This is a genomic window from Pantoea allii, from assembly GCF_002307475.1.
Classification (GTDB): domain Bacteria; phylum Pseudomonadota; class Gammaproteobacteria; order Enterobacterales; family Enterobacteriaceae; genus Pantoea; species Pantoea allii.
Map to the genome: position 1 here is coordinate 57194 of NZ_NTMH01000003.1, position 57671 is coordinate 114864.

The 57671-nt window shown below is 51.3% G+C and carries 56 protein-coding genes, 1 pseudogene and 1 other annotated feature (2 of these 58 running past the window's edge); of the genes and pseudogenes, 32 read left to right on the plus strand and 25 right to left on the minus strand.

Annotated elements, in window-relative coordinates:
- Both purU and CMR03_RS01085 read right to left on the minus strand, forming a co-directional pair.
- On the minus strand, nucleotides 1-154 hold the start of the coding sequence (gene purU, locus CMR03_RS01080) for a formyltetrahydrofolate deformylase (protein ID WP_096010512.1). 695 nt of this gene lie to the left of the window's left edge; 154 of the gene's 849 nt are visible here — the first part of the coding sequence; its start codon is at nucleotides 152-154; the stop codon falls past the left edge of the window.
- 56 nt (nucleotides 155-210) lie between these two features.
- Nucleotides 211-666: a YchJ family protein gene (locus CMR03_RS01085; RefSeq protein ID WP_096010513.1), complete on the minus strand. Its 456-nt coding sequence runs from the start codon at nucleotides 664-666 to the stop codon at nucleotides 211-213.
- A 97-nt stretch (nucleotides 667-763) separates the two neighbouring features.
- On the opposite strand from CMR03_RS01085, the gene rssA reads away from it, so the two are divergent.
- The 5 genes from rssA to CMR03_RS01110 all read left to right on the plus strand — a co-directional run bounded on the left by rssA (nucleotide 764) and on the right by CMR03_RS01110 (nucleotide 6279).
- Nucleotides 764-1675, plus strand: a complete 912-nt coding sequence (gene rssA / locus CMR03_RS01090; protein WP_063879805.1) for a patatin-like phospholipase RssA — start codon at nucleotides 764-766, stop codon at nucleotides 1673-1675.
- A gap of 99 nt (nucleotides 1676-1774) precedes the next feature.
- A complete protein-coding gene (gene rssB / locus CMR03_RS01095; protein WP_063879804.1) occupies nucleotides 1775-2791 on the plus strand; it encodes a two-component system response regulator RssB in 1017 nt (338 codons plus the stop codon).
- 195 nt (nucleotides 2792-2986) lie between these two features.
- Nucleotides 2987-3895, plus strand: coding sequence for a UTP--glucose-1-phosphate uridylyltransferase GalU (gene galU / locus CMR03_RS01100; RefSeq protein WP_063879803.1), 909 nt, complete (start codon nucleotides 2987-2989; stop codon nucleotides 3893-3895).
- Nucleotides 3896-3916: 21 nt separating this feature from the next.
- A complete protein-coding gene (locus CMR03_RS01105) occupies nucleotides 3917-5257 on the plus strand; it encodes a UDP-glucose dehydrogenase family protein (protein ID WP_096010514.1) in 1341 nt (446 codons plus the stop codon).
- Between the two features lie 14 nt (nucleotides 5258-5271).
- Nucleotides 5272-6279 (plus strand): NAD-dependent epimerase, encoded by a 1008-nt coding sequence (locus CMR03_RS01110; protein WP_063879801.1) that lies wholly within the window; start codon nucleotides 5272-5274, stop codon nucleotides 6277-6279.
- 92 nt (nucleotides 6280-6371) lie between these two features.
- On the opposite strand, the gene hns is transcribed toward CMR03_RS01110, so the two are convergent.
- Nucleotides 6372-6779, minus strand: a complete 408-nt coding sequence (hns, locus tag CMR03_RS01115) for a histone-like nucleoid-structuring protein H-NS (protein ID WP_063879800.1) — start codon at nucleotides 6777-6779, stop codon at nucleotides 6372-6374.
- A 412-nt stretch (nucleotides 6780-7191) separates the two neighbouring features.
- Between hns and tdk the strand changes: the two genes are divergently transcribed.
- Complete coding sequence (gene tdk, locus CMR03_RS01120) at nucleotides 7192-7812, plus strand: thymidine kinase (protein WP_063879799.1); 621 nt, start codon at nucleotides 7192-7194, stop codon at nucleotides 7810-7812.
- 254 nt (nucleotides 7813-8066) lie between these two features.
- On the opposite strand, the gene adhE is transcribed toward tdk, so the two are convergent.
- On the minus strand, nucleotides 8067-10754 hold the full coding sequence (gene adhE / locus CMR03_RS01125; protein WP_063879798.1) for a bifunctional acetaldehyde-CoA/alcohol dehydrogenase: 2688 nt from the start codon (nucleotides 10752-10754) through the stop codon (nucleotides 8067-8069).
- 436 nt (nucleotides 10755-11190) lie between these two features.
- Between adhE and CMR03_RS01130 the strand changes: the two genes are divergently transcribed.
- The 7 genes from CMR03_RS01130 to oppF all read left to right on the plus strand — a co-directional run bounded on the left by CMR03_RS01130 (nucleotide 11191) and on the right by oppF (nucleotide 19793).
- Nucleotides 11191-11838, plus strand: a complete 648-nt coding sequence (locus CMR03_RS01130) for a YchE family NAAT transporter (protein ID WP_096010515.1) — start codon at nucleotides 11191-11193, stop codon at nucleotides 11836-11838.
- Nucleotides 11839-12420: 582 nt separating this feature from the next.
- Nucleotides 12421-14037: an ABC transporter substrate-binding protein gene (locus CMR03_RS01135; RefSeq protein WP_096010516.1), complete on the plus strand. Its 1617-nt coding sequence runs from the start codon at nucleotides 12421-12423 to the stop codon at nucleotides 14035-14037.
- Nucleotides 14038-14194: 157 nt separating this feature from the next.
- Entirely contained in the window at nucleotides 14195-15835 is a 1641-nt protein-coding gene (gene oppA, locus CMR03_RS01140) for an oligopeptide ABC transporter substrate-binding protein OppA (RefSeq protein WP_063879795.1), read from the plus strand.
- A gap of 91 nt (nucleotides 15836-15926) precedes the next feature.
- Nucleotides 15927-16847 carry an oligopeptide ABC transporter permease OppB gene (oppB, locus tag CMR03_RS01150; RefSeq protein WP_013025963.1) on the plus strand — a complete coding sequence of 307 codons (921 nt, stop codon included), beginning with the start codon at nucleotides 15927-15929 and terminating at the stop codon, nucleotides 16845-16847.
- Between the two features lie 14 nt (nucleotides 16848-16861).
- Nucleotides 16862-17770, plus strand: coding sequence for an oligopeptide ABC transporter permease OppC (gene oppC / locus CMR03_RS01155; RefSeq protein ID WP_063879794.1), 909 nt, complete (start codon nucleotides 16862-16864; stop codon nucleotides 17768-17770).
- An 11-nt stretch (nucleotides 17771-17781) separates the two neighbouring features.
- The gene (gene oppD, locus CMR03_RS01160; RefSeq protein WP_063879793.1) at nucleotides 17782-18795 is read left to right on the plus strand and encodes an ABC transporter ATP-binding protein; all 1014 of its coding nucleotides are present in this window, start codon (nucleotides 17782-17784) and stop codon (nucleotides 18793-18795) included.
- A complete protein-coding gene (gene oppF / locus CMR03_RS01165) occupies nucleotides 18792-19793 on the plus strand; it encodes a murein tripeptide/oligopeptide ABC transporter ATP binding protein OppF (protein WP_063879792.1) in 1002 nt (333 codons plus the stop codon). The genes oppD and oppF overlap by 4 nt, the downstream gene beginning before the upstream one ends.
- 46 nt (nucleotides 19794-19839) lie before the next feature.
- Here the strand turns inward: oppF and CMR03_RS01170 are convergent, their stop codons facing one another.
- Both CMR03_RS01170 and cls read right to left on the minus strand, forming a co-directional pair.
- The gene (locus CMR03_RS01170; protein ID WP_208624999.1) at nucleotides 19840-20169 is read right to left on the minus strand and encodes an HI1450 family dsDNA-mimic protein; all 330 of its coding nucleotides are present in this window, start codon (nucleotides 20167-20169) and stop codon (nucleotides 19840-19842) included.
- Nucleotides 20170-20207: 38 nt separating this feature from the next.
- A complete protein-coding gene (gene cls / locus CMR03_RS01175) occupies nucleotides 20208-21668 on the minus strand; it encodes a cardiolipin synthase (RefSeq protein WP_063879791.1) in 1461 nt (486 codons plus the stop codon).
- A 162-nt stretch (nucleotides 21669-21830) separates the two neighbouring features.
- Between cls and CMR03_RS01180 the strand changes: the two genes are divergently transcribed.
- Nucleotides 21831-22004 (plus strand): YciY family protein, encoded by a 174-nt coding sequence (locus CMR03_RS01180; protein WP_096010518.1) that lies wholly within the window; start codon nucleotides 21831-21833, stop codon nucleotides 22002-22004.
- A gap of 30 nt (nucleotides 22005-22034) precedes the next feature.
- On the opposite strand, the gene CMR03_RS25165 is transcribed toward CMR03_RS01180, so the two are convergent.
- Both CMR03_RS25165 and CMR03_RS01185 read right to left on the minus strand, forming a co-directional pair.
- The gene (locus CMR03_RS25165) at nucleotides 22035-22208 is read right to left on the minus strand and encodes a hypothetical protein (protein WP_164484316.1); all 174 of its coding nucleotides are present in this window, start codon (nucleotides 22206-22208) and stop codon (nucleotides 22035-22037) included.
- A 66-nt stretch (nucleotides 22209-22274) separates the two neighbouring features.
- Nucleotides 22275-22571 carry a YciI family protein gene (locus CMR03_RS01185; protein ID WP_014605725.1) on the minus strand — a complete coding sequence of 99 codons (297 nt, stop codon included), beginning with the start codon at nucleotides 22569-22571 and terminating at the stop codon, nucleotides 22275-22277.
- A gap of 197 nt (nucleotides 22572-22768) precedes the next feature.
- Between CMR03_RS01185 and tonB the strand changes: the two genes are divergently transcribed.
- Nucleotides 22769-23521, plus strand: a complete 753-nt coding sequence (tonB, locus tag CMR03_RS01190) for a TonB system transport protein TonB (protein WP_096010706.1) — start codon at nucleotides 22769-22771, stop codon at nucleotides 23519-23521.
- Between the two features lie 96 nt (nucleotides 23522-23617).
- On the opposite strand, the gene yciA is transcribed toward tonB, so the two are convergent.
- The 4 genes from yciA to CMR03_RS01210 are packed head-to-tail and all read right to left on the minus strand — an operon-like array spanning nucleotide 23618 to nucleotide 25874.
- Nucleotides 23618-24040 (minus strand): acyl-CoA thioester hydrolase YciA, encoded by a 423-nt coding sequence (gene yciA / locus CMR03_RS01195; RefSeq protein ID WP_063879789.1) that lies wholly within the window; start codon nucleotides 24038-24040, stop codon nucleotides 23618-23620.
- A 59-nt stretch (nucleotides 24041-24099) separates the two neighbouring features.
- Nucleotides 24100-24639, minus strand: coding sequence for a septation protein A (locus CMR03_RS01200; protein ID WP_063879788.1), 540 nt, complete (start codon nucleotides 24637-24639; stop codon nucleotides 24100-24102).
- Nucleotides 24640-24695: 56 nt separating this feature from the next.
- Nucleotides 24696-25430 (minus strand): YciC family protein, encoded by a 735-nt coding sequence (locus CMR03_RS01205; protein ID WP_063879787.1) that lies wholly within the window; start codon nucleotides 25428-25430, stop codon nucleotides 24696-24698.
- Nucleotides 25431-25457: 27 nt separating this feature from the next.
- The gene (locus CMR03_RS01210) at nucleotides 25458-25874 is read right to left on the minus strand and encodes a YkgJ family cysteine cluster protein (protein WP_063879786.1); all 417 of its coding nucleotides are present in this window, start codon (nucleotides 25872-25874) and stop codon (nucleotides 25458-25460) included.
- 249 nt (nucleotides 25875-26123) lie between these two features.
- Here CMR03_RS01210 and ompW point away from each other — a divergent pair, with 249 nt between their 5' ends.
- Nucleotides 26124-26756 (plus strand): outer membrane protein OmpW, encoded by a 633-nt coding sequence (gene ompW, locus CMR03_RS01215; RefSeq protein WP_096010519.1) that lies wholly within the window; start codon nucleotides 26124-26126, stop codon nucleotides 26754-26756.
- Nucleotides 26757-26804: 48 nt separating this feature from the next.
- Here the strand turns inward: ompW and CMR03_RS01220 are convergent, their stop codons facing one another.
- From CMR03_RS01220 to CMR03_RS01250, 6 genes and pseudogenes are all read right to left on the minus strand, one after another.
- A complete protein-coding gene (locus tag CMR03_RS01220) occupies nucleotides 26805-27119 on the minus strand; it encodes a BON domain-containing protein (protein ID WP_014605729.1) in 315 nt (104 codons plus the stop codon).
- 144 nt (nucleotides 27120-27263) lie between these two features.
- The gene (gene trpA, locus CMR03_RS01225) at nucleotides 27264-28067 is read right to left on the minus strand and encodes a tryptophan synthase subunit alpha (RefSeq protein WP_063879784.1); all 804 of its coding nucleotides are present in this window, start codon (nucleotides 28065-28067) and stop codon (nucleotides 27264-27266) included.
- Entirely contained in the window at nucleotides 28067-29257 is a 1191-nt protein-coding gene (gene trpB, locus CMR03_RS01230; RefSeq protein ID WP_096010520.1) for a tryptophan synthase subunit beta, read from the minus strand. The genes trpA and trpB overlap by 1 nt, the downstream gene beginning before the upstream one ends.
- Before the next feature lie 47 nt (nucleotides 29258-29304).
- A complete protein-coding gene (gene trpCF / locus CMR03_RS01235) occupies nucleotides 29305-30666 on the minus strand; it encodes a bifunctional indole-3-glycerol-phosphate synthase TrpC/phosphoribosylanthranilate isomerase TrpF (RefSeq protein WP_096010521.1) in 1362 nt (453 codons plus the stop codon).
- Nucleotides 30667-30668: 2 nt separating this feature from the next.
- Nucleotides 30669-32262, minus strand: a pseudogene (gene trpD / locus CMR03_RS25440) (bifunctional anthranilate synthase glutamate amidotransferase component TrpG/anthranilate phosphoribosyltransferase TrpD).
- Entirely contained in the window at nucleotides 32262-33824 is a 1563-nt protein-coding gene (locus CMR03_RS01250) for an anthranilate synthase component 1 (RefSeq protein WP_096010522.1), read from the minus strand. The pseudogene trpD and the gene CMR03_RS01250 overlap by 1 nt, the downstream one beginning before the upstream one ends.
- 23 nt (nucleotides 33825-33847) lie before the next feature.
- Nucleotides 33848-33952: a sequence feature (Trp leader region), on the minus strand.
- 154 nt (nucleotides 33953-34106) lie between these two features.
- Between CMR03_RS01250 and rnm the strand changes: the two genes are divergently transcribed.
- Nucleotides 34107-34994 (plus strand): RNase RNM, encoded by an 888-nt coding sequence (gene rnm, locus CMR03_RS01255; RefSeq protein WP_096010523.1) that lies wholly within the window; start codon nucleotides 34107-34109, stop codon nucleotides 34992-34994.
- 9 nt (nucleotides 34995-35003) lie between these two features.
- The gene (locus CMR03_RS01260; RefSeq protein ID WP_063879777.1) at nucleotides 35004-35624 is read left to right on the plus strand and encodes an L-threonylcarbamoyladenylate synthase; all 621 of its coding nucleotides are present in this window, start codon (nucleotides 35004-35006) and stop codon (nucleotides 35622-35624) included.
- 5 nt (nucleotides 35625-35629) lie between these two features.
- Here CMR03_RS01260 and CMR03_RS01265 read toward each other — a convergent pair whose 3' ends face one another.
- Nucleotides 35630-36271 (minus strand): hypothetical protein, encoded by a 642-nt coding sequence (locus CMR03_RS01265; protein WP_096010524.1) that lies wholly within the window; start codon nucleotides 36269-36271, stop codon nucleotides 35630-35632.
- A 1182-nt stretch (nucleotides 36272-37453) separates the two neighbouring features.
- Here CMR03_RS01265 and rluB point away from each other — a divergent pair.
- Entirely contained in the window at nucleotides 37454-38338 is an 885-nt protein-coding gene (gene rluB, locus CMR03_RS01270; protein ID WP_063879775.1) for a 23S rRNA pseudouridine(2605) synthase RluB, read from the plus strand.
- Between the two features lie 93 nt (nucleotides 38339-38431).
- On the opposite strand, the gene CMR03_RS01275 is transcribed toward rluB, so the two are convergent.
- The 3 genes from CMR03_RS01275 to CMR03_RS01285 form a co-directional block, all read right to left on the minus strand.
- Nucleotides 38432-39745, minus strand: coding sequence for a CitMHS family transporter (locus CMR03_RS01275; protein ID WP_096010525.1), 1314 nt, complete (start codon nucleotides 39743-39745; stop codon nucleotides 38432-38434).
- Between the two features lie 546 nt (nucleotides 39746-40291).
- Nucleotides 40292-40882 carry a cob(I)yrinic acid a,c-diamide adenosyltransferase gene (cobO, locus tag CMR03_RS01280; RefSeq protein WP_063879773.1) on the minus strand — a complete coding sequence of 197 codons (591 nt, stop codon included), beginning with the start codon at nucleotides 40880-40882 and terminating at the stop codon, nucleotides 40292-40294.
- Complete coding sequence (locus tag CMR03_RS01285; protein WP_096010526.1) at nucleotides 40882-41643, minus strand: YciK family oxidoreductase; 762 nt, start codon at nucleotides 41641-41643, stop codon at nucleotides 40882-40884. Before CMR03_RS01285 ends, cobO begins: the two co-directional genes overlap by 1 nt.
- A gap of 173 nt (nucleotides 41644-41816) precedes the next feature.
- Here CMR03_RS01285 and sohB point away from each other — a divergent pair, with 173 nt between their 5' ends.
- Nucleotides 41817-42863 (plus strand): protease SohB, encoded by a 1047-nt coding sequence (gene sohB, locus CMR03_RS01290; RefSeq protein WP_096010527.1) that lies wholly within the window; start codon nucleotides 41817-41819, stop codon nucleotides 42861-42863.
- A 27-nt stretch (nucleotides 42864-42890) separates the two neighbouring features.
- On the opposite strand, the gene CMR03_RS01295 is transcribed toward sohB, so the two are convergent.
- Nucleotides 42891-43139, minus strand: a complete 249-nt coding sequence (locus CMR03_RS01295) for a YciN family protein (RefSeq protein ID WP_096010528.1) — start codon at nucleotides 43137-43139, stop codon at nucleotides 42891-42893.
- A 369-nt stretch (nucleotides 43140-43508) separates the two neighbouring features.
- Between CMR03_RS01295 and topA the strand changes: the two genes are divergently transcribed.
- From topA to acnA, 5 genes are all read left to right on the plus strand, one after another.
- On the plus strand, nucleotides 43509-46106 hold the full coding sequence (topA, locus tag CMR03_RS01300; RefSeq protein WP_096010529.1) for a type I DNA topoisomerase: 2598 nt from the start codon (nucleotides 43509-43511) through the stop codon (nucleotides 46104-46106).
- Between the two features lie 191 nt (nucleotides 46107-46297).
- Entirely contained in the window at nucleotides 46298-47272 is a 975-nt protein-coding gene (gene cysB, locus CMR03_RS01305; protein WP_063879768.1) for an HTH-type transcriptional regulator CysB, read from the plus strand.
- Nucleotides 47273-47767: 495 nt separating this feature from the next.
- A complete protein-coding gene (locus CMR03_RS01310) occupies nucleotides 47768-47926 on the plus strand; it encodes a YmiA family putative membrane protein (protein WP_074181023.1) in 159 nt (52 codons plus the stop codon).
- A gap of 3 nt (nucleotides 47927-47929) precedes the next feature.
- Nucleotides 47930-48109 (plus strand): hypothetical protein, encoded by a 180-nt coding sequence (locus CMR03_RS01315; RefSeq protein WP_074181022.1) that lies wholly within the window; start codon nucleotides 47930-47932, stop codon nucleotides 48107-48109.
- A gap of 403 nt (nucleotides 48110-48512) precedes the next feature.
- Nucleotides 48513-51194, plus strand: a complete 2682-nt coding sequence (gene acnA, locus CMR03_RS01320) for an aconitate hydratase AcnA (protein ID WP_096010530.1) — start codon at nucleotides 48513-48515, stop codon at nucleotides 51192-51194.
- Between the two features lie 31 nt (nucleotides 51195-51225).
- Here acnA and ribA read toward each other — a convergent pair whose 3' ends face one another.
- On the minus strand, nucleotides 51226-51819 hold the full coding sequence (gene ribA / locus CMR03_RS01325) for a GTP cyclohydrolase II (RefSeq protein ID WP_063879766.1): 594 nt from the start codon (nucleotides 51817-51819) through the stop codon (nucleotides 51226-51228).
- A 228-nt stretch (nucleotides 51820-52047) separates the two neighbouring features.
- On the opposite strand from ribA, the gene pgpB reads away from it, so the two are divergent.
- From pgpB to yciH, 5 genes are all read left to right on the plus strand, one after another.
- A complete protein-coding gene (pgpB, locus tag CMR03_RS01330) occupies nucleotides 52048-52812 on the plus strand; it encodes a phosphatidylglycerophosphatase B (RefSeq protein ID WP_096010531.1) in 765 nt (254 codons plus the stop codon).
- Between the two features lie 129 nt (nucleotides 52813-52941).
- Nucleotides 52942-53253 carry a LapA family protein gene (locus CMR03_RS01335; RefSeq protein ID WP_063879764.1) on the plus strand — a complete coding sequence of 104 codons (312 nt, stop codon included), beginning with the start codon at nucleotides 52942-52944 and terminating at the stop codon, nucleotides 53251-53253.
- 6 nt (nucleotides 53254-53259) lie between these two features.
- A complete protein-coding gene (lapB, locus tag CMR03_RS01340; protein WP_063879763.1) occupies nucleotides 53260-54429 on the plus strand; it encodes a lipopolysaccharide assembly protein LapB in 1170 nt (389 codons plus the stop codon).
- Between the two features lie 190 nt (nucleotides 54430-54619).
- The gene (gene pyrF / locus CMR03_RS01345; RefSeq protein WP_096010532.1) at nucleotides 54620-55333 is read left to right on the plus strand and encodes an orotidine-5'-phosphate decarboxylase; all 714 of its coding nucleotides are present in this window, start codon (nucleotides 54620-54622) and stop codon (nucleotides 55331-55333) included.
- Nucleotides 55330-55653 carry a stress response translation initiation inhibitor YciH gene (yciH, locus tag CMR03_RS01350; RefSeq protein ID WP_096010533.1) on the plus strand — a complete coding sequence of 108 codons (324 nt, stop codon included), beginning with the start codon at nucleotides 55330-55332 and terminating at the stop codon, nucleotides 55651-55653. Before pyrF ends, yciH begins: the two co-directional genes overlap by 4 nt.
- Before the next feature lie 78 nt (nucleotides 55654-55731).
- On the opposite strand, the gene osmB is transcribed toward yciH, so the two are convergent.
- Nucleotides 55732-55947, minus strand: coding sequence for an osmotically-inducible lipoprotein OsmB (osmB, locus tag CMR03_RS01355; protein ID WP_063879760.1), 216 nt, complete (start codon nucleotides 55945-55947; stop codon nucleotides 55732-55734).
- A 346-nt stretch (nucleotides 55948-56293) separates the two neighbouring features.
- Here osmB and araD point away from each other — a divergent pair, with 346 nt between their 5' ends.
- Both araD and CMR03_RS01370 read left to right on the plus strand, forming a co-directional pair.
- Nucleotides 56294-56992: an L-ribulose-5-phosphate 4-epimerase gene (gene araD / locus CMR03_RS01365; RefSeq protein WP_096010534.1), complete on the plus strand. Its 699-nt coding sequence runs from the start codon at nucleotides 56294-56296 to the stop codon at nucleotides 56990-56992.
- Between the two features lie 271 nt (nucleotides 56993-57263).
- A protein-coding gene (locus tag CMR03_RS01370; protein WP_063879758.1) for a crotonase/enoyl-CoA hydratase family protein crosses the window boundary here: on the plus strand, nucleotides 57264-57671 show its start. The gene runs 459 nt beyond the window's last position; only the first 408 of its 867 coding nucleotides appear in the window; it begins with the start codon at nucleotides 57264-57266; its stop codon lies off the right edge, out of view.

The following is a 57671-nucleotide window of genomic DNA, read 5'->3' on the forward strand; positions in this document are numbered from 1 at the left end:
TAAAAAAACGCCCGGTGCGATGGTCAACAAACTCATTGTTTTGCACGATATTCAGTTCGTGCTTGTAACAAATATTGGTGATTTTGGCGATCAGACCTTTTGCATCGGGACAAATGGTTCGTAAAACTTTTCTTTGCATGGTTTGCGCTTGCATCTCAATCAGAGTCCTGTCAAAGCATTAAGGGTAAAACCGTTACGCAGGCAACTGCCTTAGCCGCAACATTTCTTGTATTTTTTATCGGCGCCACAAGGACAGCGATCGTTACGCCCAATGGCGGGCGTTATTCCGTCTACATAGTACCAGCGTTGATCCTCGCGAAGAAAGCGTGAACGCTCGTACATCGCCCGATTAACACCGTTTTCACGATAACGGGCGAAAAAAGTAACAAAGGCTTCATCCTGATTACGCCCCGGCTCACAGTGCGTGACGTTCAGGCTCAGCCATTCAGTACCAGCAAAACTTTCAGACAACAGCCCGGCAAGCGCGGGATCGCACCTGGTGGGATGCCAGGTCGACACTAAATAGTCGACGTCGTGTTTAACGTAAGCGCAGTAGCGAGAGCGCATAAGTTGTTCAGCTGATAAGGGAATTTCTGTTCCTTTAACAAAGGGCTGACAACATAGGCTATACTGCTTGCCGCTACAACATGGGCAAGATTCGGACACATATTCTCCTGTGAGTAACAGTGGGTGTTGATGATATCGTTTACTTTATCCGACCCACGCTTGTGACGCTATGTATTGACGCCAGGACCCGAGCAAGATGAGAAAACAAAAGATTGGATTGGCTCTGGGTTCCGGTGCCGCCAAAGGATGGGCGCATATTGGCGTCATCGACGCGCTGGAAAGCGCAGGCATTGAAATTGATGTCGTCGCAGGCTGTTCCATTGGTGCCCTCGTCGGCGCGGCTTATGTCAATCATCGGCTGCCGCACATGAAAAAATGGGTCAGCGCCTTCAGCTACTGGGATGTCATCCGCTTAATGGATCTTTCCTGGCAGCGCGGTGGACTTCTGCGCGGTGAGCGGGTGTTTAATCATGTCCGTCAGCTTATCACCAACAATGCGCTTGAGGCATGTGACAAGCCTTTTGGCGTGGTGGCGACCAACTTAAGCACGGGACGTGAATTATGGCTCACCGAGGGAGAATTGCATCAGGCCGTGCGCGCTTCCTGTAGTATGCCAGGCTTATTGCCACCGGTCGGCTACAATGGTTATTGGCTGGTAGATGGTGCCGTGGTGAATCCGGTACCGGTTTCACTGACTCGGGCACTGGGAGCCGATGTGGTTATTGCCGTGGATCTTCAGCACGATGCGCACCTCATGCAACCCAACTCAATGGTGCTGACACCCCAAAGTACTGAGGAACATGCCGCAGCGGTTGCGCTCAATCTCGACTGGCGCGGAAAGTTGCGCCAGAGACTGGTCAGTTTTACCCAGCGACGGGCATCACAAATGCCGGGTGCAATGGAGATCATGGCCACTTCAATCCAGGTTTTGGAAAATCGCCTGAAGCGAAACCGGATGGCAGGCGATCCGCCCGACGTGCTCATCCAGCCGTTTTGTCCACAAATATCCACGTTGGACTTTCATCGTGCTGAAGAAGCTATTGCGGCGGGGAAGGTTGCCGTTGAGAAACAAATGGATGAATTATTACCGCTGGTCCGTAGAAGATAATCTGGTTGTTCACGCACAGATGTTACTTCGGTCTATTCTGAAAGGCGCAACTGCGTTTTATGAACCACTATTGAATTATCGGGTACGCAGGGGGATGGAATGGAAAAACCACTGATCGGCAAAAAGATACTCATTGTCGAAGATGAGGCCGTTTTCCGTTCGCTATTAAACCAATTTCTGTCATCCATGGGTGCTGTCACGGTTGAAGCAGAAGATGGCCTGCAGGCTATTGAGCAACTTAAGCAGCATTCTGTGGAGCTGGTCATTTGTGATCTGGAGATGCCTGTCATGAGCGGCATCGAATTCGTCGAGCATGTCCGTAGCCGTGGCAACAGCGTGCCGATTCTGATCATTTCGGCCACGGAAAATATGTCCGATATCGCGCAGGTGCTGCGTCTTGGCGTGCAGGATGTGCTGCTCAAACCGTTAAAAAACTTCGAGCGCTTCCGCGAGGCGGTCTACGAATGCCTTTACCCCTCCATGTTTACGTCGAAGGTTGAGGAAGACGAACAGCTGTTTCAGGACTGGGATGCGCTGGTTCGCGATCCGTCAGCGGCAGCAAAACTCCTTAAAGAGCTTCAGCCACCTGTCCAGCAACGTATTGCTAACTGCCGAATTAATTATCGCCAACTGACAATGGCAGAGCAGCCCGGTCTGGTGCTGGATATTGCCGCGCTTTCTGATAAAGACCTCGCCTTTTATTGTCTTGATGTCACCCGCGCCGGCGACAACGGCGTTTTGGCCGCTTTGCTCCTGCGCGCATTATTTAATGGATTACTGCAAGAACAGTTATCAGGACAAAAGCAGCGTTTGCCGGAGCTGAGCAGTTTGCTCAGACAGGTCAATTTACTGCTGCGCCAGGCTAACTTAACCGGCCAGTTCCCGTTGCTGGTGGGATATTACCATCGTGGATTAAAAAATTTGGTGCTGGTTTCTGCGGGATTAAATGCCACTTTGCATGTTCAGGCCCATCAAATACAACTCAGTAACGGTGTACCTCTTGGCACTATGGGCAGTACACATACTAACCAAATTAGTCAGCGTGCGGATGACTGGCAATGCCATATTTGGGGGGCCGGAGGCCGCATACGACTGATGTTATCGTCTGATCAGTAAACCCTGATGAACGTTTTATTATCGCCCGCAAGACAGGGCCAGAAGTTAGCTTTACACTTGGGTAATAGTCTTAAATTCTCCGGATAGATGTCTTCCAGGATAAATCCGTTCGCGAGTAACTGATATACTCATTTCCGAATTTAAACCGACATATCAAGCATTAAAACTTGAACGGCCTATAAGAGAGGTATTTTGATGTCTGCCTATAAGACCAAAGTTAAGAAAGCGGTAATTCCGGTAGCTGGTTTGGGTACGCGTATGCTTCCTGCTACCAAAGCGATTCCAAAAGAAATGTTACCGCTGGTTGATAAGCCGTTAATTCAGTATGTCGTTAACGAGTGTATTGCTGCGGGTATTAATGAGATCGTACTGGTTACTCACTCATCTAAAAACGCCATTGAGAACCACTTCGACACCAGTTTCGAACTGGAATCCATGCTGGAAAAACGTGTTAAGCGTCAGCTGCTGGACGAAATTCAGTCTATCTGTCCTCCGCACGTGACCATCATGCAGGTACGTCAGGGTATCGCTAAAGGTCTGGGCCACGCCGTTATGTGTGCGCATCCATTGATTGGTGATGAGCCTGTTGCCGTTATTCTGCCGGATGTCATCATCGACGAATACGAATCTAACCCAACCAAAGATAACCTGGCAGAAATGCTCAGCCGTTATGAAGAATCCGGCCGCAGCCAGATCATGGTTGAGCCAGTCAGCGATGTGACGGCTTACGGTGTTGTGGACTGTCAGGGTGCAGAACTGAATCCTGGCGACAGCGCACCAATGGTGGGCGTGGTTGAGAAGCCTAAAGCGTCTGAGGCCCCATCTAACCTCGCGGTTGTTGGTCGTTACGTTCTGTCTGCTGACATCTGGCCTCTGCTGGCGAAAACGCCTCCAGGTGCGGGTGGCGAAGTTCAGCTCACCGACTCTATCGCCATGCTGATGGATAAAGAAACCGTCGAAGCTTATCACCTGAAAGGGGTAAGTCATGACTGTGGTAACAAACTGGGCTACATGCAGGCTTTCGTTGAATATGGTGTTCGCCATCCGGTGTTGGGCAAAGAGTTCACAGAATGGCTCAACAAAACCGTTAGCGATAAAAAGTAATTTTAAACACAGGATAGCTCAATGAAAGTCACTGTATTTGGTATCGGCTATGTCGGTCTGGTTCAGGCTGCGGTGTTGGCCGAAGTCGGACATGACGTTCTCTGCATTGATGTGGATGAAAAGAAGGTCGAAAACCTTAAACAAGGCAAGATCCCCATTTTTGAACCGGGTCTGACGCCGCTGGTAATGTCGAATTACGAATCGGGTCGTCTGAAGTTCAGCACTGATGCTGCACTGGGCGTGAATCATGGCGTGATGCAGTTTATCGCCGTGGGTACGCCGCCTGACGAAGATGGCTCGGCCGACCTGAAATATGTTACTGCGGTGGCGCGTACCATTGCTCAGCATATGACCGATCACAAAGTCGTCATTGATAAGTCAACGGTGCCAGTGGGAACCGCTGACCGCGTCCGTGCCGTCATGACAGAAACCCTGAAGGCGCGTGATGCCAACATCAGCTTTGATGTGGTGTCCAACCCAGAGTTTCTAAAAGAAGGTGCGGCAGTTAATGACTGTATGCGCCCAGAGCGTATCGTCGTAGGGACGGACAATGACGATGTTGTGGAGCTGTTGCGTGAGCTGTACGAGCCATTCAACCGTAACCACGATCGCATGATCCTGATGGATATTCGCAGTGCAGAACTGACTAAGTACGCGGCTAACTGCATGCTGGCGACCAAAATCAGCTTTATGAACGAAATTTCCAATCTCGCAGAACGTTTAGGCGCGGATATCGAAAAAGTGCGCCAGGGGATTGGGTCTGACTCACGCATCGGCTATCACTTTATCTATCCAGGCTGCGGCTATGGCGGTTCCTGCTTCCCGAAAGACGTTCAGGCGCTTATTCGTACGGCTGAATCCATTGGCTACACGCCGCGCCTGTTGAAGGCGGTGGAAGACGTCAACGACAGTCAGAAGACCAAGCTGCCGACCTTTATCAAACGCCACTTTGGTGACGATCTTAAGGGTAAAACGTTTGCCCTGTGGGGTTTGTCATTTAAACCTAACACCGATGATATGCGTGAAGCATCAAGCCGCGTGTTAATGGAAACCTTATGGGAAGCTGGCGCATCCGTTCAGGCCTTCGATCCCGAAGCCATGGATGAAGCGCAACGCATCTATGGTCATCGCGATGATTTGAAGCTGATGGGTACCAAAGAGGCGGCATTGCACGGTGCAGACGGCCTGGTGATTTGTACGGAATGGCAGAACTTCCGTGCACCTGACTTTGACGTTATTAAGAATGCACTGAAAGAACCCGTGATTTTTGATGGGCGTAACCTGTATGATCCAGAGCGTATCAGCAAACGCGGCTTCGTTTATTATGCAATCGGCCGCGGAGCATCTATCCAGGCTGTGTGATTAACGAGGGATTTATGAATTTTCTGGTTACCGGCGCAGCAGGCTTTATTGGCTTTCATGTAAGTCAACGCCTGCTGGCCGCCGGTCACCAGGTTGTCGGTATTGACAACCTGAATGACTACTACGATGTAAACCTTAAACAAGCTCGCCTTGATGTCATCGGCGATAATCCATCTTTTACCTTCATCAAAGTCGATTTGGCCGATCGCCAGGCTATTGCCGCACTTTTTGCACAGCACAACTTTCAACGCGTTATTCATTTGGCCGCTCAGGCAGGGGTACGTTATTCCATTGAAAATCCCCATGCTTATGCCGATGCCAACGTTATTGGGCACCTGAATATACTCGAAGGGTGCCGCCATCATAAAATCGAACATCTGCTCTATGCGTCATCCAGTTCGGTTTATGGCTTAAATAACAAGATGCCATTCTCAACAGAGGACAGTGTCGATCATCCGGTTTCATTGTATGCAGCGACCAAAAAAGCCAATGAGCTGATGTCGCATACTTACTCACATCTTTATCAATTACCCACAACCGGATTACGTTTTTTCACGGTATATGGTCCGTGGGGACGTCCGGACATGGCATTGTTTAAATTTACTCGGGCAATGCTCGCCGGTGAAGCGATAGATGTGTATAACCAAGGGCAAATGAAGCGCGACTTTACCTATATTGATGATGTAGTCGAGGCGATCGTTCGTTTGCAGGATGTGGTTCCGCAAGCCGATGTTAACTGGACCGTTGAAACGGGTTCTGCCGCGTCAAGCTCAGCCCCCTATAGTGTTTATAACCTGGGCAACAGCCAGCCTGTGAGTCTGATTCACTATATTGAGGCGATTGAAAAAGCGCTTGGCATATCGGCAAATAAAAACCTGATGCCAATGCAACCCGGCGATGTCCTGGCAACCAGCGCCGACACGACAGCGTTATATAATGCCATTGGATTTAAACCACAAACCGGTGTCGATGAAGGCGTCAGACGCTTTGTTGACTGGTACCGTAATTTTTACTCGGTGTGAAAAATAAAAAAGGAAGCAGTCGCTTCCTTTTTTTTGGTGTTGGTAATCAAATAGCTAAAGTGAAGCCAACAAAGAGCGAAACACGCCATTCATTACAGCAGGAAGTCGTCTAACTGCTTACCTTGTTCTTCCATGGCTTTTTTGATTGCTGCTGGCGTACGGCCCTGGCCTGTCCAGGTTTTAGCATCGCCATTTTCGTCAACAAACTGATATTTTGCAGGGCGAGCAGCACGTTTGGCTTTGCCTGAACTTTTTGATTCTGACAGCGCGCCGAATAATTCATTGGGATCGATGCCATCGGCTAACAGCATTTCACGATATTGCTCAAGTTTACGCGCACGTTCTTCGTTTTCTGCTTTGGAATGTGACTCTTCATCGCGACGCTCATTTACCACGACTTCAAGTTTTTCCAGCATTTCTTCCAGTGTTTCCAAAGAACACTCTCTGGCCTGGGCACGCAGCGTGCGGATATTATTAAGATTTTTAAGTGCTTCGCTCATTGTCCTGATCTCTGAATAATTAATAGGAGAGTTGTTCTGCCCGCTAATAGTAGTGGTGCAGAAAAATAACTTCAACATTAAATTAATTTTTAGCTTAAAAAGAGGAAAGAAGCAATTTAATGAATTATTAATTCGGCCTGATAACTGTGGCAGCTGTACCCGTGAATCAACGAGAACATTAAGCGCTTAGCGGAAAATGCGCTTGCGCATAAAGGGTAAATTAATGGTTCACCATGAAAGTGCTTTAATATTTATCTCTTAAACAAGACAAATCGGCGTGCCATATTAACCCGATATTATCAATTAGTGGTGCTAATCTGAACAGAAGATGCTGAAAATCACCACGGCATCACGGAGCAGATATGGTAAAATCGCCATTATTTAGTTTCATCATATCTGAGAAACGGCGCACATGGCTCAACTCTATTTCTACTATTCAGCAATGAATGCAGGTAAATCAACCGCTCTTTTGCAGTCATCTTACAATTACCAGGAACGCGGTATGCGAACGCTGGTCTATACTGCGGAAATCGATAATCGCTTTGGCGCAGGTAAGGTCAGTTCGCGTATTGGATTATCCTCACCAGCGGTACTGTATAATGCTGACAGCCAACTGGATGTAGAGATTGCACAAGAGCATGCACGCCAGCCTGTGCATTGTGTTCTGGTGGATGAAAGCCAGTTTCTGACGCGTGAACAGGTTAAGGCGCTGTCTGACGTGGTGGATGACCTGGATATTCCGGTACTGTGCTACGGGCTGCGGACCGACTTTCTTGGCGAGCTCTTTATCGGCAGTCAGTATCTGCTGGCCTGGGCAGATAAGCTGGTTGAACTGAAGACGGTTTGTCACTGCGGACGTAAAGCGGGCATGGTGCTGCGCCTCGACAGCGATGGCAAACCTTTCAGAGAAGGGGAACAGGTGGTGATTGGTGGAAATGAACGTTATATCTCGGTATGCCGTAAGCATTATAAGAAGGCGATAGAGCAGGGATGTTTGCAGGCCATTCATGGCGCGCAAACGCCCGTCGACTGATGACGTCACTCAATGGATTCGCTGCGGTTTGCCAGACCTTTCTCTGTTAAGGCCTCAAGCCTGTCGCGTTGCCTGACCTCAAATAATCAATAAGTCCGGTTCAGGACACCGTTATCATTCGTCATCGCGATCATCGCGCTAGCCAGGAGAGCGACGACGTTCTGCATAACAGTACAATAATTGTAATAAAAAACCCCTTGAGGCGCGTGCCAGACAAGGGGTTTTACAGCCCGTATTACCGGGCATTAACCTGATTAGGCTTTTTTAGCTTTCTTCGCCGCTTTACTGTCACCGACCGGCTGATCCACTGCCGCTTCAGCGGCACTTGAATAAGGCTCCACAAATTTGCGGCCATAATAGCTGTCAAGCATCAGCTGTTTCAGTTCGGCAATTAACGGATAGCGTGGGTTAGCGCCAGTACACTGGTCATCAAAGGCATCTTCGGCCAGTTTGTCCACTTTCGCCAGGAAATCGGCTTCCTGAACGCCGGCTTCACGAATTGAGGCCGGGATACCCAGTTCGGTTTTGATTTCGTCCAGCCAGGTCAGCAGTTTTTCGATTTTCTGCGCGGTGCGATCGCCCGGAGCCGTCAGACCCAGGTGATCCGCGACTTCAGCATAACGACGACGTGCCTGCGGACGGTCGTACTGGCTGAATGCGGTTTGCTTAGTCGGATTGTCATTGGCGTTATAGCGGATGACATTGGAAATCAGCAGCGAGTTAGCCAGTCCATGAGGAATATGGAACTCCGAGCCCAGCTTATGCGCCATTGAGTGGCAAACTCCCAGGAAGGCATTGGCAAAAGCTATACCGGCAATGGTAGCGGCATTGTGTACACGTTCACGGGCTACCGGGTTTTTGGCCCCCTCTGCATAGCTGGCGGGTAAATGCTCTTTGAGTAGCTTAAGTGCCTGCAGCGCCTGACCATCGGAATATTCATTTGCCAGGACGGACACATAGGCTTCAAGCGCATGGGTTACCGCATCCAGACCACCAAAGGCACAGAGTGAACGTGGCATATCCATTACCAGGTTCGCATCCACGATGGCCATATCCGGCGTCAGAGCGTAATCCGCCAGCGGATATTTCTGCCCGGTGGCGTCATCCGTTACTACCGCAAAAGGCGTTACTTCAGAACCGGTACCGGAGGTGGTGGTAATCGCCACCATACGTGCTTTCACGCCCATTTTCGGGAATTTATAGATACGTTTGCGGATATCCATAAAGCGCAGCGCCAGCTCTTCGAAATGGGTTTCCGGATGTTCATACATGACCCACATAATTTTGGCTGCGTCCATCGGGGAACCGCCACCCAGCGCCAGAATGACGTCGGGTTTAAAGCTGTTCATTTGTTCTGCGCCTTTGCGCACGATGCTTAATGTGGGGTCCGCTTCAACCTCAAAGAACACTTCGGTTTCGATACCGTGGGATTTTAAGACGCGGGTAACCTGATCGGCGTAGCCATTATTGAACAGGAAGCGGTCTGTCACCACAAACGCGCGTTTTGCCCCGTCGGTAGCGATCTCTTCCAGTGCAATGGGTAAAGAGCCACGACGGAAGTAAATGGACTTTGGAAGTTTATGCCACAACATATTTTCAGCTCGCTTGGCTACGGTTTTCTTATTGATCAGATGTTTAGGTCCAACGTTTTCAGAAATGGAGTTACCACCCCAGGAACCACAGCCCAATGTCAGAGAGGGGGCGAGTTTAAAGTTGTACAAATCACCAATGCCGCCCTGAGAGGCCGGAGTATTGATAAGAATGCGGGCCGTTTTCATTTTGTCGCCAAAGTAGTGCACGCGTTCTGTCTGATTGTCCTGATCGGTATAAAGACAGGAGGTGTGACCAATGCCACCCATCGCCACCAGTTTCTCCGCTTTGCTGACGGCATCTTCATAATCTTTAGCACGGTACATCGCAAGTGTCGGCGACAGCTTTTCATGGGCAAAAGGTTCTGATTCATCGACCCGTTCAACTTCACCAATCAGGATTTTTGTTTCTGCCGGAACGCTGAGGCCAGCCATCTCTGCAATTTTCACCGCGGGCTGACCGACAATGGCGGCGTTGAGCCCGCCGTTTTTCAGAATAATATTTTGTACGGCACTGAGATCCTGTCCCTTGAGCAGATAGCCGCCATGGCTGGAGAAGCGCTCACGCACGGCGTCATAAACGGAGTCCACCACGATGACAGACTGCTCAGAGGCGCAGATCACGCCGTTGTCGAACGTTTTCGACATCAGAATGGACGCGACGGCGCGCTTAATATCGGCGGTTTCATCAATCACCACCGGCGTGTTACCCGCCCCTACGCCAATAGCCGGTTTTCCTGAGCTGTACGCGGCTTTAACCATGCCGGGTCCACCTGTAGCAAGAATCAGGTTGATATCGGGGTGATGCATCAGCTGATTGGACAGTTCAACAGAAGGCGCGTCGATCCAGCCGATAATGTCTTTAGGCGCGCCAGCAGCGATGGCAGCCTGCAGTACAATATCCGCCGCTTTATTGGTTGCGTCTTTGGCGCGAGGGTGAGGTGAGAAGATAATACCGTTGCGGGTTTTAAGGCTGATAAGGGCTTTGAAGATAGCGGTCGACGTGGGGTTGGTTGTGGGAACAATGCCGCAAATCAGGCCGATGGGTTCAGCAATCGTGATGGTGCCAAAAGTGTCATCGGTTTGCAGCACGCCGCAGGTTTTTTCATCTTTGTAAGCGTTATAGATATATTCAGAAGCAAAGTGGTTTTTGATAACTTTATCTTCAACAATACCCATACCGGATTCTGCAACCGCCATTTTAGCGAGGGGAATGCGGGCATCGGCGGCGGCCAGCGCAGCGGCGCGGAAGATGGCATCGACCTGTTGTTGAGAAAAGTTGGCGAATTCTTGCTGGGCTTTTTTTACACGTTCAACCAGTGCATTGAGTTCAGCGACATTAGTAACGGCCATTGTGCTCTCCTGAGGAAGTTAAACTTTTTTAGTAAACAAGCCTGAGTCCCTGAGTATAGTTATGATGCAAACGCCAACCATTTCGGGAGTAAAGCAGCAAGTTTTCAATTGTTTACTAAAAGCGCTTTCTTGCGGTTTAAACGTGAGACACGCGTTGCTGACAGGCAAAGAGTACCTGGTTTGGGGGAGACCAATGATGATTCAGATCAATTTTGATCGCGGCTGACACCTTTCAGCCAGCCTGCGATCACAGCCATACGACGAAGTAAAAAAACCGTAATAAAAGTAACATCTACCGCAGGATATTTAATGGCTGGTAGAACGCGCTAAAGTGTAAGTAAATTAACAGAATAAATAACTAACAGGTCATCTGGCGCCCAGGGCATTTTTCCCTTACATTAGGCGCGTTTTTTTCATCTGGGATGTGGAGTCAACCGTGAATCCTGCGCTATTAGATCTGTCTGGCTATATCAAGTTTTTCGTAGGCCTGTTTGCACTGGTTAACCCCATTGGCATCATTCCGGTATTTATCAGCATGACCCGTTATCAGGGCGTGGCTGAACGCAATAAAACCAATCTGACGGCAAATCTCGCCGTGGCGATTATTCTATGGACCTCACTGTTTTTAGGCGATGCGATCCTGCATGTTTTTGGTATCTCTATCGATTCGTTCCGCATTGCAGGCGGTATTCTGGTCGTGACGATCGCCATGTCGATGATCAGCGGAAAATTAGGCGAGGATAAACAAAACAAGCAGGAAAAATCGGAGACGGCCATTCGGGAAAGTGTCGGCGTGGTTCCGCTGGCGCTGCCGTTAATGGCTGGCCCTGGCGCGATCAGTTCGACCATCGTCTGGGGTACCCGTTACCATAACTGGCTTAATCTGCTGGGTTTTACCGTAGCTATTGCCATTTTTGCCTTCAGCTGTTGGTTACTGTTCCGCGCTGCTCCCTTGATGGTCAGGTTGTTAGGGCAGACCGGTATTAACGTCATCACCCGTATCATGGGGTTATTGTTAATGGCCCTGGGGATTGAATTTGTCGTTACCGGAATTAAAGCGATTTTTCCCGGTCTGGTCGGATAAAAGGCACTTATTTAAATAAAAATAATAAGAAACGCGCTAATCTGGTGCAAATTCCGGTTGTTTTGCACCATTTTAATGCAATTATTTATCTGTCTTCATATCCCTCAGCAGTTATCACTTCCACTAATAGCTTCCTGCTTCCACTCCGTGCCCGCATTCTCACCCTGTCACTATTTTCACATTACATTCTGCTTTAACTGCCTAAGTTGGCATGATTAATGCTGGTATACGTCCCAAAAAGCGTTTTTAAATGATGGGGCGAGGTGAAATAACCCTACAACAACACAGTCAAACGGCTGGATTGTTATTTTTTGGTTAAATTACCATCAAATCGATGAGTCTGTTTATTAATCAGTCTGTTAAGCTATTTTTATGGCGAAAATTAACACTTCCTCTGGGAAAAATCTCATGATAAAAGAGAATCAGGTAACATTTTAGCTATTTAGTTTTGGCGCCCCTCAACGGCATCTGCTAATTTTCGGCGCATCGATAAAGTTTTCCCGAATGTCCAAACAATAAGATTTATTCCTTATTGATGACGGGATGGCAGAATAAAAGTTGGCACTTAACAAGGGTTGGTAAATGAACACGCAGCACTATCTGGCTTGTTTAGCATTAACTATGACAGTTTTACCCACCAGTGCCGCGACTGTGCCATCAGATGTCGCGTTGTCCGCAAACCAACAAATCGTCATTAATAACGGATCAGAAGTGGCCTCACTTGACCCGCATAAGACAGAAGGTGTGCCGGAGTCGAACATCATCCTCAACCTGCTGGACGGGCTGGTTAACACGGATAATGATGGCAAGGTCGTGCCGGGCGTTGCCGAAAGCTGGCAAAATCAGCAGGGCAAAGTCTGGACATTTACGCTGCGCGACAATGCTAAATGGAGCAACGGTGAGCCGGTGACGGCAAAGGATTTCGTTTATAGCTGGCGTCGTCTTGCCGATCCTAAAACGGCTTCCCCTTATGCCAGTTATTTGCAGGCTGCGCACATTGCCAATGTTGAGGCGATTCTTGCCGGTAAAGCCGCCCCAGACCAACTGGGAGTGAAAGCCCTTGATGACCGCCATCTGCAGGTTACCTTAACCGAGCCGGTGCCCTATTTAGTGGCAATGCTGGCGCACACCGCAATGAAGCCCGTCTATGCACCTGCGATTGAACAGTGGGGCGAAGCATGGACACAACCCGGCCACTACATCGGCAACGGTGCCTATACGCTGAGCGACTGGGTAGTGAATGAAAAAATCGTCCTGAAGCGTAATCCGCGCTACTGGAACAACCGCCAGACCGTCATTGAGCAAGGAATGTTTTTACCGATCAGCTCGGAAAACAGCGATATCAATCGTTATCGTAGCGGTGGCATTGATATGACCAACAGCGCGGTTCCGCCTGACATGTTCGCTAAATTGCGTAAAGACATCGGCGATGAAGTGAAAGTCAGTCCGCTGCTCTGCACCTTTTATTACGAAATTAATAACAAAAAACCACCGTTTACCGATGCACGCGTTCGCGCGGCCATCAAAATGACGCTGGATCGCGACATCATCGCCAATAAAATTATGGGACAGGGGCAAATTCCTGCCTACAGCTTTACGCCGCCTTATACTGCTGGCGCAAAATTGGCCGCGCCTGCGTGGATGGCCTGGTCACAGCCGCAACGAAATGACGCGGCGAAAAAATTGCTGGCCGAGGCCGGTTATAACGATAAAAACCCGCTGCGGTTTACGCTGCTTTATAACACCTCTGATCAAAACAAAACCCAGGCTATCGCCGCCGCGTCCATGTGGCAACGCAACCTGGGCGCGCAGGTGACGTTACAAAATCAGGAATGGAAAACCCTGCTGGAAACACGTCATCAGGCACAATATGACGTGGTTCGCGCCACCTGGTGTGCGGATTACAATGAGCCCTCTACTTTCCTCAATATGTTCCAGAGTCAGTCGTCGACCAATACGGCGTTTTACCGCAGCGCGGAATACGATCGCCTGTTAGCCGCAACATTAACAACTGAGAATGAAGCCGATCGCGCATTATTGTATCAGCAGGCTGAAACACAACTCGACAAAGACTCAGCAATTGTGCCAGTTTACTATCGCGTCAGTGTGCGACTGGTCAAACCCTGGATTGGCGGGTTTACCGGCCACGATCCGCAGGACATGACAGATCTGAAATATTATTTTATTAAACAACACTGAGTCACGCGCTTAACCGGCGGCACAGCCGGGAAGGGCGTGACCGTGCAGACCACACTACAGGGTCAATACTCCCCGGCAGGCAAACACCGGGGACCCGAATACGGGGAACGCTGAGGTCGCAAATACCCTCAGTGAAAATAAAAAACTGGAGTTATGAATGAACAACATCACGAAGAAAACCCTGATTGCTGCCAGCGTCTTTGCAGCGATGAGTGCGTTCACAGCGAACAGCGTTATGGCAGCCACGGTACCTGCTGGGGTTGAACTGGCCGCGAAGCAGGAGCTGGTTAAAGGAAACGGTAGCGAAATCCAGTCGATGGATCCGCATAAAATTGAAGGCGTGCCGGAATCAAACGTCAGCCACGATTTGTTTGAAGGGCTGGTGATTAGTGATACGGATGGCCACCCAATCCCGGGCGTGGCGGAAAGCTGGGATAATAAAGATTTTAAGGTCTGGACCTTCCATCTGCGTAAAAATGCCAAATGGTCGAATGGTGAACCGGTAACGGCACAGGACTTTGTATACAGCTGGCAGCGTCTGGCGAATCCTAAAACGGCATCGCCTTATGCTAGCTTCTTGCAATATGGTCACCTTGAGAATGTTGACGATATTATTGCCGGTAAGAAAAGTCCGTCTGAGTTAGGTGTGAAAGCCCTGGATGACCACACCCTGCAGGTTACCCTGGATGAACCTGTACCTTATTTTTACAAATTGCTGATCCACTCATCGATGTCGCCAGTGAATAAAGGCGCAATCGAGAAGTATGGTGACCAGTGGACTTTACCGCAAAACATGGTCAGCAATGGTGCCTTCAAGCTTGATTCCCATGTTGTCAACGAACGCATTACGTTAGTACGCAACCCAGAGTATTGGGATAATGCGCACACTGTATTGAACAAAGTAACCTTCCTGCCCATTTCCTCAGAAGTTAGTGATGTTAACCGCTACTTCTCCGATAACGGCAGCGACATGACCTATAACAATATGCCGATTGAGCTGTTTAAGAAATTACAGCGTGATAACGGTAAAGAACTGCATGTCGATCCGTATCTGTGCACTTACTATTATGAAATTAACAACCAGAAAGCGCCATTTACCGATCCGCGCGTGCGTGCTGCACTGAAACTGGGTCTTGATCGCGACATCATCGTAGATAAGGTACTGGCTCAGGGGCAGAAGCCAGCATATAGCTATACACCACCGGCAACTGATGGCATGTCATTGTTAAAACCAGACTGGTTTACCTGGTCGCAGGAAAAACGCAACGCTGAAGCGAAAAAATTGTTGGCCGAAGCAGGTTACACGCCTGAAAAACCGCTGACGTTTAATTTGCTGTATAACACGTCGGATTTGCATAAAAAGCTGGCTATCGCTGCCTCTTCAATCTGGGCAAAAAACCTGGGCGTCAAAGTGAAACTGGAGAACCAGGAGTGGAAAACTTTCCTGGATACGCGTCATCAGGGCAACTTTGATGTTGCACGTGCTGGCTGGTGTGCCGACTACAACGAACCAACGTCATTCCTGAACACCATGCTGTCAGACAGCAGTAATAACACGCCACACTATAAGAGCCCTGAGTTTGATAAGGTGATGAAAGATGCGTTGGCTGCTGGGGATGAAAAAGCCCGTGCCGCCGATTATCAGAAAGCCGAACAGATTCTGGATAAAGATTCCGTTATCGTGCCACTTTACTACTACGTCAATACACGTTTAGTGAAGCCGTATGTGGGTGGCTATACCGGTAAGGATCCACTGGATTACACCTACGATAAAAACCTGTATATCATCAAGCACTAACAGAACATATACCAAGAACAGCGGCGGCGCCTCGCGCGCCGCCTGTACTTTTTTTAATGCAATGTGAAGCACCAGCCTGGTAGGTACGGCAATGTTAAAATTCATCCTGCGTCGATTGCTTGAAGCAATTCCGACGCTTTTCGTTCTGATTACCATCTCCTTCTTTATGATGCGACTGGCACCCGGCAGTCCTTTTACCAGCGAGCGCACGCTCTCGCCAGAGGTCATGGCAAATATTGAGGCGAAATATCACCTCAACGATCCTATCGGTAAGCAATATGTTGATTATCTTATTCAACTGGCGCACGGCGATTTTGGTCCCTCGTTTAAATACAAAGATTATTCGGTGAACTACCTGGTCGGTCATGCGTTTCCGGTTTCTGCCAAGCTAGGTCTTGCTGCCTTTATTCTGGCGGTGGTGCTGGGGGTAACGGCCGGCGTAATCGCGGCGCTGAAACAAAACAGCCTGTGGGATTATGTTGTGATGGGGGTGGCAATGACCGGCGTGGTGATACCCAGTTTCGTGGTCGCACCGCTATTGGTTCTGGTTTTCGCTATCACGCTTAAGTGGCTCCCCGGCGGCGGCTGGAACGGCGGACAATGGAACTACATGCTGCTGCCGATGGTGGCGCTCTCACTCGCCTATATCGCCAGTATCGCGCGTATTACCCGCGGCTCGATGATTGAAGTTATGCACTCCAACTTTATTCGTACCGCGCGTGCGAAAGGTTTGCCGTTGCGTCGTATCGTATTACGTCATGCACTGAAGCCTGCGCTGTTGCCAGTGATTTCTTATATGGGACCGGCCTTTGTCGGCATCATCACCGGCTCTATGGTCATTGAGTCCATCTACGGATTGCCGGGCATTGGTCAGCTGTTCGTGAACGGTGCGCTGAACCGTGATTACTCACTGGTGCTGAGCCTGACCATTCTGGTGGGGTTATTAACCATTCTGTTTAACGCGATTGTCGATGTGCTGTACGCCGTAATCGACCCGAAAATCCGCTACTGATTCTGGAGTTCGCCATGATGTTAAGTAAGAAAAATAGCGAAGCTCTTGATGCATTCAGTGAAAAACTGGAAGTCGAAGGGCGTAGCCTGTGGCAGGATGCCCGACGTCGTTTTATCCATAACCGTGCCGCGTTAATTAGCCTGATGGTGCTGATGCTCATCACGCTGTTTGTGATTTTCGCGCCTATGCTGTCACAGTTCTCCTATTTCGATACAGACTGGGGAATGATGTCATCACCGCCGGATACGACTTCAGGTCACTGGTTCGGCACTGACTCATCAGGGCGCGATTTATTGGTGCGCGTCGCCATTGGGGGGCGTATTTCCCTGATGGTAGGGATTGCCGCCGCCCTGATCGCCGTCATCGTCGGCACCCTGTACGGTTCAATCGCTGGTTACCTCGGGGGGAAAACGGATTCCGTGATGATGCGTATTCTGGAAATCCTTAACTCCTTCCCGTTCATGTTCTTCGTTATCCTGCTGGTGACCTTCTTTGGCCGCAATATCCTGCTTATTTTTGCCGCTATCGGTATGGTTTCCTGGCTGGACATGGCGCGTATCGTGCGTGGTCAGACCTTAAGCCTGAAACGCAAAGAGTTTATCGAAGCCGCGCATGTCGGTGGTGTTTCCACCTGGAAAATTGTGACGCGCCATATCGTCCCTAACGTACTGGGTGTGGTGGTGGTTTACGCTTCGCTGCTGGTGCCCAGTATGATTCTGTTTGAATCTTTCCTGAGCTTCCTGGGGCTGGGAACCCAGGAGCCCTTGAGTAGCTGGGGCGCATTGCTTAGCGATGGTGCTAACTCCATGGAAGTCTCGCCGTGGCTGTTACTGTTCCCGGCGGTTTTCCTGGTTGTCACCTTGTTCTGTTTCAACTTTATTGGCGATGGCCTGCGTGATGCCCTCGACCCCAAAGATCGTTAAGGAGTTTCCCGATGACTATTCATGAATTTCAGCCTTCTCAGGCTGCACGCACGGGAAGCGAACTGCTGCTTGATGTCAAAGATTTACGCGTCACTTTTGGCACCCACGATGGTGACGTGACGGCGGTTAACGATCTCAACTTTTCACTGCGCGCGGGGGAAACCTTAGGCATTGTGGGCGAGTCGGGCTCAGGCAAATCACAAACCGCGTTTGCGCTGATGGGGCTGCTGGCCAGCAATGGTCGTATCGGCGGATCGGCGTTGTTTAACGGTAAGGAGATCCTTAACCTGCCTGAAAAACAGCTGAACAGACTGCGTGCCGAGCAAATCGCCATGATCTTTCAGGACCCCATGACCTCACTGAACCCCTACATGCGGGTTGGCGAGCAGTTAATGGAAGTGCTGAAGCTGCATAAAGGCATGAGCAGCGCCCAGGCATTTGAAGAGTCGATAAAAATGCTGGATGCGGTAAAAATGCCGGAAGCGCGTAAACGCATGAAAATGTATCCCCATGAGTTTTCAGGCGGGATGCGTCAGCGTGTAATGATTGCGATGGCGTTGATGTGTCGTCCTAAGCTGCTGATTGCCGATGAACCCACGACCGCACTGGACGTGACGGTTCAGGCGCAGATTATGACATTGCTGAATGAACTCAAGCGCGAGTTCAATACGGCGATCATCATGATTACCCACGATCTGGGGGTGGTCGCGGGGATCTGCGACAAAGTGCTGGTGATGTATGCTGGACGCACGATGGAATATGGCCGTGCACGCGATGTCTTTTATCAGCCAGCCCATCCTTACTCTATTGGCCTTCTGAACGCCGTCCCAAGGCTGGATGCAGAAGGGGAAAGCCTGACGACTATTCCCGGGAATCCGCCTAACCTGCTGCGTTTGCCGCAGGGTTGTCCGTTCCAGCCGCGCTGTCCTCATGCCATGGATATCTGTTCTAAAGCACCGCCGCTGTTACCTTTTGCAGAAGGGCGTTTACGCGCCTGCTTTAAGCCGGTGGAGGAACTCGTATGAGCAGCCTGGCAGAGAAAAAAGTCTTACTCGAAATCGCCGATCTGAAAGTCCATTTTGATATCAAAGATGGCAAGCAGTGGTTCTGGCAGCCGCCAAAAACCCTTAAGGCCGTCGATGGGGTCAGCCTGCGCCTGTATGAGGGCGAAACGCTGGGCGTTGTCGGTGAATCAGGTTGCGGAAAGTCTACGCTGGCGCGTGCCATTATTGGCCTGGTTAAGGCCACAGAGGGCCGCGTATCCTGGCTGGGACGCAACCTGCTTGGACAGAGCCAGGAAGAGTGGCGCAAGGCGCGTAGCGATATCCAGATGATTTTTCAGGACCCGCTGGCCTCGTTAAACCCACGTATGACCATCGGCGATATCATCGCAGAGCCGTTACGCACTTATCACCCGGAGCTGTCGCGCCAGGATATCAAAGATCGCGTCAAGACCATGATGATGAAGGTCGGGCTCCTGCCTAACCTGATCAACCGTTATCCTCACGAGTTCTCTGGCGGGCAGTGCCAGCGTATTGGCATCGCGCGCGCCTTGATACTTGAGCCTAAGCTGATCATTTGCGATGAGCCGGTGTCGGCGCTGGACGTCTCTATCCAGGCGCAGGTGGTTAACCTGCTACAGCAACTGCAGCGTGAAATGGGGCTGTCGCTGATCTTTATCGCGCATGACCTGGCGGTGGTGAAACATATCTCTGATCGCGTATTGGTGATGTATCTGGGACATGCCGTTGAGCTGGGCACTTACGATGAGGTGTACACCAATCCGCAGCATCCTTACACCAAAGCGCTGATGTCGGCGGTGCCGATCCCCGATCCGGACCTGGAGAAAAACAAGCAGATTCAGCTTCTGGAAGGGGAATTACCGTCCCCGATTAATCCGCCCTCTGGATGCGTCTTCCGTACCCGTTGCCCGATTGCCGGCCCGGAGTGTGCGAAGACCCGACCGCTGCTTGAAGGCAGTTTCCGTCACGCGGTGTCCTGCCTGAAGGTGGACCCGCTATAAAGCAAAACGCCGGGCATTTGCCCGGCGTTTATTTGTCATCTGTCAGCTATTCACGCCATAAAATATGGCACAGCTTGTGATCTTTTTCGCGACACAGCAGTACGCGCGCGAAGACATCCGTAATTGGCTCGCCGTCCGCTTCGCCCAGGCCGATAACCACTTCTGAAAAAAAGTCGGGATTCAAATCAAAATCCACATGATCCTGCCAGTCATCTGACGGATCGAACAGCTCTGCGCCACCGCGCTCTTCAAACTGCAGATTGAACAGAATGATATCGGCAGGATCAAGATTGTCGCCTGCCAGTTCAAGAAAAATGTCGTAGGCCTGTTCCAGCGTTTCGTCTTCTGTCAGGCGGTTGTTTAGATCCATTCTCAGTCCCGTTTATCTAAGGGCAGTTCGTAATTTCGCTCGTTTTACAGTAAAGGACTAAAGAAGTAAAACAGTCGTTCGACAATCCGCTGCCACCAGGCACGTTTTGCCCAGCGTTTAGCGTCAAGCAGGCGCGAACGGGCAATATAGTCGTCCTGCACACAGGCCAGATCGCTGCCAAATCCGGCATCATCCACGGCAAGGGTAATTTCAAAGTTCAGCCACAAACTACGCATATCCAGATTGACGGTGCCGACCAGGCTCAACTGACCGTCCACCAGTACGCTTTTGGTATGCAGCAGGCCATCTTCAAACTGATAGATCTTCACGCCAGCCTCAAGTAGCTCGCCAAAAAATGAGCGGCTTGCCCAGCCGACCAGCAGAGAATCATTATGAAGGGGCACCACAAGACTCACGTTGACTCCGCGTAACGCCGCCGTGCAGATAGCATGAAGCAGGTCATCACTCGGCACCAGATAGGGCGTGGTCATGATTAACTGCTCACGTGCTGAATAAACTGCCGTAAGCAGCGCCTGGTGAATCAAGTCTTCCGGAAAACCAGGGCCGGAAGCAATAACCTGCACGGTGTGGCCACTTTCCTGCTCAAACGGCATGATATTGCGGTCGGGCGGCGGCGGCAGAATACGTTTGCCGGTTTCAATCTCCCAGTCACAGCTATACACAATCCCCATCGCCGTCGATACCGGGCCTTCCATTCGGGCCATCAGATCAACCCACTGACCCACGCCAGCCTCTTGTTTAAAGAAGCGCGGATCAACCAGATTCATGCTGCCCGTGTAGGCAATATAGTTATCAATCAGCACCATTTTACGATGCTGACGCAAATCCATGCGGCGCAGGAATACGCGCAGCAGGCTGACCTGGAGCGCCTCCACAACGTCGATGCCTGCGTTACGCATCATGCCCACCCACGGGCTTCTGAAAAACGCAACGCTCCCCGCAGAGTCAAGCATGAGCCGGCAGTGAACGCCACGGCGTGATGCAGCCATTAACGACTCGGCCACTTCGTCCGCCAGACCGCCCGGATTCCAGATATAGAACACCATCTCGACGTTATGACGCGCCAGCTGGATATCGCGAATTAACGCCTTCATCACGTCATCAGAACTGGTCAGTAGCTGTAGCTGATTACCTTTTACGCCCGCAATGCCCTGGCGGTTATTGCACAATTGAAATAAAGCGCGCGCAACGTCGCTGTAATCCGTTGCAAAAATTTCGGTGCGCTTTTTTAAATCATTCAGCCAGCGGGCGGTGGACGGCCACATGGTACGCGCCCGTTCAGCACGGCGTTTCCCCAAATGCAGTTCACCAAAGGATAAATAAGCAATGATGCCCACCAGCGGCAGAATAAAGATAATCAGCAGCCATGCCATGGCTGAGGTCACGGCCCGTCGCTTCATCAGGATGCGCAGCGTGATGCCGGCGATCAGCAACCAGTAACCAAACAACAACAACCAGCTGATAAGCGTGTAAAACGTGGTCATTAAGTGGACATCCTGTTCGCGCTTGAGTTTGAGAAGTTTACGTGGAGATGCAGAGGAGCGAAACCCTTAATAATAACGGCTTTTCGATGAAAGATCCGATTTGGCATTGGCTCAGAGATCTTTATAATGCCTGCGCGTGAGTTTGGTGTCAGAGAGGACGTAATGAGAAAAAGCAGAAACGAAGTTGCCCGCTGGAGAATGTTGCGTCAGGTACAGCGCCGACGTTCGCGCTGGCTGGAAGGGCAGTCACGTCGCTATAAACGTATTCACGGGATTCGCCATCAACTGGCGCAGCAGCAACGTCGCTCGATTCTGTTTATCACGCAAAATCTGTAATCATTCAGCCGCGTTGAGCGGCTGATAAATCTACTGTCCGGTCATCAATAATTTTACGTTGACCAACTGTACCGCGGCGGCCAGAACAATCAGCATCACAATCAGGTGTTTTTTATTACGCCAGCCGTGTTTGCGCCACAGACAGAGCGCCGCCCCGACTAACAGCGTGATGACCAGTAACAGGGTCAAAATGATCGCTTGCATAAAACATCATCTCGAAAAAAAAGCTTCAGAGCGGCTGCCCGGAAGCTTTTTTGCATGGGAGTCGAATCAGAAAACGCGCTTGAAGGGCTTCACACTGACTTGCTTATAAACGCCTGCGGCGATATAGGGATCGTCTGCCGCCCAGGCCTGCGCCGTTTCCAGTGACGGGAATTCAGCGACCACGGTAGAGCCCGTAAACCCAGCAACGCCAGGATCGTTACTGTCCACCGCAGGCATAGGCCCGGCAACGATTAACCGACCTTCTTCATGTAACAACTTCAGACGTGCCAGGTGAGCGGGGCGCACGGCGTTGCGTTTTTCCAGAGAATCGGCGTTATCTTCAGCATAAATGACGTAAAGCAATTGGGCGCTCCCATTAACTCTTAAATTTTGCAACACGGTAAGTGATAGTTAAGTAGAGTGCAAACGAAACCTTGCGTCAATGACCTACGCAGCATATTGGGCTAAATAGGCTTTTTTAGCCGCATCATAAGGAGGTTATTGAAACTGATTGCTATTTGCATTTAAAATCGGGACTTCATTTCATTACTGCGATTGTTATGACCACGCTGACTATGCCCTTACCTAAACGCTCGCCTGTTGCTATGTTCTTGTCTGTTGCGCTTCACGGTGCAGTCATTGGCGGGATTCTCTATGCGTCTTTTCATCAGACCATTGAGTTGCCCAAGGCATCACAGCCGATTAGCGTGACCATGGTTGCACCGGACGTTCAGCCTGAACCTGCAGTCGCTCAACCCGAGCCGCAACCGGAACCCCAGCCAGAACCGGAGCCCGTGCCGGAGCCTCAACCCGCACCAGAGCCGCCGAAGCCCGCGCCTGTGCCGATCCCCAAACCGCAACCTAAGCCTAAACCTAAACCTAAGCCAGAGCCCAGGCACGAACAGCCAAAACGCGAAGTTAAACCGCGTCAGGACGTGAAGCCGCAGGCGAACCCGTTTAAGCAGGATGCGCCTGCAACGCAAAGTAAACCCACGACGGCCCCGAAAAGTACGCCGTCGGCAGCACCGACGCAGAGCGTATCCAACGGGCCTAAAGCGCTTAATATCAGTAAGCCGTCTTATCCGCCTCGGGCTGCGGCATTACGTATCGAAGGACGCGTCAGGGTGAAATTTGACGTGGATAGCGATGGTCGGGTCGATAATATCGACATTCTCTCTGCTGAGCCGCGTAACATGTTTGAGCGCACCGTTAAACAGGCTATGCGGACGTGGCGTTATCAAAGTGGTAAGCCGGGCAGCGGTTTGACGATGAATATCGTGTTCAAAATTAATGGCGGGGCCAGCATCGAGTGACGCCGGGGGCGAAAGTGATGCAGCGGTGAGCGATCTACACGTGACAAGCGCTCACCGCGAACGGGCTGTTAGCGGGATTGTAGATGCATCGTTTAATCAGGAAGGGAATGACTGATTATCCCGTCCTGCGGGCAGTTGGCGAGGCTGTCCTTCGTTATCGACAGCGACATAAATAAACACTGCTTCGGTGGCACAGTAGGTCTGCCCAATCGGTTCAGAAGAGACTTTCTTAATCCACACCTGAACGTTGATCGTCATCGAACTGTTGCCGGTTCGAATACATTGCGCATAGCAACTGACGACATCGCCCACCGCGACGGGTTTTAAAAACGTCATGCCATCGACGCGAACGGTAACAACACGGCCTTCGGCGATCTCTTTAGCCTGAATCGCGCCACCCATATCCATTTGTGACATTAACCAGCCACCAAAGATATCGCCGTTGGCATTGGTATCCGCTGGCATGGCCAGGGTGCGCATCACCATTTCGCCCTGGGGCAATTTATGTTTATCGTCCATTGCTCTGGTTTCTTATGTCATCGTAAGAGAAACGCTGCCCGCTAACACGGGCAACAGGATTATTTTTGTTCTTGTTGCGGCATCTTACGCCAGATATAGACGCCGCTCAGGAGCGTGAACAGCAGCGTAAGGCCGGTCAGTCCAAACACTTTAAAGTTAACCCAGAATGACTGGGGTAACCAAAATGCAACATATATGTTCGCCAGACCACAAATCAAGAAGAACAGTGCCCAGGCAATGTTGAGTTTACGCCAGACGTGCTCAGGCAGCTCCAGCTCTTTACCCAGCATGGTCTGAATTAACGGCTGCTGCATAAACCACTGGCTAAACAGTAACGCCAGCGCAAACAGGGTGTAAATAACCGTGACTTTCCATTTGATAAACTCATCATTATGGAAAACCAGCGTCAGGGTGCCGAATACCGCCACCAGAACGAAGGTAAAGATGGTCATTTTTTCGAGCTTGCGATACAGCACCCAGCTCGCCACCAGTGCCAGACCAGTTGCGACAATCAGTGCGCCCGACGCCACGAAAATGTCGTACAACTTGTAAAAAATAAAGAAAACAACAAGGGGAAGAAAGTCGAGTAGCTGCTTCATAGTCATTCCAGTTAAGGCTGCCTTTCCAGCCAGTGCGCCGGGCGGCGCACGGACAATCAACGTAACAGCATATAAAGCCGGTACAAATAAATCACTAACAGAGTGGAAACCAGGTTACCTATAGCGGTGAAAATGACCGTTGAAACGTTTATAGGTAATACCGTCAATGAGGTAAAGAAAAACATTACGGCAAGCTTCGCCAGTAACCACAGGATAATGGCAGGGGCAATCAGCTTCACGTTTTTCCATGCCATCCGCATGCTGGCGCGCATCGAGGCGATAACGCCGAGTTTTTCACTGGCCAGAATAATCGGCGACAGTGATAGCACAATAGTCAGCAATACGCCGGGCACCACCAACACCATAAAACCCAGTTGCGCCACTAAGGTGACTAAAAAAGTCAGCAGCAGTAACTTCGGCAGCAAGGGCGCGGCAGCGCCTATCGCACGCAGTGCACTGACACGCTGGCCTGAAGAGACTAACGGAATCAGACAGAGCATACCGCCTAACAGCAGCGTATTCCCCACCAGGCCCGCAAACGTCCCGGCTGCAGAGGCGCGGAGCAGCACCTGTTGCTGTTCGGGTGTCATACTCTGCACCAGGTCAAACAGCGACGTACTGCTTATCTCGCCTTGTTGCAAGATCGCCATTTGATCTTCACCGGGCGTTAAAACATGCAACAGCATGACCGTCACAAACGCGGTCAGCAGCGACATTAACACCAGGGTGAACAATTGATGACGAAAAAAATTTCCAGTGTCACGGTATAACGAGCTTGCCGTGATAGACATGTACTCTCCTTGAAAGAACCGGGTTAATTAACCCGGCGATTGTACATGTTCTGGAGGCTCGCTGGCACCCGCAACCGGATAACTTTCTGTCATAACAGGTAAAGATGGGTGAAAAAGTGCGGGGAGGCCGTACCGTGCTCTGGCGCGATCGCAACCTTCATTCCAGACACCTTGTTCCCCGGACATGTCAAACTCACGACAGGGTGAGGGCCGGTTCTCATAAATACCGCAGGAAACGCAGCCGCCAATATCGCCTTTAAGGGCGACGCAGCGCGGTGAGCGATCGTTAGTTCCGCGCATATTCCGCATCAACAGACTCAATGGCTCGGTGAGTTCTGTGGGCACCAGACCGCCGGCATCATCGGCTTCAGCCCAGTAAAAAGAGACACGAAAGTGGGCACAGCAGGCACCACAGCTAATACAAGGATTGATATTTTCGCTCATTTGATCGCCCGCCACCTCTAAGGCATCGAACCAAAATAGTCAGGAAAGAAGAGCAAAGTAATGCGGCGATATTATTTCGGCAAGAGATATTTAGCCTGCAGCAGCAGGTGTAAAATTGACTTGAATCAATTCATTGTTTTTTAAATCATTTTTCTAAGTTGATTAAGATGCATTTACCAAAGAATCGCGCTAAATCTGTGCGGGCAAAAATAATTCAGTGCAGGCATTTAATTTCTCACAGGAGTGAACATGAAACTAGCTAAATGCGCCATGCTGCTGGCGCTTGCGTTACCGCAATTTGCGCTGGCCCATCAGGCTGGCGATTTCTTTGTGCGTGCAGGGAGTGCTACCGTTCGCCCCACCGAAGGCTCGGACAATGTGCTGGGAATGGGGTCCTTTAGCGCCAGCAATGACACCCAGCTGGGCCTAACCTTTACCTATATGGCTACTGACAATATTGGCGTCGAGCTTCTGGCCGCCACGCCGTTTCGTCATAAAGTGGGGCTTGGCCCAACCGGCACCCTGGCGACGGTAAGACAACTGCCGCCTACGTTGATGGCACAGTACTATTTTTTTGACAGCCAGAGTAAGGTCCGTCCCTATGTCGGCGTGGGGGTGAACTACACCACCTTTTATGATGCGGATTTTAACCAGACCGGACGTGATGCGGGCTTAAGCGATCTGAGTCTGAAAAATTCGTGGGGCGTAGCCGGTCAGGTCGGGCTGGATTATCAGATCAACCGTGACTGGATGCTGAACGCGTCTCTGTGGTACATGGATATTGATACTGACGTGAAATTCAAAGCCGGCGATCAGCAGCAGAACATCCATATGCGCGTTGATCCCTGGGTATTCTTCTTCGGGGCAGGTTACCGCTTCTGATAAAAAAAGGGCCACTGAAAAGTGGCCCTTCGTGTGATGGATACGGCGTTATTTAATTTGCATGTTATTGACGACGGATCTTACGCCGGCCACGCTGCGGGTAACCTGTACTGCATGGTTAGCCATCTGCGGCGAGCTGACAAAACCGCTGAGCTGCACTTTACCCTTAAAGGTTTCAACGTTAATTTCAGTCGATTTCAGCGACTCATCTTTTAACAGTTCTGCTTTCACTTTGGTCGTGATGACAGTGTCATCAATATAACCGCCGGTGCCTTCTTTAGTTGGCGTTGGCGCACAGGCGCTCAGTGTTAATGCAACAACAGCCGCGACCATGGCACTTGCCAGCACTTTAAACCATTTCATTGCTTCTCTCCCTGTCACAAATTGGATGCGACGTTACCATAACGGCGCCTGTTAATTGTGGTGCAGGAAATCCGAAATTAGCAAACCGGTAATGAAAAAAAACAGGGAAATCATGCCTTACCGGACGGTAAGGCATGAAGGCGATTAGCGGGTAGCGGCTTTCAGGTTACCAATGAAGGTTTTCAGGGCATCCAGCATCACCTCGGGTTCGGCCTGATGCTGCTCAATAATTTTGACCACAGCCGAGCCGGAAATCGCACCGGCAGTCCCCGCCGCGAGCGATTCTTTGACCTGTGAGGGTTCGGAAATCCCAAAGCCCTGTAGCGGTGGCGCGGCGTGATATTCACGTAGCTTTGCAATCAGGTGATCCAGCGGCAGGCTGGCCCGCTTCTCAGTCCCGGTGACGCCGGCACGGGATAACAGATAGGTATAACCGCGCCCGTGAGAGGCAATCTCACGTAGCAGCTCATCGCTGGCGTTAGGTGGGCAAATGAAAATTGGCGCAATGCCATGTCGCATCGCAGCCTGGCGGAACGGCGCTGATTCTTCCACAGGCACATCTGCCACAAGCACTGAGTCAACTCCAGCCTGGGCACAACGCGCATAGAACTCATCAATACCGTTGCTGAATACAAGGTTGGCATACATCAGTAAGCCAATAGGTAATTCAGGATATTTATGACGTATAGCTGCCAGCATTTCAAAGCACTGTGCCGTCGTGGTACCGGCCGCAAATGCCCGTAGCGTGGCGCTTTGGATGGTTGGCCCATCCGCTAACGGATCGGAAAAAGGAATGCCCAGTTCAAGCGCGTCAGCCCCACCTTCTACCAGCGCATCAATAATCCGTAATGACAGCGCGGGTGAAGGATCGCCCAGCGTGACGAAGGGCACCAGTGCGCCTTCTTTCTTCGCCGCCAGGCGCGTAAACAGTTGATCATAACGTTCCATCAGATTTCTCCCTGCGCAGTCAGAATATCGTGAACGGTGAAGATATCTTTATCCCCGCGACCGGAAAGGTTCACCACAATCAGTTGCTCTTTTTCCGGTTCTGCCTCAATCATCTTCAGGGCATACGCCAGGGCATGAGCCGACTCCAGCGCAGGAATGATGCCTTCGGCGCGGCACAGCTTTTTAAAGGCAGCAAGCGCTTCATTGTCGGTGACTGACACATAGTCGGCCCGACCAATGCTGTTGAGATGGGCGTGCTGTGGGCCAACAGAAGGGAAGTCAAGCCCGGCTGAAATTGAGTACGACTCCTCAATCTGCCCCTCGTCGGTCTGCATCATCGGTGATTTCATACCGAAATAAATGCCGACGCGGCCATGCTTCAGTGGCGCACCGTGTTCACCCGTTTCAATACCGTGTCCCGCAGGCTCAACGCCAATCAGCTTGACACTTTCTTCGTCAATAAAGTCGGCAAACATACCGATGGCGTTGGAACCGCCGCCGACACAGGCGATAATCGCATCCGGTAGGCGACCTTCCTTTTCCAGAATCTGTTTTTTGGTCTCTTCACCAATCATGCGCTGAAATTCGCGCACAATCGTCGGGAAGGGGTGCGGGCCGGCAGCGGTGCCCAGCATATAGTGCGAGGTTTCATAGCTGCCTGACCAGTCACGTAGCGCTTCATTACAGGCATCTTTCAGCGTGGCTGAACCACTGTGTACCGGAATCACTTCGGCACCCATCAGGCGCATACGGAAGACGTTCGGCGACTGACGCTCCACGTCTTTAGCACCCATATAGATACGGCATTTCATGCCCAGTAACGCACAGGCGAGCGCAGAGGCAACGCCATGTTGACCTGCACCGGTTTCGGCGATGATCTCATTCTTGCCCATGCGTTTCGCCAGCAGGGCCTGACCTAAAACCTGGTTAGTCTTGTGCGCACCGCCGTGCAGCAGATCTTCGCGTTTCAGATACAGGCGGGTTTTTGTCCCTTTTGCCAGGTTGCTGCACAGGGTTAACGCCGTGGGACGGCCCGCATAGTTTTTCAGCAGGTCGGTAAATTCAGCCTGAAATTCAGGATCTTTCTGCGCGCTAACAAAGGCTTCTTCTAACTGTTTTAGCGCTGGCATCAAAATTTGCGGCACATACATGCCGCCGAAGTCGCCAAAATAGGGATTGAGTAAGGTCATGTTTTGCTATCCTTTTTTGTGGCCCGCCACAACACGGGCCCGGTCAATCAGTAGGCGCGAAGCGTCCGGAATACGGCGGCAATTTTGCTGGCGTCTTTAATACCTGGCTCGCTTTCCACACCCGAATTGAAGTCTAGTCCTGCACATCCAAGCTGCGCAGCTTCGACGCAGTTATCGGCACTCAGGCCGCCCGCCAGCATGACATTCTTGAGGTCCTGGCCCTGAAGCAGTGACCAGTCAAACGTCTGGCCCGAGCCGCCGTTGCCATTATCAAAAACATAACGATCCACATGGGGCCAGTTACGCTCAGGCAGGGCATGTTGAATACTCAGCGCTTTCCAGATTTGCACCTGTTCAGGCAAGGCCTGATAAAGCGCAGCTACATAGGCGGGGTCTTCATCACCGTGTAACTGCACGGCGCTGAGCTGTAGCTGAGTTACTTTAGTGACAATGTCACTTATTGCTGCATTGCGGAACACACCGACATACTTCAGCGGCGCGCCTGCGATAACCGCCCGCGCTTTATCGGTATCAACCTGACGCGGCGAACCCTCGACAAAGATTAACCCACCAAAAAGGGCGCCCGCATCACAGGCGGCGCAGGCATCTTCAGGACGGGTCAAACCACAGACTTTGTTGCTGCCCAGGGTGACACGGCGCACTGCTGCATGAAGATCGTCTTCTTCCATTAATGCAGAGCCAATAAGGAAACCATTGGCGAAATGACTTAATTCACGGACATCACGATAGTTGTTAATGCCTGACTCGCTGATGACGGTGATGCCCTGGCCCAGACGGGGTGCCAGTTCGCGTGTCCGATTCAGATCAATCGACAGGTCACGTAAATCGCGGTTATTAATGCCCACCACTTTCGCTTCCAACGCAATGGCGCGTTCCAGCTCCTGTTCGTTACTGACTTCGGTCAGCACGCCCATCTGTAGACTGTGCGCAACCGCAGCAAGCTGACGATACTGCTCGTCGTCCACCACTGACAGCATCAGCAGGATGGCATCGGCCTGATAGTAACGTGCCAGATAGATTTGATAAGGATCGATAATAAAGTCTTTGCACAGCACAGGCTGCGTTATGGCCGCACTGACGACAGGTAAAAAGGCGAAGTCACCCTGAAAATATTTCTCATCGGTCAACACGGAAACCGCAGATGCATAGTGGCGATAAACCCCGGCTATCATCTCGGGATCAAAATCATCACGAATCAGCCCTTTGGATGGAGAGGCTTTTTTGCATTCCAGAATAAAGGCAGTGCGGGTGCCCTGCAGTGCGTCATAAAAACTACGGTTGGAAAGCGTAATGCGCTGCTGGAAACTCTCCAGGGGTTGCTGCTGCTTACGTGCCTCAACCCAAATGGCTTTGTCTTTCACGATTTTATCTAACACTGTACCCTGCATGATTATCCTCTTGATGCCAGAGCCACCACGCGCTCATAGGCCTGACCACTACGGATGGCATTGAGCGCACGCTGTGCATTTTCACGGAGATCTTCATTACCAAACACTTTAAGCAGCATCGCCACATTTACGGCAACCGCCTCCTCATGGGCCTGCTCGCCATTACCCTGGAGTAAACGTGTAAGAATGTCACGGTTTTCTTCCGGTGTGCCGCCTGCCAGAGCCTCTTTAGGATGGAAGCCAAAGCCGAAATCTTCCGGGCCGAGCTGATAGCGGGTAATCTCACCTTCACGCAACTCAGCCACATGGGTGACATCGTGTAGCGCCACCTCATCCATTCCGCCACCATGCACGACCGCTGCGCGCTGGTAGCCCAGCACTTTCAGGGTTTGCGCAATGGGCAGCACCAGTTCAGGGCTGTAAACCCCAATCACGGCCAGCGGCGGGCGGGCAGGATTGATCAGCGGCCCGAGCACGTTAAATACCGTGCGGGTTTTCAACTGCTGGCGCACCGGCATGGCATGGCGAAAACCCGTGTGGTACTGCGGTGCAAACAGGAAACAGACATTCAGATCGTCCAGCGCTTTACGTGCCAGCTCGGCAGGCATATCCAGATTGATACCGAACGCAGCCAGCAGGTCAGACGATCCTGATTTGCTTGATACGCTGCGGTTGCCGTGTTTCGCGACTTTCAGCCCGCAGGTTGCTGCGACAAAGGCGCTGGCGGTCGAGATGTTAATGCTGTTACTGCCATCGCCGCCGGTGCCAACAATATCGGCAAAGGCGTAATCCGGGCGTGGAAAGGGTTTGGCATCTTCCAGTAAGGCGCTGGCCGCCCCGGCGATTTCCTCGGGGTTTTCGCCACGCACCTTCATAGCAATCAGAACCGCTGCCAGTTGAGTCGGTTCAAGCTGACCAGTAATAATGGCGCTGAACAGTTGATGACTCTCGTGTTGAGTCAGGATCTGCGACTGGTAAAGTTTTTCCAGAATCGTATTCATACTTTTCTCCCTGTTACTTCGCCAGCGCCCAGGCCAGTGTCTGTTCAAGCAGACGTGCGCCCTGAGTGGTTAAAATGGATTCGGGATGGAACTGGAATCCGCACACACGATCTTTTTCGTGGCGGACCGCCATGACCATGCCGTTGTAACTGGCATTCACCGTTAATTCGTCCGGCGTGTTACTGCCAACCAGCGAATGATAACGGGCAACGGGAAGGGGATTGCTGAGCCCGGCAAACATCGCTTCACCATCGTGACGAATGGCAGAGGCTTTGCCATGCAGAATTTCGCCGGCCTGACCGACATGACCGCCATAGGTTTCCACAATCGCCTGATGACCCAGGCAAATGCCGATAATCGGCAGCTTTCCGCGCATCGCGCGCAGCAGCTCTGGCATACAGCCCGCCTCTTTCGGCGCGCCGGGCCCCGGGGACAGCATCAGCACCGGATTATTCATGCTTTGCAGTCGATCGATCAACAGCGATGTCGGCATGTTATTACGGTACACCACCACGTTGTGCCCGAAGGTACGAAGCTGATCGACCAGGTTGTAGGTAAATGAGTCGATGTTATCCAGCAGCAGGATGTCAGCCATCAGAAAATCTCCTTGCAGTGGTGAGCAGTGGCAATCGCGCGCAATACGGCGCGGGCTTTGTTACGGCTTTCATCTGCTTCAGCCTGAGGGTCCGAATCCAGCACCACACCGGCTCCGGCCTGCACGGTGGCTACGCCATCTTCTACATAGGCTGAGCGGATTACGATGCAGGTATCTAAATCACCGTTGGCGGTGAAATAGCCCACAGCGCCACCGTAGATCCCGCGTCGTGTGCCTTCAGCGTCAGCAATCAGCTGCATCGCCCGGACTTTAGGCGCACCGCTCAGGGTGCCCATATTCATGCAGGCGCGATAGGCATGTAGCACGTCCAGGTCATCGCGCAGCGTGCCCACAACCCGCGAGACCAGATGCATCACAAAGGAATAGCGGTCAACTTTCGTCAGGTCGGCAACATAACGGCTTCCGGGACGGCAGATACGGGCTAAATCATTGCGCGCCAGATCGACGAGCATCAGGTGCTCGGCCAGTTCTTTGTGGTCTGTGCGCATTTCTAACTCGATACGGCTGTCGAGATCGCGATCCAGCGAACCGTCAGCGTGCCGACCGCGTGGTCGGGTACCGGCAATGGGGTAAATTTCAATCTGACGAGACGCAGCCTCGTACTTCAACGAGCTTTCGGGCGAGGCACCAAACAGTGAAAAATCCTGATCCTGCATAAAGAACATATACGGGCTTGGATTGCTGCGTTTCAGCGTGTCATAAGCGGCGAGCGCAGAAGGACAGGGCAGCGAAAAGCGGCGTGATGGCACAACCTGGAAGATTTCACCAATACGAATGGCCTCCTGCATCTTACGCACCACTGCGCAATACTCTTCATCGCTCTGGCTGACGGTCAGCGTCATCGTTTCGACAGGCTGAACGGGCAGCGCCGGTGCAGGCTGTAACATCTGTCCATGCAACTGTTCAATGCGGCGTTGCAGACGTTGAAATTCGTGGGTAGAAGGCGAGAACAGGCTGGCCTGCAGACGTGCGCTGCGTGCCTGGTGATCCAGCACCAGCAGCGTTTCCGCCAGGTAAAAGCAGTAGTCGGGACAGCGTTGCTCACTGCTGAGTTCCGGTAAATCTTCAAAGCCTGCCACCAGATCGTAGGCAAACAGGCCGCCGACAAACACGGCTTCGCGCTCTTCGCTTGGGGAATTCACCAACTGTGGAATCAGACGCAGTGCGTCAAACACCGACAGGGCGCGTAAGCGTGAGTCTTCATCCTGCTGATCCTGCACAGGGGTAAATGTCAGAACACGCCCGTCTGGGCGAGGTTCATTGATGATTTCAGAGGGCAGAGCGTCATCCAGCAGCGGCAGCAGCGCACGGCCATTGTCAGACAGGGCCTGTAAAGTGACGCGGTTTCCTAATGCGCTGATGCGCAGGGCGCTGTCAACAATCATCAGGCTTTTTAAGTTTTCTTTACTGTCGATATCTGCGGATTCAAGCAGCAGTGTCGCCGGGCGAGCGCCGCATAACTGATGAAAAACGGCGGCGGGATCTTCCCGATAGGGCGCGCTGCCGGTAATTAACTTCACTGTAGGTTTTGCATTAAGCATGATGATTTCTCTGAATATCGTCCAAAAAAAAGCCCGCTTGGAGGCGGGCTCAGGTATCTGCACAGTGTTTACGCAAGGTGTGCACGACAACGTCGCCCGTACTGGGAAACATTGCGCCACCAACCCATTAAAAGCGTAATAACAGTTTTCATGATCAAATACCCGTCTGCGGTGAACTTGTGTACTAGTTAACTGGTTCGTGACAAAAATGTCAATACACTTTTTCAGTGGCCGATAAAATCGTTATTATGCTGACCCGATCAGTAGCCAGCAGGAGTTGTTTTGAGCGATATCGCCCGTTTTCCGCTTTACGATCTTCATAGTCACACGCGGGCTTCCGATGGATTGTTGTCGCCGCAGGCACTGGTTGAGCGCGCAGTAGACATGCGCGTCGGGGTGCTGGCAATTACCGATCACGACACCGTCGCGGGTATCCCTGAGGCGCAGCAGGCCGTACTGAATCAGCAACTGCCCATAAAGATTTTAGCCGGTGTTGAGATTTCAACGCTGTGGGAAAATCATGAAATTCATATTGTCGGGTTAAACATCGACATCCAGCATCCGGTGATGACCCAGTTCCTTGCGGGTCAGTATACGGCGCGACTGGAGCGCGCACAGCGCATTGCTGAACGGCTGGATAAAGCGCAGATCCCTGACGCACTGGCAGGGGCGCAGCGCTTAGCCGAGGGGGGAATGATTACGCGCGGCCATTTTGCCCGCTATCTGGTCGATCTGGGCAAAGCGAATAACATGGCGCAGGTGTTTAAAAATTATCTGGCGCGGGGCAAAACGGGCTACGTCCCACCGCAATGGTGTACAATTAATCAAGCCATTGATGCGATTCACCATTCTGGTGGCTGTGCCGTGCTGGCACATCCGGGACGCTACGGATTGTCGGCAAAATGGCTAAAGCGCCTGATTGCCAGTTTTAGCGCTGCTGGCGGGGATGCGATCGAGGTCGCACAATGTCAGCAGGCACCCGCTGAGCGCACGCAGTTAGCGCAATATGCCAGAGATAACAATCTGGCTGCATCGCAAGGTTCTGATTTTCATCAACCCTGCCCGTGGATTGAACTGGGCCGCAAATTGTGGCTACCTGCGGCGGTAGAACCGGTCTGGGAACGTTTTCCCGCACTGGCACCCGCAGTGGAATGTACGGAAAGGGGATAAGAGGTTTCTATGAGTCAACTGTTTCATATTCATCCAGATAATCCACAACCACGCCTGATTAACCAGGCCGTAGAGTACCTTAATAAAGGCGGCGTGATTGTTTACCCAACGGATTCTGGCTATGCCCTGGGTTGTCGGCTGGAAGAGAAAGGAGCGATGGAGCGAATTTGTCGCATTCGTCAGCTGGACGGTCATCATAATTTCACGCTGATGTGCCGTGATTTATCTGAACTGTCTGTTTATTCTCAGGTGGGTAACAGCGCTTTCCGTCTGCTTAAAAATAACACGCCGGGTAATTACACGTTTATTCTTAAGGCGACGAAAGAAGTGCCGCGTCGTTTGATGAATGAAAAGCGTAAAACGATTGGATTACGCGTACCGTCGAATCCGGTAGCACTTGCCCTGCTTGAGGTGCTGAACGAACCCATGATGTCGACGTCGTTAATTCTGCCGGGTAATGACTTCACGGAATCTGATCCGGAAGATATTCAACAGCGTATTGGCAAGCAGGTCGATCTGATTATCGACGGTGGCACGCTTGGACAGCAGCCCACCACCGTCATTGATCTCACCAGTGATGCACCTGAAGTCGTCCGTGAAGGTGTGGGAGATGTGAAACCTTTTCTGTAACCCACTCAGGTTTTACGGGTGACGGGAATCGTCGCCTGTAACCAGTTTTTGAACTGGCCGTAAGGGATATAGAGTGAAACATCTTTTAAAATCACTTTCCCGCTACGGCCATTTTTAATTGCATCTGAGTAACCTACGATAACCCCACCCAAAGTATCGTCGCTATTATAGACGCCGCCGCCGGACATGCCCTGAACGACTCCCGCATTAGAGGCCATGGCAATACACGGGCTTTTATTCCAGGAATTACGTATTGCCGTGCGCGCCAGATTTACCCCTTTGGACTCAACGGGCAGCGCCGAAATATAGCTGTATCCATACATTTTTACCGCATCGCCAATATCGGTGCTGCGGAATTGAGTCAGTGTATTTGGCGGATTCTTATGATAAATAATCGCGAGATCGCAATAAGGGTGATAAGACTTCACGCGCTGCACAGCGAATTTTGCCACGTGAGCGGCGGTCAGGCTGTAGTCGGGCGTTAAAGGAATGCTGGTGCCTAATGTACCTAAACCAAGAATGGTAGGGATGCCTGTCACGCTCATATCAACATGCTGCATCGCCGTACGGCTGTACTCAGTATGGCCCACAGAACAACCGCTCAGAGCCAGCGTCAATAACGCTGCGCACACAAACTGTTTTTGCATAGTGGTGTCTTCAGGTGAGCATGTCAGTAAAATCCCTGGTGAAGATTCAAGACATGCAAATTAAAGCTCATCGTGAGCCGTATTAACGCAAATATTCCTGATGCGCCGGTGTATATATATTTAATAACAACCAGTTAGCGGCTTTTTCATACAGCGCCGTTTGAAACGTTGCGTCGTCTGTATGCTTATTAGATTAGGGCTGCTAAAAAGGTCGTATAATGGTTATCGGCTGAGATTGCCGCCAGTCCATTTTTTTTAATGTAAATTTATTGTAATGAGAGAGCGAATATCGACACAGCCGTCTGACCAAAAGTGAGTCGGCCAGGTGGCATTATTTCGCACAGTATCCCGCAATAATTAAAATTGTACAACATGTTTTTTCTTGTACAACTTTATTGTGGGTTACTCTATGAATTATCAAGTAAAGATGCGACGGAAAGCGGCGGTAAAGTGCGGTCAATGTGCAAAGCCCACCCTGCGGATGATTAAAAAAATAAATATTTGGCTTAAGTGTGGTTTTCTGCATTTTTAAATTAACTCAAATGACATTCCGCCTGTAAAAATAAACTTTTCTCACCACTATATTTGCGCTGCTTACGACACTTTTACTCGGCTTTTAATGTTTCGCGATAAACCCATAGCGTAGAAATCATTAAATACAAATCTTTTTAATGCGAATTCTCTAAGAAGGGTTAACGGCAACATTATCTAAAACTGCTGACGGTGAAACATTAACTTGAATTAAGTAACAAAGCGTTACTTTTTGCTGTTGAGGCAATTTATCGGTCATCAGAGCGCCATTTCACCACAATAAGGCAGATAAAATTGATGAAACGTGAAGCTATAAAGCGTTTCCTGAGGCTTTGTGCTTCACAACATGTCCTGTTGGTGGCGAGGACAATCTCGATTCTTTGAGTACAGCGCGTTCATTATTATAATTATGCCTGCCGCTGATATCTGGCAGGGTCTGCTGCCAGACGAATGCGCGCCAGCGCTGCAGAAGGTGGATTCCATCAGGATAGCTGCCTGCCCGCGGTGCGTGTCAGGGCAACGCCATAATACGGGTTACATTACGAGGGACATCCTGTATAATGGGGCCAACAGGAAAATATAACCCATTGATTTTTAAGGTTAAATTCCTAATCCATCCGACGCCTGGGAAGGCGACAATGAGGTAGCTCCATGAGCGAAAAGTTACAAAAAGTCTTAGCGCGTGCCGGTCACGGTTCGCGTCGTGAAATTGAAACGATGATCGCTGCCGGACGCGTTAGCGTTGACGGTAAGCTGGCCACGCTTGGCGATCGCATCGAAAACAGCAAAGCCCTGAAGATCCGTATTGACGGTCATTTGGTTTCTATTGCGGAATCTGCAACGGAAGTCTGTCGCGTACTGGCCTACTACAAACCAGAAGGTGAACTCTGCACACGCAGCGATCCGGAAGGGCGTCCAACGGTCTTTGATCGACTGCCACGGTTGCGCGGTTCGCGCTGGATTGCCGTGGGTCGTCTTGACGTCAATACCTGCGGGTTGATGCTGTTTACCACAGATGGCGAACTGGCTAACCGCCTGATGCATCCCAGCCGTGAAGTGGAACGCGAATATGCGGTGCGCGTATTTGGTCAGGTTGATGACGACAAAATTCGGCAGCTCAGCAAAGGCGTGCAGCTTGAAGATGGCCCCGCCGCATTCAAAACGCTGCGCTTTGCCGGTGGTGAAGGTATCAACCAGTGGTACAACGTGACGCTGACCGAAGGACGGAACCGTGAAGTTCGTCGCTTGTGGGAAGCCGTGGGCGTCCAGGTGAGCCGACTGATGCGTGTTCGTTATGGCGATATCACGTTGCCAAAAGGCGTTCCACGCGGTGGCTGGATGGAGCTTGATCTGTCTGCGGTCAATTATCTGCGTAACATGGTGGGGATGGATGATGAAACCGTCACCAAACTGGCTGTCGAGAAAGACCGTCGCCGTACCAAGGCCAATCAGATCCGTCGGGCCGTGAAGCGCCACAGTCAGACCAGTGGCAGACCTGCCCGCCGTAACCCCGGCAGTAAGCGTAACGCAACCTGATATCGGTTTGCACGTCAGAACAGATTCACTAAAAAAGCCGCAACGATGATCGTTGCGGCTTTTGTGTTTTCTCACTGTTCAGGTGACAACGGCTTACCGGTGAAACAGCGGAAACGCACCGGTAATTAACCCACCGGCCATCAGCACCAGGCTGATTAAAATTCCCCACTTAATGGCAAAACGCTGGTGGTCACCGATATCCACCTTCGCCAGACCGACCAGAAGATAGACCGACGGAACCAGCGGGCTCAGTAAATGGAAAGGCTGACCCACAATGGAGGCCCGGGCAATTTCCTCTGCGGAAATACCGTAGCTGGCCGCCGTTTGGGCAATCACCGGCAGGATGCCAAAATAGAAGGCATCGTTAGACATAAAAAAGGTAAAAGGCAGACTGATTAAGGCGGTGAACACGGCGAGATAGGGGCCAAAACTGTGTGGAATAAAGGCCAACAGGCTTTTCGCCATGGCATCCACCATACCGGTTCCCGAAAGGATACCGGTAAAGATACCTGCAGCGAAAATCAGCGCCGTCACGGCCAGCACATTACTGGCATGGGAACCAATACGGGCCTTTTGTTCTTCCAGCGTTGGATAGTTCAGCATCACCGCAATCGCGAAGGCCAGCATAAACAGGATCTGAATGGGCATGGCACCAATAACCAACAGGACCAGCAGCACCGTAGTCAGAACAAAGTTTGGCCAGAACATTTTAGGCCGACGATTGGCTGCACACTCTTCAGCATCACCCAGCCCCAACTCAATATTATCCAGATGATGGTCGCTGATGCTCATCACGCCCAGGCGTTTACGCTCCTGCAAGCCAAACATGAAGGCCAGGCCCACAAGGGCAACACAGGCGATAAAAATGGCAGGCAACATCGGTATGAAAATGTCGAGTGCGTCAATTCGCAACGCGGCAGCGGCACGTGCCGTTGGTCCGCCCCAGGGAGAGAGGTTCATGATGCCGCTGGCAAGGTTAACCAGACAGGTCATCGCCAGCACATTCATGCCCAGCTTACGGTAGAGGGGAAGGAACGCGGCAATAGCAATCATATAGGTGGTTGAGCTGTCACCATCCAGTGAGACCAGCAGCGTCAGTACCGCTGTACCAACCAGCACCTTAAGCGGATCGCCCCGCACGATTTTAAGAATAAAACGCACCAGTGGATCAAACAGGCCAGCATCAATCATCAGGCCGAAATAGAGAATCGAGAAGGTGAGCATGACGCCTGTAGGTGCCAGGGTTTTCACCCCATCCAGCATCATGGCACCCAGCCCCTGGTAGAAACCACCCAGCAAAGCGAACAGGGTGGGAATAAGAATTAGCGCTATCAGCGCTGACATGCGTTTGGTCATGATCAGATACATGAAACAAACAACCATCGTAAAGCCCAGTATGGTCAACAAAATAACAGCCCTCTCATTGGCAAAAGTTATTCAATTGTTATCGAACAAGATAATAATTTATGGATTTACTTAGCGTGTTAATGGTTAACCTCTTGTTTTGATTAACCATGCACAAAGAGATGATATTAAAGCTAAATTTTTTTTATCATTTTTTTAACATAGAAGAGTGATCCCGATCGGTTTTTGCGACCGTTCACCGGGCATTATGTGATTGTGATCAATGACTGATGTAAATCATGGCGGTCAATTTCAGGTAACGGAAACTGGAAAGGGCGCGTAAAGCGTAATCGAAAATTTACATTTATGGCTGGCAGGTTGGAGTAAACAGGCGCGTCAGAGATCGCATTTTTGCCGAAACCGACCCAACAGCGCGCTCGCGGCAAGCGGAATTCTGAGGTGCGACGGACGAGGGTTTAACGGTATTGGGCAAGAGGCTCATGTAACGATCGGGTGACAGGCTGACGATCAGGTTTACAGATTTATGCCGAAAAGATGCAGGTCAGACAGGCATCCCGTCTGACCTTTGCTGAATAGCATGTAATAAGGTTACCAGTCTATTCCCTGCTGGGCCTGAATACCGGCGTCAAAAGCATGTTTCACTGGCCGCATTTCCGTGACGGTATCAGCCATATCCAGCAGGGTGCGATGGCAACCACGGCCGGTAATAATCACGCTTTGCTGAGCAGGGCGCTGTTTTAGGGCAGTGACCAGCTCGTCAAGGGGCAGATAATCCATACTGACCATGTAGGTGATTTCATCAAGAATCACCAGATCCAGGCTGCTATCACACAGCATGCGCTTCGCATGCTGCCAGACGGCAAGGCAGGCATCGGTATCGGTCTGGCGATTTTGTGTCTCCCAGGTAAAACCGGTAGCCATCACCTGAAACTCAACACCGTGCTGTTCCAGCATGTTGCGCTCGCCATTTGGCCACTCACCCTTGATAAACTGGATGGCCGCGGCGCGCTTGCCATGTCCACAGGCGCGTAACGCGGTGCCAAAAGCGGCGGTGGTTTTGCCTTTGCCATTGCCGGTAAATACCATCAGGATACCTCTGACTTCACTGGCTGCGGCAATGCGGGCATCCACCTGTTCCTTTAAACGTTGCTGACGTTGCTGGTGGCGTTCGTCCGTCATTATTCAGCTGCTCCGGGTTTTCTGCCTGGCTGAGCATCAAAGCTCATACCGGTTTTACGGCGACTGTCGTCACCCATTAAATAGAGGTAGAGCGGCATAATATCGGCAGGCGTTTTAAGTTTACTGGCATCTTCCTGCGGAAACGCACTGGCGCGCATTTTTGTGCGCGTGCCGCCGGGATTGATGCAGTTGACGCGTAACGCGTGGTTTTTATATTCATCTGCCAGCACCTGCATCATGCCTTCGGTCGCAAATTTTGATACCGCATAAGCGCCCCATCCCGCACGACCGGTACGGCCCACGCTGGAGGTGGTGAAGACCAGCGATCCACTTTCTGATTTCAACAGCAGCGGTAGCAGGGCCTGGGTAAGGAAAAAGGTCGCATCAACGTTAATCTTCATGACCTGTTGCCAAACCTGCGGATCAAGGTCCGCCAGCGGCATGATTTCTCCTAAAATGCTGGCGTTATGTAATACGCCATCCAGATGCGAAAACTGTTGCGCCAGTTGCCCGGCCAGTTGATGGCACTGCTCTGGCGTTGCATCAGACAAATCAAATACCACCGCGTGCGCCGGGCGCTGATTCAACTGGCCAATCGCCTCTTTGGTGTGCTGCAGCTTTTCCGCGCTACGGCCCAGTAAGATGACTTCAGCCCCATAGCGAGCGTAGGTCAGGGCCGCTTCCCGGCCAATGCCGTCAGAAGCACCGGTGACAAGAATCAGGCGATTCGCGAGTAGATCATTTTTAGGTTGATAGTGCATGTTGGGAGCCTCCCGCAACGTGAGGGTTTCACGCTTTATGCCTCAATTCATGCCATGACGCAATTGGCAATAAGTACATTCTGTGCCAGGTGCTGGCATTTCAGGCGACGGGTCTGGATAAACCAGTTAAACTAACCGTTTGTCAGTAATCCTCTGTTTAATAAGGCGACACGATGGATCTTCTTTTGAGTTATGGACTGTTTTTAGCAAAAGCGGTGACGGTGGTGATTGCCATTGCAGCTATCGTAATGATTGTTGTTAACGCCGCACAGCGCAAACGTCATCAGAGTGGGCAACTCCGCCTGACGCGACTGGGTGATGACTACACCAAAATGAAAGAAGAGCTGCAGCTTGAGAAAATGAAACCTCAGGCTCAAAAGCTGTGGTTAAAAAACAATAAAAAGGCCGAAAAACAAAAGGCCAAAGCAGAGAAACGCGCAGCGAAGCAGGGCAACCAGGAAACCACTAAACCCACGCTTTACGTTCTGGACTTTAATGGCAGTATCGATGCCAGCGAAGTTAAGTCATTACGTGAAGAAGTGTCTGCGGTACTCGCCGTTGCCCAGCCGGGTGATGAAGTGCTACTGCGGCTGGAAAGCCCTGGTGGCATGGTACACGGTTATGGTCTGGCGGCGTCGCAACTGCAACGCCTGCGGGATGCCGGCTTAAACCTCACCGCTGCCGTTGACAAAGTGGCCGCCAGCGGAGGATACATGATGGCTTGTGTTGCCAGCCAGATCGTTTCCGCCCCTTTTGCGGTCATCGGCTCGATTGGCGTCGTGGCGCAAATCCCCAACTTTAACCGTCTGCTTAAGCGTAACGACATTGATGTTGAGCTACATACGGCGGGTCAGTATAAACGCACTCTGACGCTGTTTGGTGAAAATACGGAAGAAGGGCGGGAAAAGTTCCAGCAGGATCTGAATGAAACGCATCTGCTGTTTAAGCAGTTCGTGCATGAAATGCGCCCGTCACTGGATATTGACAAGGTGGCAACCGGTGAGCACTGGTACGGACGCCAGGCCCTGACGCTGGGCCTGGTCGATCGTATCTCTACCAGTGACGACCTTATTATTCAGCATATGGATAAATTTACCGTGCTCGGGGTTAACTATGTGCGCCGCCGTTCAAGGATTGATCGCCTGACTCATAGCGCGGGGCATGTCCTGGAACGCTTAATGCTGAAGTGGTGGCAACGCGGTGACAAACCGCTGTTATAAGGGAAACCCGGCCAAGGCCGGGTTTTTTTATATCAGGTGGTAGCGGGGCGACAGTTCAACCGCGAGGTGTTTAAAGAGATTAAAGACGGCAGTGGTTTTTGCCGTTGGCAGTCCTTGCGCATCCAAAAAATAGGGGCCACGGAAAACGAGGACATCACCCTGTTGACTGACCGCATCGGCTTTGATGTCGGCGAGATAATCATCATGTTGTACAAGCAGCCTATTGGCGATCTCCAGTAGTGCCTGAGATGAAATACCCTGGGTCTGATTGTGCATGTGTCGGCTCCTTTTTGACAGTCTGTTAATTCTTTCTATATTACTTGCGTACCGCGTTGTTCGACAAACCGCCGTGAGGGGTAAAAAAGCGGCTTTACTCACAGCAGATGCTAATTAAGTTGCGTAACAGATTTTATCAGGTACAGTGTGGGCGTTTCAGATTCTAGGGATATTGCACCGGGAAGTGCGATTAAGTCAGGGAGAAAAAGCGATTTTTATCATAACGTTGCATGAGCTGTTTTCACTGACCAGAGATTGAGCCCCACGACCTGAAATGAAAAACAGGCGTAGCAAAAGTGAACCTCATGGGTTTTTGGGCATCCAATCCTCTCCCGTAGAGCAGGACGTATTCATTAGGTAAAGGTAAATATGGGTAAAGCACTCGTTATTGTTGAGTCCCCGGCAAAGGCCAAAACAATCAATAAATACCTCGGCAGTGGCTACGTGGTGAAATCCAGCGTGGGCCATATCCGGGATCTGCCGACCAGTGGTTCAACCGCCAAAAAAAGTGCTGAAACCTCGACAGATAAAAAAGTCAAAAAAGTAAAGAAGGACGAGAAGGCCGCACTGGTCAGTCGTATGGGCGTCGATCCCTATCACGGCTGGGAAGCGGACTATCAGATTCTGCCAAATAAAGAGAAAGTGGTTGCTGAACTGAAGGCTTTAGCCGAGAACGCTGACCACATCTATCTCGCAACGGACCTTGACCGCGAAGGGGAAGCCATTGCCTGGCACCTGCGGGAAGTGATCGGTGGCGATGACAAACGCTTTAGCCGCGTGGTGTTTAATGAGATCACCAAAAACGCGATTCGTCAGGCCTTTGAAACGCCGGGCGAGCTGAATATTGACCGTGTGAATGCGCAACAGGCCCGTCGCTTTATGGACCGTGTTGTGGGTTATATGGTTTCCCCTTTGTTGTGGAAAAAAGTCGCCCGTGGCTTATCGGCCGGTCGCGTTCAGTCGGTTGCCGTGCGATTAGTGGTCGAGCGCGAGCGCGAGATCAAAGCCTTCGTTCCTGAAGAGTACTGGGAACTCAACGCCAACCTGACCACACCGAAGGGCGACGACCTGGCGATGGAGGTCACCCACGCGGGTGATAAACCCTTCCGTCCGGTCAATCACGAACAGACACATGCCGCACTGGCGCTGCTTGAAAAAGCGCGTTTTGAGGTTACCGATCGTGAAGATAAGCCAACCAGCAGCAAGCCTGGCGCACCTTTTATCACCTCCACGCTGCAGCAGGCCGCCAGTACGCGCCTGGGCTTCGGCGTAAAAAAAACCATGATGATGGCACAGCGACTCTATGAAGCGGGCCACATTACCTATATGCGTACTGACTCGACCAACCTGAGTCAGGATGCGGTTTCCATGGTTCGCGGCTATATCGACGGCAATTTCGGTAAAAAATATCTGCCGGACAATGCCAATACCTTTGCCAGTAAAGAGAATTCACAGGAAGCGCACGAAGCGATTCGTCCTTCTGATGTAGAGGTTGTGGCCGATCAACTTAAAGACATGGAAGCGGATGCACAGAAGCTGTATCAGCTCATCTGGCGTCAGTTTGTTGCCTGCCAGATGACGCCTGCACAGTATGATTCGACCACGCTGACGGTAGCCGCGGGCGATTACAAACTCAAAGCGAAAGGGCGTACGCTGCGTTTCGATGGCTGGACCAAAGTTATGCCGGCACTGCGTAAGAACGATGAAGATCGCACATTACCGCCGGTTAACGTGGGTGACGAACTGAGTCTGCAGGCGTTGTTGCCAAGCCAGCACTTTACCAAACCACCGGCGCGCTTCAGTGAAGCCTCCCTGGTGCGAGAACTGGAAAAGCGCGGTATTGGTCGTCCGTCAACCTATGCTGCCATTATCTCCACCATTCAGGATCGCGGCTATGTCAGGTCTGAGAATCGCCGTTTTTATGCTGAGAAAATGGGTGAAATCGTCACCGATCGCCTGGAAGAAAACTTCCGCGAGCTGATGAATTACGATTTTACCGCGCATATGGAAAGCAGCCTCGATGAGGTCGCTAACAATCAGGCGGAATGGAAAGCGGTGCTCGATCGCTTCTTCTCTGACTTCAGTCAGCAGCTGGAACAGGCGGAAAAAGATCCCGAAGAAGGTGGGATGCAGCCTAACCAGATGGTATTAACGACCATCGACTGCCCAACCTGTGGCCGCAAAATGGGCATTCGCACTGCCAGCACCGGGGTTTTCCTTGGTTGCTCAGGTTATGCACTGCCGCCCAAAGAGCGCTGTAAGCAAACCATCAATCTGATTCCTGAAAATGAAGTCCTGAATATTCTGGAAGGCGATGATGCTGAAACCAATGCGTTACGTGCACGTCGCCGTTGCGAGAAATGCGGTACGGCCATGGACAGCTACCTGATTGATAACGGACGCAAACTGCACGTTTGTGGTAACAACCCTGAATGCGATGGCTATGAAATCGAAGAGGGCGAGTTCCGAATCAAAGGTTATGACGGTCCCATTGTTGAGTGTGAAAAGTGTGGTTCTGAAATGCACCTGAAGATGGGGCGTTTTGGTAAATACATGGCTTGTACCAATGATGAGTGCAAAAACACGCGCAAGATATTACGCAATGGTGATGTCGCGCCGCCGAAAGAAGATCCGGTACCCTTGCCTGAACTGCCGTGCGAGAAGTCGGATGCCTATTTCGTGTTGCGTGATGGTGCTGCAGGTGTTTTCCTGGCCGCCAACACGTTTCCAAAATCACGCGAAACCCGGGCACCCTTGGTTGAGGAACTGCAACGTTTCCACGATCGCCTGCCTGAGAAGTTGAAATACCTTGCTGAGGCGCCAGCGACCGATCCGGACGGGAATAAAACCCTGGTCCGTTTTAGCCGCAAAACCAAACAGCAGTATGTTGCTTCCGAAAAAGAAGGCAAAGCCACAGGATGGTCAGCGTTCTATATTGACGGTAAGTGGCAGGAAGCGAAAAAGTAATTCCCCTAAAGGCCAGCGCCCGCTGGCCTTTTTCTTGCCTTATATCAATCCGTTCTACAGTGGTACTTAAAATGCTATAGTGGTTATAGCATTTCCGATCCCTTCTTACTGCTCAGCCATACTTCACCCGCCTGGGCGACAGTACGTCAGCCGGGGATGCGACTCTGTAACCGACCAGGATAAAAACAGATATGAAATTACAGCAGTTGCGCTACATCGTAGAAGTCGTTAACCACAATCTTAATGTCTCGTCGACAGCAGAAGGTCTTTACACCTCGCAGCCTGGGATCAGTAAACAGGTGCGTATGCTGGAAGATGAACTTGGCGTACAAATTTTTGCCCGCAGCGGTAAGCATCTCACCCAGGTGACGCCGGCGGGTGAAGAAATAATTCGTATCGCCCGTGAAGTGCTCTCTAAAGTCGATGCGATTAAGTCCGTGGCCGGTGAACATACCTGGCCCGATAAAGGCTCGCTGTATGTGGCAACCACCCATACGCAGGCACGTTATGCACTGCCCGGCGTGATTAAAGGGTTTATCGAGCGCTATCCGCGCGTCTCACTGCATATGCATCAGGGATCACCGACGCAAATTGCCGAGGCAGTTTCAAAGGGTAATGCCGATTTTGCGATTGCCACAGAAGCGCTGCACCTGTACGACGACTTGATCATGCTGCCGTGCTATCACTGGAACCGGGCTATTGTCGTCACGCCCGATCATCCCCTGGCAGGCAAAGGGCAGGTGACCATTGAGGAACTGGCCGATTTTCCGCTGGTCACTTACACCTTTGGTTTTACCGGACGCTCAGAGCTGGATACCGCCTTTATGCGCGCGGGCCTGACGCCGCGTATCGTCTTTACCGCGACAGATGCGGACGTGATAAAAACTTACGTCCGGCTGGGATTAGGAGTCGGCGTTATCGCCAGCATGGCAGTGGACCCTGTCGCTGATCCAGATCTGGTCAGAATTGAAGCCTCTGAAATCTTCATCAACAGCACTACCAAGATTGGATTTCGCCGCAGCACCTTCCTGCGTAGCTACATGTATGACTTTATCCAGCGCTTTGCGCCGCATCTGACGCGCGATGTGGTGGATACGGCGGTGGCGCTGCGTTCTAACGACGATATTGAAGCCATGTTTAAGGACATAAAGCTGCCGTTTAAGTAACCGGTAGGTGCAATCCATTAGTCTCAGGCTGCTTAGTGCAGCCTTTTTTTTGTTTGAACGTTAGCGCCATGCTTAGGTTGAAAAGTTTTATTATTTTTTTGTTAATGCTGTGTCGATCACATGTTTAAAGTTTGCTGTATCTTAAATGCGAATTACGACACATTTTTGACGTGATATCTTTGCGACTCGCCAGGATAATTCCCATACTCCAGTTAAGCCTTGACGGTAAAGCGTTTATTCAGGGGCTGCAGAAAGGGGTGTTTAGTTATGGCTGGATCTAAAGTTAAATTAACTCAAATTTTTGTGACCGCGATTCAGGTTTATTAATAATAAGTAATTAATCGTTACTTAAGTAATTTTAACCGTTTTGATAAATTGCGTTAATCGTTTTGTGCAATAAAAATTACTGGATTTTTGGCCTTAACGGGTTTAGGATTCTTCCTAAATCTTAATCGATGTTATCAATCGTTTTGTTGAGAGTGATTATCAAAAACTATGACTACGAGACTGACTGTAGACCCGGGTTTCCCGGTTAAAAGCACCAAGGTTAAGCGCTCAGGTAACACTCGTCGCAACGCCTGGTTGACTGTATTCGCTGCCTCAGCGCTGTTCTGGGTTGTTGTAGCATTAATGATTTGGCGCATTTGGGGTTAAGCCATGTGGGCAAACGCACTCTGCCATAAGCACACGACCACCACTCGTCAGCACCGTCTCTCTGGCTACAAAGCAAAAGAGCCGGTTGCAAAGGCGGAAAAAGTGTCTATCCCCGAAAACTGGGATTTAAACGATCATCAACGTAATTTCATCGAGTCTTTTCTGGACCCGAAAGCAAAATAATTAAACATCGCTCTTTTCTTTTAGACACATCTTCTGTCATTCAGGCTGCTTAATTAAGCCCTTTTCACACACAGTATAAACGATGACATCCCATAAAAAGGATGGTTGTACGGCTTTTTATTGCCCATTCGGCGCAGGAGTAATCTTATGAATATGATTAAAATGACCTGGTTCAGTGCCTATGCTTTCTCCTTTACCGTGTGGATGACCGCGTTTTGGGCTGCCCTGTAATATAACGATTCCGGTTTATAAAAAATGCCTCGTAATTTTACGAGGCATTTTTGTTTGCGTCAGATTGTAGCAATTGGTGTTGTAATCAAAACGTTAACAGAAAAGTGGTCTATCTTTATACTAAACCTTGTTGTCTCTGAGGTTTAAAGACCATGATTATAAAGGAGGAGCTATGTCGTTAACACTACGCGAGCAGAGTCAGGAAACACTGCAGGTAGATAATCAAAACTATCACATCTTCAGTCTACCTCGCGCATCACAACATCTGGGCAACATTGACCGCTTGCCCAAGTCCATGAAAGTCCTGCTCGAAAACTTGTTACGTTGGCAGGATGGTGACTCTGTTACGGCAGAGGATATCCAGGCTCTCGTCGACTGGCAGAAAACAGCCCATGCCGATCGCGAGATTGCCTACCGTCCGGCACGTGTATTAATGCAGGACTTCACCGGTGTGCCGGCGGTGGTCGATCTTGCCGCCATGCGCGAAGCGGTTAATCGCCTCGGTGGTGACGTGGCGAAAGTGAATCCACTTTCACCTGTCGATCTGGTTATCGACCACTCGGTAACAGTGGACCATTTTGGCGACGATGAGGCTTTTGAAGAGAACGTGCGCCTGGAAATGGAACGTAACCACGAACGTTACGTTTTTCTACGCTGGGGCCAAAAGGCCTTTGACCAGTTTCGTGTCGTACCACCAGGTACCGGTATCTGTCACCAGGTGAATCTGGAATACCTGGGTAAAGCTATCTGGCAACAAAAAATTAACGGCGAAAACTATGCCTGGCCCGATACGTTAGTCGGCACCGATTCTCACACCACGATGATTAATGCCCTTGGCGTACTGGGATGGGGCGTGGGCGGGATAGAGGCCGAAGCCGCCATGCTGGGGCAGCCCGTCTCCATGCTGATTCCCGACGTGGTCGGTTTCAAACTCACCGGTAAACTGCGCGCCGGTATTACCGCGACCGACCTGGTGCTGACCGTTACGCAAATGTTGCGTAAACATGGCGTCGTCGGCAAGTTCGTCGAGTTCTATGGCGATGGTCTGGCTGACCTGCCGCTGGCCGACCGCGCGACCATTGCTAACATGGCACCAGAATACGGCGCGACCTGCGGATTCTTCCCGGTTGATGAAGTGACGCTGAGCTATATGACGTTAACCGGCCGCGATGCGGAGCAGGTGGCGTTAGTCGAACACTATGCTAAACGTCAGGGCCTGTGGCGAAACGCTGGCGACGAGCCTATTTTCACCAGCAGCCTTGCGCTGGATATGAATGAGGTAGAGTCAAGCCTTGCCGGTCCTAAACGCCCACAGGATCGTGTGTCGCTTGGCGATGTGCCTGCCGCTTTTGACGCCAGTAATGAACTTGAAGTCAATCACGCACAAAAACCACATAAGCAGGTTGAGTACACCGACAGTGCAACCGGGCTGACGCATACGCTGACCGATGGCGCAGTAGCTATTGCGGCGATCACCTCCTGTACCAATACCTCTAACCCCAGCGTCCTGATGGCCGCAGGCTTACTGGCGAAAAAAGCGGTAGAGCGTGGTTTAAAACGTCAGCCGTGGGTGAAAGCGTCCCTGGCACCGGGCTCCAAAGTGGTGTCCGACTATCTGGCCGTCGCGCAGCTTACGCCGCACCTTGATAAACTGGGTTTCAACCTGGTGGGCTACGGCTGTACCACCTGTATTGGTAACTCGGGTCCGTTGCCGGATGAAATTGAGTCTGCGATTAAAGAAGGCGACCTGACGGTGGGGGCGGTGCTGTCGGGCAACCGCAACTTTGAAGGGCGAATTCATCCGTTGATTAAAACCAACTGGCTGGCCTCTCCACCGCTGGTGGTCGCCTATGCGCTGGCAGGTAATATGAAGATCAACCTGCAAACCGAACCGCTTGGACAGGATCGTGATGGCAAGCCGGTCTTCCTGAAAGATATCTGGCCGTCACCTGAAGAGATTGCGACCGCCGTACAGCAGGTGACCAGCGATATGTATCATAAGGAGTACGCGGAGGTCTTTGACGGCACGCCAGAGTGGCAGGCAATCAAGGTGAGTGAAGCAGCAACCTATGACTGGGATGAAGGTTCCACCTATATTCGTCTGTCACCTTTCTTTGATGACATGGAGAAAGAACCTAAACCGGTTAAAGATATTCATGGCGCGCGCCTGCTGGCGATCCTTGGCGATTCGGTTACCACCGACCACATTTCGCCTGCCGGTAGCATTAAAGCCGAAAGTCCGGCGGGTCGTTATCTGCTGTCGCATGGCGTTGAGCGCAATGATTTTAACTCCTATGGTTCACGTCGCGGCAACCACGAAGTGATGATGCGCGGTACGTTTGCCAACATCCGTATTCGAAATGAAATGGTGCCCGGCGTTGAAGGCGGCTATACCAAACACTATCCCAGCGGTGAACAACTGGCCATTTACGATGCTGCGATGAAATATCAGGCTGAGGGCGTACCTTTGGCAGTGATTGCGGGGAAAGAGTACGGGTCGGGTTCCAGCCGTGACTGGGCCGCGAAAGGGCCGCGTCTGCAAGGCGTTCGCGTGGTTATCGCCGAATCTTTTGAGCGTATTCACCGTTCCAACCTGATTGGTATGGGCATTTTACCGCTGGAATTCCCACAGGGTGTCACGCGTAAAACCCTGGGTCTGAAGGGGGATGAGTCGGTGGACGTAGAAAATCTGTCTCAGCTTAAGCCGGGATGTACCGTTTCGGTTACGTTAACGCGAGCTGATGGCAGTAAAGAGACGCTGGATACGCGTTGCCGGATTGATACCGGTAATGAGCTGACCTATTACCGCAACGACGGCATCCTGCACTACGTCATTCGCAACATGCTTAACTAATAAGACAGCCGGGGCGACCCGGCTGTTTCATTCAGGACTTAGGCAACAGATGGCCCATTTTTTCTGCTTTAGTATCAAGATAGTGCGCATTTTCAGGATTGCGCCCCACCACCAGCGGCACGCGCTCAACAATGTTAATCCCGGCTTCGCTGAGAATCTCGACTTTGCGCGGATTGTTAGTCAGCAGACGAACTTCATTCACGCCGAGTAACTTGAACATATCCGCGCACAGGGTGAAGTCACGCTCGTCAGCGGCAAAACCCAACTGATGATTGGCTTCAACAGTGTCGTATCCCTTATCCTGTAAAGCATAGGCACGAATTTTATTCAGCAGGCCAATGTTGCGACCTTCCTGGCGGTGATAAAGCAGTGCACCACGGCCTTCTTCCGCAATGGCATTCAGCGCAGCTTCAAGTTGGAAGCCACAATCGCAACGCAAACTGAACAGCGCATCGCCAGTCAGACACTCGGAATGGACGCGAGCCAGCACTGGTTGATTATCATTAATATCGCCAAAGACCAGAGCAACGTGGTCATGACCGGTTGCCAGTTCTTCAAAACCTACCATCAGGAAATCTCCCCATGGCGTTGGCAGTTTGGCTTCTGCCACCCGTTTAAGCTGCATGTGACTCTCCAGAACCCTCAAAGGATGCACTATCATCATAATAGTGCACAGGCCGATGCGGCCTGACAAACGAGGAATATTGTGCCACAACCGCGAGGCAGGCTGTTAATCTGTGTAAACGATTGTTGTGATAAAGCACGATTATCTAATCTGAAAAGGTTATGTTATTCTTTTTTAAGCTAAAGTTATGCTTTTGTTATAGGTTTTCACCAGGAGAAAGGAAAAGGGATGGTTAACATCTTTCAACGTACGCTGGCCGGAATGGTGCTGCTGCTCATTATGCCTGTTGCGGTCGGCTTGTCCGGTTGGCAGTGGCAGCCTGGCGAAAGTAATACGTTTCTTAAAATCTTGTTCTGGATGACGGAAACGGTAACGCGGCCCTGGGGCATGCTGACCAGCCTGGTGTTAAGTGCCTGGGTGATGTGGTGCCTGCGTTTCAGGCTTAAACCGGCGCTGCTGCTGCTGTTGATCATGAACGCTACGATTTTAGCCGGCCAGTACACGAAATCCTTTATCAAAGAGCAGGTGCAGGAACCGCGCCCTTATGTTGTCTGGCTGGAGAAAACCCATGGGCTGGATGATAAGACCTTTTACCAGTTGAGCCGCGAGCAACGTGGCCAGCGCGTCACCGAGCTGATCGCGGATGAGTCGCACATTCCCGGCTGGCTGAAAAAACACTGGGCGTTTGAAACGGGTTTTGCTTTCCCATCCGGACATACCATGTTTGCCGCCAGTTGGGCCTTGCTGGTCATCGGTTTGTTATGGCCGCGTCGGCATTATAAAACCATCGTGCTTGTCGGCGTCTGGGCTGTGGCCGTAATGGGCAGTCGCTTGCTGCTGGGTATGCACTGGCCGCGCGATCTGGCCGTTGCCACTTTCATTTCCTGGCTGTTTGTTGTCCTGGCGACCTGGCTCGCCCAACGCTTCTGTGGCCCACTGAGCTTGCCGCCAGAAGAACAGCAAGAGGTCGCTGAACGGGAGCAAGGATTGTAATTGCAACATTCAGCACCATATCTTTATCTTGAGATTGAGCAAAAGCGCGTCATCTGATGCTGCCAGGAGCAGTATTTTTGCCGTAATTTTGGCATAATTCTTTTCGACTACCTCACAACGGGATGCACTGTGAAATATTTGCTGATTTTTTTAGTGGTTTTGGTCATTTTTATCATTTCCGTGACCCTTGGCGCGCACAACGACCAGGTTATCACCTTTAACTATCTGCTGGCGCAGGGCGACTTCCGTATCTCCACCTTACTGGCAACCCTTTTTGGTGTTGGCTTTTTGCTGGGATGGGTTATCTGTGGGCTCTTCTGGTTACGTATTCGCGTCTCTCTTGCCAATGCGCAGCGTAAAATTAAGCGTCTGCAGGCGCAGGTCGATCAGAGCACGCCAGGCACAAGTGGTAAACCGCTGCCGCCGGCTGTGCAGGAATAAGCCTCCATGTTAGAGCTGCTGTTTCTGTTACTTCCTGTCGCCGCTGCCTATGGATGGTACATGGGCAGACGCAGTGCGCAGCAGGACAAGCAACAGGAATCAAACCGCCTGTCGCGTGATTACGTGGCGGGGGTAAACTTCTTACTCTCCAATCAACAAGATAAAGCGGTCGACCTGTTCCTTGATATGCTCAAGGAAGACAGCGGCACCGTTGAAGCCCACCTTACGCTTGGCAATTTGTTCCGTTCCCGGGGCGAGGTTGATCGCGCGATCCGCATCCATCAGTCCTTAATGGAAAGCGCATCACTGAGCTACGAACAGCGCCTGTTAGCGATTCAGCAACTGGGGCGGGACTACATGGCGGCAGGCCTTTACGACCGTGCCGAAGACATGTTCAAACAGCTGACGGATGAGACGGATTTTCGTATTGGCGCGCTGCAACAACTTCTGCTTATCCATCAGGCGACCAGCGACTGGCAGCAGGCTATTGACGTCGCTGAGCGGTTGGTGAAGCTGGGTAAAGACCGGCAGAAAGGTGAGATTGCCCATTTTTATTGTGAACTCGCCCTGCAGGCGATGAGCAGCGACGACCTCGACAGAGCCATGACGCTGCTGAAAAAAGGGGAGTCGGCCGATCGGCAGAGCGCCCGCGTCTCTATTATGATGGGCCGTATCCTGATGGAAAAAGGGGAGTACGCAAAAGCCGTCGAGCATTTGCAGCGCGTTCTGGATCAGGATAAAGAGCTGGTCAGTGAAACGCTTCCAATGCTGGAGACGTGTTTTCAGCGCCTCAACCAGCCTGATGCCTGGGCAGAATTCCTTAAGCGTTGTGTTGACGAGAATACAGGTGCTGCAGCGGAGCTTTATCTTTCAGAGATTCTGGAGCGGCAGCAGGGCGCCGAAGCCGCGCAAAACTACATTAATCATCAGTTACAACGTCACCCCAATATGCGCGTCTTTCATCGCCTGATGGAGTTTCACCTGCACGAGGCAGAAGATGGGCGTGCAAAAGAAAGCCTGATGGTGCTGCGCGATCTGGTTGGCGAACAAATCCGCACCAAGCCACGCTATCGCTGCCACAAATGCGGCTTCACGGCGCATGCGCTTTACTGGCACTGTCCTTCATGCCGGACCTGGTCATCCGTTAAACCGATTCGCGGACTCGATGGACAATAGCCCCGAAGCGCTGGCGTCGGTCGCTGCTTTTTAGTTACAACATACTATCGGCGTTTATTCAAAATAACAGTCCAGCTCCGTGCGCATATCGCTTAGCAGAACAACAGGGATTGTGATGCGAAAAGCAGGCAGGTAGAATGCGTGCCGTTTGTCTAACGCGCCAGCAGGTGCCTACTGCAGAGGAAATAGCATGGCCTTATCCCAGACTTCGCCGGTGGTAGTGGCGCTTGATTACCACGATATGAATAGCGCGCTGCACTTTGTCGATCAGATAGAGCCGGGCAGTTGCCGCCTGAAGGTGGGCAAAGAAATGTTCACCTTGTTTGGCCCGCAACTTGTGAAAACCCTGCAGCAGCGTGGATTCGACATCTTTCTCGACCTGAAATTTCACGATATCCCTAATACCACCGCTCGTGCGGTTGCCGCCGCCGCCGATCTCGGTGTCTGGATGGTGAACGTTCACGCGAGCGGCGGGGCACGTATGATGAATGCCGCCCGTGAAGCGCTGCTGCCATTTGGTCAGCAGGCGCCTTTGCTGATTGCCGTTACCGTCCTGACCAGCATGGATGCCGATGACTTATTGGGCCTTGGCATCACCATGTCACCCGCAGAGCAGGCTGAGCGACTGGCAAAACTGACGCACGAATGCGGACTTGATGGCGTGGTCTGTTCGGCACAGGAAGCCGCGCGGTTCAAACAGGTCATCGGTCATGATTTCACGCTGGTTACGCCAGGAATCCGGCCCCTGGGTAGTGACGCAGGGGATCAACGTCGCGTCATGACGCCGCAGCAGGCCCGGCTTGCTGGCGTGGATTATATGGTAATAGGACGTCCTGTTACTCAGTCCGCGGACCCCGCAGCGACGCTTAAGGCGCTACTGCAGGATTTGGAGACGGTAAAATGAGCCGTGATAACCCTTTAGTCTATTCTACGGACGCAGGTCGCCTTACTCAGTCCGAGCCAAAGGCAGAACGTCCTAAAGGCGACGGAATTGTCCGTATCCAGCGCCAAACCAGCGGACGAAAAGGCAAGGGCGTTTGCCTTATTACCGGCGTGGATCTGGATGAATCAGCGTTGAATCAGCTGGCCGCTGAACTGAAGAAAAAATGCGGTTGCGGCGGCGCGGTAAAAGAGGGTGTGATTGAAATTCAGGGCGACAAACGTGACTTATTAAAAAGCCTGCTGGAAGCCAAAGGGATGAAGGTCAAACTGGCGGGTGGATAAAAAAACCGGGCTACAAAGTAGCCCGGCTTGTTATGTAGATGCGCTGCGTAGCCGTTATTATTTATTGTAATGCGGTTCTTAGTGAACCTGATGACCGATGATACCACCCACTGCTGCACCGCCGACGGTACCCAGCGCGCTGCCGTTGGTTAATACAGAACCCCCAATTGCACCGGCACCTGCACCGATTGCGGTGTTACGGTCACGCTTAGACCAGTTTGAACAGCCACTTAACGCCATAACCAGCGTGGTTGCTAATACAACAGCGGTCATTTTTTTCATTGTAATTGTCATAAACTTCTCCTTTATTGTGTATGCAGAGGCAACACAGTAAGTATAGCTGTGAAATTTTTTCAGGCCGCATGTGTCGCATTATTACCGCATCCCTTTTGGTATAAAAACGCCAGACACCATGGACGATCTGTTTGTAGCGGCTGAAAAGCATCATCAACAGGTGGACCTGTCGGATGCCTGACAGAATTCTATTCATTTTGAAGAATTTCCGAAGATAGATAATTCTTAATTCGCAGCACAATTTTTCATTCACAGCCATTTTCCGCTGCTTTTTAGCCATTTGCTCCATAACGCTTTTCCTGCCTGCTCAGCAGAATATTAAGACCCTTCTCAGCAGGAGAAAAAAATGCTGGAACATCTTAAACAACAGGTTCTGGAAGCTAACCTGGATCTCCCCAAATATAACCTTGTCACCTTTACATGGGGAAACGTCAGCGCCATTGACCGTGAGCAAGGCCTGTTAGTGATTAAACCTTCCGGCGTCAGCTACGATGTGATGAAAGTTGAGGACATGGTAGTGGTGAGTCTGGCCACCGGTGAGGTGGTTGAAGGTGAGAAACGCCCTTCATCCGACACCGCAACGCATCGGGCGCTATATCTGGCCTGGCCCGAGGTTGGCGGAATTGTCCATACACATTCCCGCCACGCCACCATCTGGGCACAGGCAGGCAGGCCGATTCCTGCCTGGGGCACCACGCACGCGGATGATTTCTACGGTGAAATTCCCTGCACGCGAGCAATGCGTGACGAAGAGATCAAGAACCAGTATGAGTGGAATACAGGTGAGGTGATTATTGAAACCTTCGCACAACGCGGGCTTTCCCCGACCGCCATCCCAGCGGTGCTGGTAAACTCGCATGGTCCTTTTGCCTGGGGCAAAGACGCACATGCGGCGGTGCACAGTGCGGTGGTGCTGGAAGAGGTGGCTTACATGGGATTGTTTAGCCAGCAACTCACTGCCGGTCTTCCGCCGATTCAGCAAACCCTGCTTGATCTGCATTATCTGCGTAAGCACGGTGAAAATGCCTGGTACGGCCAGAAATAATTATGGGGGCGCAGCCTTGTCTGCGTCCCGACCCGTTTCTTGCTGGCGGCATGTTAAGCAGTTTTCAGTCTCATCAATACCCGTTATAGGTTCGCGTCTTTCTGTGATTTAGCCTGACTTTATCAAGAAAGCATACTAATCATTTAAACCGAATGCATCGGGGATCACTCTGGAATTTATGTTGTAAATCAATCTCTCATTTGGTCTGGCCTCACTCTGGATTAGGCTGATGTGGCGCAATTAGCGCATCAAAATAACAGAGGATGAGACAATGACCGTGATTAACCAACCCACATGCAGACTGTTTTCCGAAGCCGGACACACTACGCAGTTAGTTGCCTATTACGAGGAAGGACGTCGCACCATGTGGATGATGTTGCGCGCCCAACCACGCCCCAGTTTTAATCATGAATTGATCGAAGAAATCATGAACCTGAGTTATACCGCTCAGCGTTCGGGCTTACCTATCGATTTCTGGGTAACCGGCTCGTTAGTACCACAAATGTTCAATGCCGGTGGCGATCTGCGCTTTTTCGTGGAATGTATTCGCAATAACCGCCGTGAAGCTTTGCGTGCCTATGCACGGGCTTGTGTTGACTGCATCCACTCGGCCGCCCGCGGATTTGATACCGGTGCGGTTACGCTCGCGATGATTGAAGGCAGCGCCCTTGGCGGCGGT

Coding starts and splice junctions, on each gene's coding strand:
- tonB (WP_096010706.1), top strand. CDS start 22,769: ATGACCACGCTGACTATGCCCTTACCTAAACGCTCGCCTGTTGCTATG.
- ompW (WP_096010519.1), top strand. CDS start 26,124: ATGAAACTAGCTAAATGCGCCATGCTGCTGGCGCTTGCGTTACCGCAA.
- osmB (WP_063879760.1), bottom strand. CDS start 55,947: ATGACAATTACAATGAAAAAAATGACCGCTGTTGTATTAGCAACCACG.
- rssA (WP_063879805.1), top strand. CDS start 764: ATGAGAAAACAAAAGATTGGATTGGCTCTGGGTTCCGGTGCCGCCAAA.
- CMR03_RS01210 (WP_063879786.1), bottom strand. CDS start 25,874: ATGAGCGAAAATATCAATCCTTGTATTAGCTGTGGTGCCTGCTGTGCC.
- pgpB (WP_096010531.1), top strand. CDS start 52,048: ATGGTTAACATCTTTCAACGTACGCTGGCCGGAATGGTGCTGCTGCTC.
- cls (WP_063879791.1), bottom strand. CDS start 21,668: ATGACCACGTTTTACACGCTTATCAGCTGGTTGTTGTTGTTTGGTTAC.
- CMR03_RS01205 (WP_063879787.1), bottom strand. CDS start 25,430: ATGTCTATCACGGCAAGCTCGTTATACCGTGACACTGGAAATTTTTTT.
- tdk (WP_063879799.1), top strand. CDS start 7,192: ATGGCTCAACTCTATTTCTACTATTCAGCAATGAATGCAGGTAAATCA.
- araD (WP_096010534.1), top strand. CDS start 56,294: ATGCTGGAACATCTTAAACAACAGGTTCTGGAAGCTAACCTGGATCTC.
- topA (WP_096010529.1), top strand. CDS start 43,509: ATGGGTAAAGCACTCGTTATTGTTGAGTCCCCGGCAAAGGCCAAAACA.
- trpCF (WP_096010521.1), bottom strand. CDS start 30,666: ATGCAGGGTACAGTGTTAGATAAAATCGTGAAAGACAAAGCCATTTGG.
- cobO (WP_063879773.1), bottom strand. CDS start 40,882: ATGACGGACGAACGCCACCAGCAACGTCAGCAACGTTTAAAGGAACAG.
- CMR03_RS01105 (WP_096010514.1), top strand. CDS start 3,917: ATGAAAGTCACTGTATTTGGTATCGGCTATGTCGGTCTGGTTCAGGCT.
- acnA (WP_096010530.1), top strand. CDS start 48,513: ATGTCGTTAACACTACGCGAGCAGAGTCAGGAAACACTGCAGGTAGAT.
- CMR03_RS01285 (WP_096010526.1), bottom strand. CDS start 41,643: ATGCACTATCAACCTAAAAATGATCTACTCGCGAATCGCCTGATTCTT.
- CMR03_RS01295 (WP_096010528.1), bottom strand. CDS start 43,139: ATGCACAATCAGACCCAGGGTATTTCATCTCAGGCACTACTGGAGATC.
- yciA (WP_063879789.1), bottom strand. CDS start 24,040: ATGGACGATAAACATAAATTGCCCCAGGGCGAAATGGTGATGCGCACC.
- lapB (WP_063879763.1), top strand. CDS start 53,260: ATGTTAGAGCTGCTGTTTCTGTTACTTCCTGTCGCCGCTGCCTATGGA.
- CMR03_RS01315 (WP_074181022.1), top strand. CDS start 47,930: ATGTGGGCAAACGCACTCTGCCATAAGCACACGACCACCACTCGTCAG.
- trpA (WP_063879784.1), bottom strand. CDS start 28,067: ATGGAACGTTATGATCAACTGTTTACGCGCCTGGCGGCGAAGAAAGAA.
- CMR03_RS01110 (WP_063879801.1), top strand. CDS start 5,272: ATGAATTTTCTGGTTACCGGCGCAGCAGGCTTTATTGGCTTTCATGTA.
- ribA (WP_063879766.1), bottom strand. CDS start 51,819: ATGCAGCTTAAACGGGTGGCAGAAGCCAAACTGCCAACGCCATGGGGA.
- CMR03_RS01265 (WP_096010524.1), bottom strand. CDS start 36,271: ATGCAAAAACAGTTTGTGTGCGCAGCGTTATTGACGCTGGCTCTGAGC.
- CMR03_RS01220 (WP_014605729.1), bottom strand. CDS start 27,119: ATGAAATGGTTTAAAGTGCTGGCAAGTGCCATGGTCGCGGCTGTTGTT.
- CMR03_RS01260 (WP_063879777.1), top strand. CDS start 35,004: ATGAGTCAACTGTTTCATATTCATCCAGATAATCCACAACCACGCCTG.
- oppA (WP_063879795.1), top strand. CDS start 14,195: ATGAACAACATCACGAAGAAAACCCTGATTGCTGCCAGCGTCTTTGCA.
- trpB (WP_096010520.1), bottom strand. CDS start 29,257: ATGACCTTACTCAATCCCTATTTTGGCGACTTCGGCGGCATGTATGTG.
- rssB (WP_063879804.1), top strand. CDS start 1,775: ATGGAAAAACCACTGATCGGCAAAAAGATACTCATTGTCGAAGATGAG.
- oppB (WP_013025963.1), top strand. CDS start 15,927: ATGTTAAAATTCATCCTGCGTCGATTGCTTGAAGCAATTCCGACGCTT.
- CMR03_RS01135 (WP_096010516.1), top strand. CDS start 12,421: ATGAACACGCAGCACTATCTGGCTTGTTTAGCATTAACTATGACAGTT.
- yciH (WP_096010533.1), top strand. CDS start 55,330: ATGAGCCGTGATAACCCTTTAGTCTATTCTACGGACGCAGGTCGCCTT.
- pyrF (WP_096010532.1), top strand. CDS start 54,620: ATGGCCTTATCCCAGACTTCGCCGGTGGTAGTGGCGCTTGATTACCAC.
- oppF (WP_063879792.1), top strand. CDS start 18,792: ATGAGCAGCCTGGCAGAGAAAAAAGTCTTACTCGAAATCGCCGATCTG.
- adhE (WP_063879798.1), bottom strand. CDS start 10,754: ATGGCCGTTACTAATGTCGCTGAACTCAATGCACTGGTTGAACGTGTA.
- CMR03_RS01200 (WP_063879788.1), bottom strand. CDS start 24,639: ATGAAGCAGCTACTCGACTTTCTTCCCCTTGTTGTTTTCTTTATTTTT.
- sohB (WP_096010527.1), top strand. CDS start 41,817: ATGGATCTTCTTTTGAGTTATGGACTGTTTTTAGCAAAAGCGGTGACG.
- CMR03_RS01310 (WP_074181023.1), top strand. CDS start 47,768: ATGACTACGAGACTGACTGTAGACCCGGGTTTCCCGGTTAAAAGCACC.
- oppD (WP_063879793.1), top strand. CDS start 17,782: ATGACTATTCATGAATTTCAGCCTTCTCAGGCTGCACGCACGGGAAGC.
- oppC (WP_063879794.1), top strand. CDS start 16,862: ATGATGTTAAGTAAGAAAAATAGCGAAGCTCTTGATGCATTCAGTGAA.
- rluB (WP_063879775.1), top strand. CDS start 37,454: ATGAGCGAAAAGTTACAAAAAGTCTTAGCGCGTGCCGGTCACGGTTCG.
- hns (WP_063879800.1), bottom strand. CDS start 6,779: ATGAGCGAAGCACTTAAAAATCTTAATAATATCCGCACGCTGCGTGCC.
- galU (WP_063879803.1), top strand. CDS start 2,987: ATGTCTGCCTATAAGACCAAAGTTAAGAAAGCGGTAATTCCGGTAGCT.
- cysB (WP_063879768.1), top strand. CDS start 46,298: ATGAAATTACAGCAGTTGCGCTACATCGTAGAAGTCGTTAACCACAAT.
- CMR03_RS01250 (WP_096010522.1), bottom strand. CDS start 33,824: ATGCTTAATGCAAAACCTACAGTGAAGTTAATTACCGGCAGCGCGCCC.
- CMR03_RS01180 (WP_096010518.1), top strand. CDS start 21,831: ATGAGAAAAAGCAGAAACGAAGTTGCCCGCTGGAGAATGTTGCGTCAG.
- CMR03_RS25165 (WP_164484316.1), bottom strand. CDS start 22,208: ATGCAAGCGATCATTTTGACCCTGTTACTGGTCATCACGCTGTTAGTC.